General features: G+C 68.9%; 33 protein-coding genes and 2 pseudogenes. 18 read left to right on the top strand and 17 right to left on the bottom strand.

Going from position 1 to position 43,934, the window contains the following annotated elements; translation table 11 throughout:
* The 5 genes from infB to IEZ21_RS42605 all read left to right on the top strand — a co-directional run.
* Positions 1 to 2,036 (top strand): translation initiation factor IF-2 (gene infB / locus IEZ21_RS42625; RefSeq protein ID WP_246568771.1); only part of this gene is annotated, 2,036 nt, incomplete at its 5' end.
* Between the two features lie 379 nt (positions 2,037 to 2,415).
* Positions 2,416 to 2,709: a DUF503 domain-containing protein gene (locus IEZ21_RS42620; protein WP_033326870.1), complete on the top strand. Its 294-nt coding sequence runs from the start codon at positions 2,416 to 2,418 to the stop codon at positions 2,707 to 2,709.
* A gap of 76 nt (positions 2,710 to 2,785) precedes the next feature.
* On the top strand, positions 2,786 to 3,250 hold the full coding sequence (rbfA, locus tag IEZ21_RS42615) for a 30S ribosome-binding factor RbfA (RefSeq protein ID WP_033326869.1): 465 nt from the start codon (positions 2,786 to 2,788) through the stop codon (positions 3,248 to 3,250).
* Entirely contained in the window at positions 3,247 to 4,155 is a 909-nt protein-coding gene (truB, locus tag IEZ21_RS42610) for a tRNA pseudouridine(55) synthase TruB (protein ID WP_189327190.1), read from the top strand. The genes rbfA and truB overlap by 4 nt, the downstream gene beginning before the upstream one ends.
* A 160-nt stretch (positions 4,156 to 4,315) precedes the next feature.
* Positions 4,316 to 5,269, top strand: coding sequence for a bifunctional riboflavin kinase/FAD synthetase (locus IEZ21_RS42605; RefSeq protein ID WP_189327189.1), 954 nt, complete (start codon positions 4,316 to 4,318; stop codon positions 5,267 to 5,269).
* Between the two features lie 80 nt (positions 5,270 to 5,349).
* On the opposite strand, the gene IEZ21_RS42600 is transcribed toward IEZ21_RS42605, so the two are convergent.
* From IEZ21_RS42600 to eccE, 9 genes and pseudogenes are all read right to left on the bottom strand, one after another.
* Positions 5,350 to 6,384, bottom strand: coding sequence for an ABC transporter ATP-binding protein (locus tag IEZ21_RS42600; RefSeq protein ID WP_189327188.1), 1,035 nt, complete (start codon positions 6,382 to 6,384; stop codon positions 5,350 to 5,352).
* Positions 6,381 to 7,478, bottom strand: a complete 1,098-nt coding sequence (locus IEZ21_RS42595) for an ABC transporter ATP-binding protein (protein ID WP_189327187.1) — start codon at positions 7,476 to 7,478, stop codon at positions 6,381 to 6,383. The genes IEZ21_RS42600 and IEZ21_RS42595 overlap by 4 nt, the downstream gene beginning before the upstream one ends.
* Entirely contained in the window at positions 7,475 to 8,410 is a 936-nt protein-coding gene (locus IEZ21_RS42590; protein WP_189327186.1) for an ABC transporter permease, read from the bottom strand. The genes IEZ21_RS42595 and IEZ21_RS42590 overlap by 4 nt, the downstream gene beginning before the upstream one ends.
* Positions 8,407 to 9,474 (bottom strand): ABC transporter permease, encoded by a 1,068-nt coding sequence (locus IEZ21_RS42585; RefSeq protein WP_189327185.1) that lies wholly within the window; start codon positions 9,472 to 9,474, stop codon positions 8,407 to 8,409. Before IEZ21_RS42585 ends, IEZ21_RS42590 begins: the two co-directional genes overlap by 4 nt.
* 52 nt (positions 9,475 to 9,526) lie before the next feature.
* A complete protein-coding gene (locus tag IEZ21_RS42580) occupies positions 9,527 to 11,416 on the bottom strand; it encodes an ABC transporter substrate-binding protein (protein ID WP_189327184.1) in 1,890 nt (629 codons plus the stop codon).
* Positions 11,417 to 11,766: 350 nt separating this feature from the next.
* Complete coding sequence (locus tag IEZ21_RS42575; RefSeq protein WP_373302369.1) at positions 11,767 to 15,006, bottom strand: nucleotide-binding protein; 3,240 nt, start codon at positions 15,004 to 15,006, stop codon at positions 11,767 to 11,769.
* A 1,023-nt stretch (positions 15,007 to 16,029) separates the two neighbouring features.
* A pseudogene (locus IEZ21_RS49190) lies at positions 16,030 to 16,110 on the bottom strand (SCO5717 family growth-regulating ATPase); the annotation flags it as partial.
* 334 nt (positions 16,111 to 16,444) lie between these two features.
* Positions 16,445 to 17,221, bottom strand: coding sequence for a hypothetical protein (locus IEZ21_RS42570; RefSeq protein ID WP_189327182.1), 777 nt, complete (start codon positions 17,219 to 17,221; stop codon positions 16,445 to 16,447).
* Between the two features lie 5 nt (positions 17,222 to 17,226).
* Positions 17,227 to 18,543 (bottom strand): type VII secretion protein EccE, encoded by a 1,317-nt coding sequence (gene eccE, locus IEZ21_RS42565; protein ID WP_189327181.1) that lies wholly within the window; start codon positions 18,541 to 18,543, stop codon positions 17,227 to 17,229.
* Between the two features lie 199 nt (positions 18,544 to 18,742).
* On the opposite strand from eccE, the gene eccB reads away from it, so the two are divergent.
* The 9 genes and pseudogenes from eccB (at position 18,743) to IEZ21_RS42525 (ending at position 28,395) form a co-directional block, all read left to right on the top strand.
* Entirely contained in the window at positions 18,743 to 20,266 is a 1,524-nt protein-coding gene (gene eccB, locus IEZ21_RS42560; protein WP_189327180.1) for a type VII secretion protein EccB, read from the top strand.
* A gap of 21 nt (positions 20,267 to 20,287) precedes the next feature.
* Positions 20,288 to 21,535 carry a type VII secretion-associated serine protease mycosin gene (mycP, locus tag IEZ21_RS42555; protein WP_189327179.1) on the top strand — a complete coding sequence of 416 codons (1,248 nt, stop codon included), beginning with the start codon at positions 20,288 to 20,290 and terminating at the stop codon, positions 21,533 to 21,535.
* A 125-nt stretch (positions 21,536 to 21,660) separates the two neighbouring features.
* Positions 21,661 to 22,224 (top strand): hypothetical protein, encoded by a 564-nt coding sequence (locus tag IEZ21_RS42550; RefSeq protein WP_189327178.1) that lies wholly within the window; start codon positions 21,661 to 21,663, stop codon positions 22,222 to 22,224.
* A 46-nt stretch (positions 22,225 to 22,270) separates the two neighbouring features.
* Positions 22,271 to 22,393: pseudogene (locus tag IEZ21_RS49185) on the top strand (RNase A-like domain-containing protein); the annotation flags it as partial.
* A 103-nt stretch (positions 22,394 to 22,496) separates the two neighbouring features.
* Positions 22,497 to 23,084 carry a hypothetical protein gene (locus tag IEZ21_RS42545; RefSeq protein WP_189327177.1) on the top strand — a complete coding sequence of 196 codons (588 nt, stop codon included), beginning with the start codon at positions 22,497 to 22,499 and terminating at the stop codon, positions 23,082 to 23,084.
* Between the two features lie 499 nt (positions 23,085 to 23,583).
* On the top strand, positions 23,584 to 24,039 hold the full coding sequence (locus tag IEZ21_RS42540; protein WP_051745206.1) for a DUF2563 family protein: 456 nt from the start codon (positions 23,584 to 23,586) through the stop codon (positions 24,037 to 24,039).
* 2,022 nt (positions 24,040 to 26,061) lie between these two features.
* Positions 26,062 to 26,400 carry a WXG100 family type VII secretion target gene (locus IEZ21_RS42535; protein ID WP_189327176.1) on the top strand — a complete coding sequence of 113 codons (339 nt, stop codon included), beginning with the start codon at positions 26,062 to 26,064 and terminating at the stop codon, positions 26,398 to 26,400.
* 80 nt (positions 26,401 to 26,480) lie between these two features.
* Positions 26,481 to 26,783: a WXG100 family type VII secretion target gene (locus tag IEZ21_RS42530; RefSeq protein ID WP_189327175.1), complete on the top strand. Its 303-nt coding sequence runs from the start codon at positions 26,481 to 26,483 to the stop codon at positions 26,781 to 26,783.
* Positions 26,784 to 27,153: 370 nt separating this feature from the next.
* A complete protein-coding gene (locus tag IEZ21_RS42525; RefSeq protein ID WP_246568769.1) occupies positions 27,154 to 28,395 on the top strand; it encodes a S8 family serine peptidase in 1,242 nt (413 codons plus the stop codon).
* Between the two features lie 324 nt (positions 28,396 to 28,719).
* On the opposite strand, the gene IEZ21_RS42520 is transcribed toward IEZ21_RS42525, so the two are convergent.
* Positions 28,720 to 28,908, bottom strand: coding sequence for a DUF397 domain-containing protein (locus IEZ21_RS42520; protein ID WP_189327173.1), 189 nt, complete (start codon positions 28,906 to 28,908; stop codon positions 28,720 to 28,722).
* A 12-nt stretch (positions 28,909 to 28,920) separates the two neighbouring features.
* On the bottom strand, positions 28,921 to 29,772 hold the full coding sequence (locus IEZ21_RS42515) for a helix-turn-helix domain-containing protein (RefSeq protein WP_189327172.1): 852 nt from the start codon (positions 29,770 to 29,772) through the stop codon (positions 28,921 to 28,923).
* A 161-nt stretch (positions 29,773 to 29,933) separates the two neighbouring features.
* Between IEZ21_RS42515 and IEZ21_RS42510 the strand changes: the two genes are divergently transcribed.
* The gene (locus IEZ21_RS42510; protein WP_189327171.1) at positions 29,934 to 30,410 is read left to right on the top strand and encodes an ATP-binding protein; all 477 of its coding nucleotides are present in this window, start codon (positions 29,934 to 29,936) and stop codon (positions 30,408 to 30,410) included.
* Between the two features lie 507 nt (positions 30,411 to 30,917).
* On the opposite strand, the gene IEZ21_RS42505 is transcribed toward IEZ21_RS42510, so the two are convergent.
* The 5 genes from IEZ21_RS42505 to eccCa form a co-directional block, all read right to left on the bottom strand.
* The gene (locus IEZ21_RS42505; RefSeq protein ID WP_189327170.1) at positions 30,918 to 31,454 is read right to left on the bottom strand and encodes a hypothetical protein; all 537 of its coding nucleotides are present in this window, start codon (positions 31,452 to 31,454) and stop codon (positions 30,918 to 30,920) included.
* 101 nt (positions 31,455 to 31,555) lie between these two features.
* Entirely contained in the window at positions 31,556 to 33,376 is a 1,821-nt protein-coding gene (locus tag IEZ21_RS42500) for an alpha/beta hydrolase (protein ID WP_189327169.1), read from the bottom strand.
* Positions 33,377 to 33,385: 9 nt separating this feature from the next.
* Complete coding sequence (locus tag IEZ21_RS42495) at positions 33,386 to 33,883, bottom strand: hypothetical protein (RefSeq protein ID WP_189327168.1); 498 nt, start codon at positions 33,881 to 33,883, stop codon at positions 33,386 to 33,388.
* Positions 33,884 to 34,221: 338 nt separating this feature from the next.
* On the bottom strand, positions 34,222 to 34,473 hold the full coding sequence (locus tag IEZ21_RS42490; RefSeq protein WP_189327167.1) for a hypothetical protein: 252 nt from the start codon (positions 34,471 to 34,473) through the stop codon (positions 34,222 to 34,224).
* Positions 34,474 to 34,557: 84 nt separating this feature from the next.
* The gene (gene eccCa / locus IEZ21_RS42485) at positions 34,558 to 38,535 is read right to left on the bottom strand and encodes a type VII secretion protein EccCa (RefSeq protein WP_189327166.1); all 3,978 of its coding nucleotides are present in this window, start codon (positions 38,533 to 38,535) and stop codon (positions 34,558 to 34,560) included.
* Between the two features lie 312 nt (positions 38,536 to 38,847).
* On the opposite strand from eccCa, the gene eccD reads away from it, so the two are divergent.
* Positions 38,848 to 40,338, top strand: a complete 1,491-nt coding sequence (gene eccD, locus IEZ21_RS42480) for a type VII secretion integral membrane protein EccD (RefSeq protein WP_189327165.1) — start codon at positions 38,848 to 38,850, stop codon at positions 40,336 to 40,338.
* Between the two features lie 92 nt (positions 40,339 to 40,430).
* On the opposite strand, the gene IEZ21_RS42475 is transcribed toward eccD, so the two are convergent.
* Positions 40,431 to 40,748, bottom strand: coding sequence for a DUF397 domain-containing protein (locus tag IEZ21_RS42475; protein ID WP_033326845.1), 318 nt, complete (start codon positions 40,746 to 40,748; stop codon positions 40,431 to 40,433).
* 310 nt (positions 40,749 to 41,058) lie between these two features.
* Between IEZ21_RS42475 and rpsO the strand changes: the two genes are divergently transcribed.
* Both rpsO and IEZ21_RS42465 read left to right on the top strand, forming a co-directional pair.
* The gene (gene rpsO / locus IEZ21_RS42470; RefSeq protein WP_189327164.1) at positions 41,059 to 41,346 is read left to right on the top strand and encodes a 30S ribosomal protein S15; all 288 of its coding nucleotides are present in this window, start codon (positions 41,059 to 41,061) and stop codon (positions 41,344 to 41,346) included.
* Positions 41,347 to 41,680: 334 nt separating this feature from the next.
* Positions 41,681 to 43,897 (top strand): polyribonucleotide nucleotidyltransferase, encoded by a 2,217-nt coding sequence (locus tag IEZ21_RS42465; RefSeq protein WP_033326843.1) that lies wholly within the window; start codon positions 41,681 to 41,683, stop codon positions 43,895 to 43,897.
* The last annotated feature ends 37 nt before the right edge of the window (positions 43,898 to 43,934 follow it).

Here is a 43,934-nt window from a genome sequence, read left to right as displayed (position 1 = left end):
GTCCCGGTGGCGGTGGCGGCGGTTTCGCCGGTCGTCCCGGTGGTCCCGGTGGCGGCGGTGGCCGTCCCGGCTTCGGCGGTCGTCCGGGTGGTCCCGGTGGCGGTGGCGGCGCGCAGGGCGCCTTCGGCCGTCCCGGCGGTCCCGCGCGTCGTGGCCGTAAGTCGAAGCGGCAGAGGCGCCAGGAGTACGAGGCCATGCAGGCCCCGTCGGTCGGCGGCGTGATGCTGCCTCGCGGCAACGGACAGACCGTCCGCCTGTCGCGCGGTGCGTCCCTCACCGACTTCGCGGAGAAGATCAACGCCAATCCGGCGTCGCTCGTCGCCGTGATGATGAACCTCGGCGAGATGGTCACTGCCACGCAGTCCGTCTCCGACGAGACCCTCCAGCTGCTCGCCGGCGAGATGAACTACGTCGTCGAGATCGTCAGCCCGGAGGAGGAGGACCGCGAGCTGCTCGAGTCCTTCGACATCGAGTTCGGCGAGGACGAGGGCGGCGAGGAGTTCCTCGCGCCGCGTCCGCCGGTCGTGACCGTCATGGGTCACGTCGACCACGGTAAGACCCGACTGCTCGACACCATCCGCAAGACGAACGTCGTCGCGGGCGAGGCCGGCGGTATCACGCAGCACATCGGTGCGTACCAGGTCGCCACCCAGGTCAACGAAGAAGAGCGCAGGATCACCTTCATCGACACCCCGGGTCACGAGGCGTTCACCGCCATGCGTGCCCGTGGTGCCAAGTCGACCGACATCGCGATCCTCGTGGTGGCGGCCAACGACGGTGTGATGCCCCAGACGATCGAGGCGTTGAACCACGCCAAGGCGGCCGGTGTGCCGATCGTGGTCGCGGTCAACAAGATCGACGTCGAGGGTGCCGACCCGACCAAGGTGCGCGGTCAGCTCACCGAGTTCGGTCTGGTGGCCGAGGAGTACGGCGGCGACACGATGTTCGTCGACATCTCCGCCAAGCAGGGCCTCAACATCGAGAACCTGCTGGAGGCCGTGGTCCTCACCGCGGACGCCTCGCTCGACCTGCGGGCCAACCCGGAGCAGGACGCGCAGGGTATTGCGATCGAGTCCCACCTCGACCGCGGCCGTGGTGCCGTCTCGACGGTCCTGGTCCAGCGCGGCACGCTGCGCATCGGCGACACGATGGTGGTCGGCGACGCGTACGGCCGTGTCCGGGCGATGCTCGACGACAACGGCAACAACGTCGAGGAAGCGGGTCCGTCGACCCCCGTCCTGGTCCTGGGTCTCACCAACGTCCCGGGCGCCGGCGACAACTTCCTCGTCGTCGACGAGGACCGTACGGCCCGTCAGATCGCCGAGAAGCGCGCGGCGCGTGAGCGCAACGCCAACTTCGCCCGGCGCGGAGTCCGGTTCTCCCTGGAGAACCTGGACGAGGCCCTCAAGGCCGGTCTGGTGCAGGAACTCAACCTCATCATCAAGGGCGACGCGTCCGGTTCGGTGGAGGCTCTCGAGTCCTCGCTGCTCCAGCTCGACGTCGGTGAAGAGGTCGACATCCGCGTCCTGCACCGTGGTGTGGGTGCGGTCACCGAGTCGGACATCGACCTGGCGACCGGCTCCGACGCCATCGTCATCGGCTTCAACGTCCGCGCGGCCGGCCGTGCCTCGCAGATGGCGGAGCGCGAGGGCGTCGACGTCCGCTACTACTCGGTGATCTACCAGGCCATCGAGGAGATCGAGGCGGCCCTCAAGGGCATGCTCAAGCCGGAGTACGAAGAGGTCGAGCTCGGCACGGCGGAGATCCGCGAGGTCTTCCGCTCGTCCAAGCTGGGCAACATCGCCGGTGTGCTGGTCCGCTCCGGCGAGGTCAAGCGCAACACCAAGGCGCGGTTGCTGCGCGATGGCAAGGTCATCGCGGAGAACCTCACCATCTCCGGCCTGCGTCGCTTCAAGGACGATGTCACCGAGATCCGCGAAGGGTTCGAGGGCGGTATCAACCTCGGCAACTTCAACGACATCAAGATCGATGACGTCATCGCGACGTACGAGATGCGGGAGAAGCCCCGCGGATAACACGGGTGCCTGAGGTTGGCCGGCGGGGTTCCGCCGGCCAACCTTCCCGTTTCCTGGGGGCTCCGCTCCCAGACCCCCGTATCGGCCTGAACGGCCTCGTCCTCAAACGCCGGACGGGCTGAGTGATGCCGGACTTGGCTGCACAGTTCAGCCCAGTCCGTGCAATATCAGCCCCTCCGGCGTTTGAGGAGCGGGGGTCCGGGGGCTGGCCCCCGAAACGGGGTCCGGGGCGGAGCCCCAGAAAGACGGGACGGGTAAGGGCGGCGGGGGCGAAAACCCCGTCGAGCCGAACCGGCCCCCCGTTGTACCGTTCTCGACGTCCCTGCCAAGAGCTTGGCGGGTCATCTACCCCGTACCGGCGGGACATCCGGACACACACATGTACGTGGGGACTCTGTCCTTCGATCTGCTCCTCGGCGACGTACGGTCGCTGAAGGAGAAGCGTTCCGTCGTCCGGCCGATCGTGGCGGAGCTCCAGCGCAAGTTCGCGGTGAGCGTGGCGGAAGTGGGCGATCAGGACCTCTACCGGCGGGCCGAGATCGGGCTGGCGGTGGTCTCGGGAGACACGGGGCATCTGACGGACGTACTGGACCGGTGCGAGCGCATGGTCGCCGGCCGGCCGGAGGTGGAGCTGCTGTCCGTACGACGGCGGCTGCACGGCGACGACGACTGACCGTGCACGACGATGAACTGTGCACGCGGACACCCGCGGCACACGCGGAACAGGCAAGAAAGAGGGAGACGGACCAGTGGCCGACAACGCGCGGGCGAAGAGGCTGGCGGACCTCATCCGAGAGGTGGTGGCCCAGAAGCTGCAGCGCGGGATCAAGGACCCGCGGCTCGGTACCCACGTCACCATCACGGACACCCGGGTCACCGGGGATCTGCGGGAGGCGACCGTCTTCTACACGGTGTACGGGGACGACGAGGAGCGGGCGGAGGCGGCAGCCGGCCTGGAGAGCGCCAAGGGCGTGCTCCGCTCGGCCGTCGGGGCTGCGGCGGGCGTGAAGTTCACGCCGACCCTGAGCTTCGTGGCGGACGCCCTGCCGGACACCGCCAAGACCATCGAGGACCTGCTCGACAAGGCACGGGCCTCGGACGCGAAGGTGCGCGAGGTCTCGGCCGGCGCCAGCTTCGCGGGTGACGCGGACCCGTACAAGAAGCCGGACGAAGAGGACGAGACGCCAGAGACGGACGGCGACGCCCCGGCATGACCCAGAAGAACAACCGGACGCCCGACGGCCTGGTCATCGTCGACAAGCCGTCGGGCTTCACTTCGCACGACGTGGTCGCCAAGATGCGCGGGATCGCGAAGACGCGCCGCGTCGGACACGCCGGAACCCTCGACCCCATGGCGACGGGCGTCCTCGTCCTCGGCGTGGAAAAGGCGACCAAGCTTCTCGGCCATCTCGCGCTGACCGAGAAGGAGTACCTGGGCACGATCCGGCTCGGGCAGACGTCCGTCACCGATGACGCCGAAGGTGACATCACGGCCTCCGCCGACGCCTCGGGTATCGCCCGGGACGCCATCGACGCCGGGATCGCCGAGCTCACCGGCGACATCATGCAGGTGCCGTCCAAGGTCAGCGCCATCAAGATCGACGGGGTGCGCTCGTACAAGCGGGCCCGCGAGGGCGAGGACTTCGAGATCCCGGCCCGGCCGGTCAAGGTCTCCTCCTTCTCCGTGTACGACGTCCGGGGCGCCGTCGCCGAGGACGGTACGCCCGTACTGGACCTGGTCGTCTCGGTGGTCTGCTCCTCGGGGACGTACATCCGTGCGCTGGCCCGCGACCTCGGCGCCGGCCTGGGTGTCGGCGGCCATCTGACGGCGCTGCGCCGCACCCGTGTCGGCCCCTACAAGCTCGACTCCGCGCGCACGCTCGACCAGCTCCAGCAGGAGCTGACCGTGATGCCCCTGGCGGAGGCCGCCGCGGCCGCGTTCCCGCGCTGGGACGTGGACGCGAAGAGGGCGCGGCTGCTGACGAACGGGGTCCGGCTCGAGATGCCCGAGGTGTACGCGGGGGCCGGCACCGTCGGGGTGTTCGATCCCGAGGGGCGGTTCCTCGCGCTGGTGGAGGAGCAGAAGGGCAAGGCGAAGAGCCTGGCCGTCTTCGGCTGACCGGTGCTGAACCGGCGGCGTGCGGCCCGTCACAGGGCCCATGCCGATGCGGGGCGAGGGGGTGCGGCATGGCACCCTGGGACCTGCGTATGAGAGACCTGCGTATGAGGCGATCGGTACGCAGCCAATACGGACACGGGTTCTACGAGGAGCGGTCACAGTGCAGCGCTGGCGTGGCTTGGAGGACATCCCCCAGGACTGGGGGCGCAGCGTCGTCACCATCGGCTCGTACGACGGCGTGCACCGCGGGCACCAGCTGATCATCCGGCATGCGGTGGAGCGGGCACGTGAGCTGGGCGTTCCGTCCGTGGTCGTGACGTTCGACCCGCACCCGAGCGAGGTCGTGCGCCCCGGCAGCCACCCGCCGCTGCTCGCCCCGCACCACCGCCGGGCCGAGCTGATGGCGGACCTGGGTGTCGACGCCGTACTTATCCTGCCCTTCACCACCGAGTTCTCGAAGCTCTCGCCCGCCGACTTCGTCGTCAAGGTCCTCGTCGACAAGCTGCACGCCAAGGCCGTCGTCGAGGGCCCGAACTTCCGCTTCGGCCACAAGGCCGCCGGGAACGTGGCGTTCCTGACCGAGCAGGGGAAGACGTACGACTTCGAGGTCGAGGTCGTCGACCTGTACGTGACCGGCGCGGCCGGGGGCGGTGAGCCCTTCTCCTCCACGCTGACCCGACGGCTCGTCGCCGAGGGCGACGTCGAGGGCGCGCGCGAGATCCTGGGCCGCCCGCACCGCGTCGAGGGCGTCGTCGTACGCGGCGCCCAGCGCGGCCGAGAGCTGGGCTTCCCGACCGCCAACGTCGAGACACTCCCGCACACCGCGATCCCCGCCGACGGCGTCTACGCCGGCTGGCTGCACGCCCAGGGCGAGGCCATGCCCGCCGCGATCTCCGTCGGCACGAACCCGCAGTTCGATGGTACGGAGCGCACCGTCGAGGCGTACGCCATCGACCGCGTCGGACTCGACCTGTACGGCCTGCATGTCGCGGTCGACTTCCTGGCCTTCGTCCGCGGGCAGGCCAAGTTCGACTCCATCGAGGGGCTGCTGGAGACGATGGCGCAGGATGTGAAGCGCTGCCGGGAGCTGGTGGAGGCGTACGAGGGGGAGTAGGCGGCTTGTTGTACGTGGCTGGGGGCGCCCGGTGCTGGTGAGGGCACCGGGCGCCCCCGTCGACGTATCGACACACTCGACTACGGCCGCACCTGCCCCACGGCCTCCGTCCGGACGACCCGTGCCCAGTGGCAGGCCACCTGGGCCCGGCCGCCTCCGGCCAGTACCGGCAGGTCCTGTTCGCGGCAGGCATCCGCGACTGAGGCGCGTTCGGCCTCGCCGCTCGCCAGGATCTGGCAGCGGGCGTGGAAGCGGCAGCCGGAGGGGATGCGGGAGGGGTCCGGGGGTTCGCCGGTGAGGACCACCGGATCGCCGGGTGCCTCCGGCAGGACGGACAACAGGGCTTGGGTGTACGGGTGTTGGGGTGCCGTCAGGACCTGCTCCACCGCTCCTGTCTCCACGATCCGGCCCAGGTACATCACCGCGACCCGGTCGGCGATGTTCCACGCGAGGCCCAGGTCGTGGGTCACCACGAGGGCGGACAGACCGAGTTCGGTGCGCAGGCGCAGTAGAAGGGCCAGGATCTCGCCGCGTACGGAGGCGTCGAGGGAGGCCACCGGCTCGTCGGCGACGATGAGTTCGGGCTCCAGGACGAGCGCGCCCGCGATGACGACGCGCTGCCGCTGGCCGCCGGACAGTTCGTGCGGGTAGCGGAGGAAGAAACGCTCGGGAGGACGCAGCCCGGCCCGGGAGAGGGCCTCGGCGACCGCCGCCCGCTCGTCACCCGCGTACCTGTGGATACGCAGCCCTTCCGCCACAGCGTCGTACACCGTGTGCCGCGGATTGAGCGAGCCGCTCGGATCCTGAAGGACCAGCTGAACGCGTCTGCGGTACGCCTTGAGAGCCCGCGAGGAGTACTCGAGGGGCCTGCCCGCGAACGTGACCCGGCCCGCGGTCGGCGGAACGAGCCCCAGCAGCGAGCGCGCCAGCGTCGTTTTGCCGCAGCCCGATTCCCCGACCAGCGCGACGATCTCACCGGGCCGGATGTCGAGGTCGACCCCGTCGACGGCCCGGGCCTGGGCTGCGCCGTGGCGACCGGGGAAGGTGACGTGCAGGCCTTCGGCGCTGAGGAGGGGCGCCGTCCTGGAGGGCGGGGGAGGAGTGGTGCTCGTCATGGCGTACTGCTCCTCGCTTCTCCGACGGCATCTCCGGCGGGTTCTCCGGCGGGTTCTCCGACGGCTTCGCCTGCGGCGGATGAGCTGGGGGCCTCGGCCTGGGCCGACGCCGCGCCGGACTGTCCGTCTGGCCCGGCCGGCCCCGGCACCCCCACGTGGACGCACGCCGCTCGGCGTGCCGGGCCCGCGTCGCGCAGCGGCTGATCCTCCGTCGCGCACGCGTCCAGAGCCACCGAGCAGCGCGGGTGGAACGTGCAGCCGGAGGGCAGCGCGACTGGATCCGGGGGGTCGCCGGGCAAGCCGCGTGGGGCGAAACGTGAGGCGGGGTCACCGATTCGGGGGAACGCTGCCGACAAAGCCCGGGCGTACGGATGGTGGGCGTTCTCGTAGACCGACTGCGCCGGGCCTTCCTCCACCACCCGGCCCGCGTACATCACCGCGAGCCGGTCGCAGGTGTCGGACAGGACCGCGAGGTCATGGCTGATCATGATGAGGCCCAGGTCCTGTTCGGCGACGAGCTGTTCGATGAGGCGGAGGATCTGCGCCTGGATCATCACGTCGAGGGCCGTGGTCGGCTCGTCCGCGACGATCAGGCGGGGATCGCAGGCCAGCGCCATCGCGATCATGACGCGTTGGCGCTGGCCGCCCGACAGTTCGTGCGGGTACGCGGACGCGCGTGCCGCCGGAAGGCCCACGTGCTCCAGGAGTTCGCCGGCCTTCTTGCGGGCGCCCGCGGGCGTCGCCTTCCTGTGCAGCAGGATCGGCTCGGCGATCTGGTCGCCGACGCGGTGCACGGCGTTGAGCGAGTGCATCGCGCCCTGGAACACGATCGAGGCACCGGCCCACCGGACCGCCCGTACGCGCCCCCACTTCATGCCCAGCACGTCCTCGCCATCCAGCAGGATCTCCCCGGACACCCGCGTCCCGGACGGCAGCAGCCGCAGCAGCGCGAGCGCCAGCGTCGACTTGCCGCAGCCCGACTCACCCGCGAGGCCGAGCTTCTGGCCCGCGTCCACGGTGAGGTCCACCCCGCGCACGGCGGCGGCCCCACCCGCGTACGTCACTTCGAGGTCGCGTACCTCCAGGAGCCTCAACGGGCCACCCCCAGCCTGGGGTTGAGAACGGACTCGACCGCACGCCCGCACAGTGTGAACGCGAGCGCGACGATGGCGATCGCGATGCCCGGCGGGACGAGGTACCACCACTTCCCGGAACTGACCGCGCCCGCCTCCCGCGCGTCCTGGAGCAGCCCGCCCCAGGAGACCACCGTCGGATCGCCGAGCCCGAGGAACGCCAGCGTCGCCTCGGCGAGGATCGCGGAGGAGATGATCAGCGTCGTCTGGGCCAGCACCAGCGGTATGACGTTCGGCAGGACATGGCGGGACATGATGTGCCAGTGGCCGCCGCCGAGCGCCTTGGCGCGTTCGATGTACGGCCGCGACTCCACGGCCAGGGTCTGCGCGCGGACCAGGCGGGCCGTGGTCGGCCAGGTCGTGACGCCGATCGCCAGGATGATCGTGCTGAGAGAGCGGGACATCACGGTGGCGAGCGCGATCGCGAGCACCAGCGTCGGCATGACCAGGAACCAGTCCGTGATCCGCATCAGCACGGTCGCGTACCAGCCCCGGAAGTGCCCGGCGGTGATCCCGATGAGCGCCCCGATCGCCACCGAAAGGACGGCCGCGAGTAGCCCCACGAGCAGCGAGACCCGCGAGCCCCAGACCACGAGACCGAGCAGACTGCGCCCGAACTGGTCGGTGCCCAGCGGGAATTCGGCGCTCGGGCTCTCCAGCGGCCCGCCCGGCGCATCCGTCACGCTCTGCACGTCGGAGCCGATGGTCAGCGGCGCGGTCAGCGCGATCAGCGCGAAGAGCAGGAGGGCGGTCAGGCCGAAGAGCCCGGCGCGGTGTGAGCGGTACTGCTTCCAGAAGCGGGCCGCCGAGTGACGGCGGCGCTGCCGGGTGAGGGCGCGCGGACTCGTCTTCGCAGCCTGGGCCTGGTCCTGAGGAGTTGCTTCGGTTGTCATCGGCCCACCCGGGGGTCGAGCAGCGGATAGATCAGGTCGGCCAGCGTGTTCATCACGATCACCGCCGCCGCGAAGATGAAGAACAGCCCTTGGACCAGGGGAAGATCGGGCACGCTCAGTGCCTGGTAGAAGAGCCCGCCGAGGCCCGGCCAGGAGAAGACGGTCTCGACGAGGATCACACCCGCGACGGTCCGCCCGAGATTGACGAAGATCAGAGTCACGGTCGGCAGCATCGCGTTCGGCACGGCATGGCGACGGCGTACGAGATCGTCCCGAAGTCCCTTGGCCCGCGCGGTCGTCAGGTAGTCGCTGCCCATCTCGTCCAGCAGCGCGGACCGCGTGACGAGGAGGGTCTGCCCGTACTCCACCGCGACCAGCGTGATCACCGGCAGGATCAGGTGGTGGGCGACGTCGAGGACGTACGCGAAGCCCTCCTCGCCGCCCGACTCCATGCCGCCGGTCGGAAAGAGACCGGGAATCGGGCCGATGCCCACCGAGAAGACGATGATGAGCAGCAGTCCCAGCCAGAACGACGGAATCGAGTAAAGCGTCAGCGCCAGACCGGTGTTGAGCCGGTCGCCGAGCCTGCCATGGCGCCAGGCGGCGCGCGTACCGAGGAAGACGCCGAGTGCCGTGTAGAGGACGAACGCCGTGCCGGTGAGCAGCAGCGTGTTCGGCAGCGCCTCGGTGATCTTGTCGATGACGGGTGCGTTGAACTGGTACGAGGTGCCGAGATCGCCGGTGAGCGCCTTGCCGCAGTACTCCGTGAACTGCTGCCACAGCGGCAGATCGAGGCCGAACTCCCGCCGGTAGGCGGCGAGTTGCTCGGCGGACACCTGGCGCCCGCCCGTCATGTACTTCACCGGGTCGCCGGGGATCAGCCGGAAGAGGAAGAAACTGGTGACGAGGACGGCGAGCAGCGAGACGGCGGCGCCGCCCACCTTGCCCGCCACGTACCGCAGATACGCGGTTCTCGTGCGCGCTCGTGGCCCGTGGACCGACGGCCCGGCCTCGGCGGGGCCGTCGGTCTTCTCGACCAGCGAGGGTGTCGCTTCAGCGGTCATACGGTCATGGACTCTCACTCGGCTCACTGGGTGCAGGGCGGTGGGCGGGGGGCTATTCGCGGTCTTCGGCAGTGGCACGACGGCGCATCGTGAAGAACGCCCCGGCGCCCGCCAGGACCACGACCCCCGCGACGATGCCGATGATGACGCCCGCGGAGCTCGACTCTTCGGAGGCAGCCTCGCCGTCGGCGGCCGGAGTCGCCGACCACCAGCCCCAGTAGCCGTCCTGGCCGTAGATGTTCCCCGCGTCCTGAGGCATCGTCATGATCGACTCGATCTGGTCGGTGCGATAGGCCTCGACCGCGTTCGGGTACGCCATGACGTTCATGTACCCGGTGTCGTACAGCCGCGACTCCATCTGCTTGACGAGGTCCGCCCGTTTGGCGGGGTCGTACTCGGCGAGCTGCTTCTCGTACAGCTCGTCGTACTGCTTGTCGCAGATGAAGTTGTCCGTCGCGCCGGTGTCCTTGGGGGTGGCCGGGAGCGCGGCGCAGGTGTGGATGGACAGGACGAAGTCCGGGTCGGGGTTGACGGACCAGCCGTCGAAGGCGAGGTCGTACTCGCCGGCGAGCCAAGGATCGGTCACGTTGTCCAGGCAGTTGAGGGTGACGCCGATGCCGAGCTCGCCCCACCACTCCTGGAGGTACTTGCCAACTGCCTTGTCCTGGGGGTCGGTTGCGTGGCACAGAATGCGGTAGTTGATCGGCTTGCCGTCCTTGCCGACCCGCTTGCCGTCGGCGTTCTTCTTGTAGCCCGCCTGGTCGAGGAGTTGGCTCGCCTTGTCCGGGGCGTACGACAGTTTCTGACCATCCGTCGGCTTCCAGTGGTACGTCGAGAAGCGCGGCGGGATATAGCCCTCGCCCTCGACCGCGTGGCCCTGGAAGACCCTGTCGATGATGGTCTTACGGTCCACGGCCATGAACAGGGCCTGACGGACCTTCTGATCGAGCAGCGACTCATGGCCGTCGCCGAACTTCTCGCCGTTCTTGGCCCGCGCGCCCGGGTTGGTCGCAAGCGCGTAGAAACGGCGGCCGGGCGCATCGTTGACCTTGATGTTCTCCTCGCCCTTTAGGGACGCGGCCTGCGCCGGCGTCAGGGCGGGAGCGCCCGCGACGAAGGAGACCTCGCCCTTGCGCAGGGCGGCGACGGCGGCGTCCTGGTCCTTGTAGTAGCGGAAGACCAGCTCGTCGAACTTCGGAGCCCCACGCCAGAAGGACGTGTTGGCCTTCAGCCGTACGAAGCTGTCGGGGGCGTAGTCGGTGATGACGAACGGTCCGTTGCCGACGATGGGGAACGTCTTGTCGTTGTTGAACTTCGAGAAGTCGCCGACGTTCTCCCACACGTGCTTCGGCACTATCGGCACGTCCAGCGCGGCCATCGTGGCCTGCGGCTTCTTCAGTTCGATGACGAGCTTGGTGGGGCTCGGGGCAGTGACCTTGCGGAAGTTCGCGACGAAGCTGCCGTTCGCGGTGGCCGCGCCCTCGTCGGTCATCATCTTGTTGAACGTCCACGCCGCGTCCTCGGCGGTGGCCTGCTTGCCGTCCGACCACTTGGAGTTGTCCCGGATCGTGTACGTCCAGGTGAGCTTGTCGGCGGACGGCTCCCACTTGGTGGCCAGGCCCGGGACCGCGTGGTTGTCCTTCGGGTCGTAGTTGGTCAGGTACTCGTACATGAGCCGGTGAATGCTCGTACTGACCAGCCGCGTCGCCAGGAAGGGGCTGAGTGAGTCGACGCTCTGGGCTACGGCGACGGTGAGGACGTCCTTGCCGTCGTCGGCCGCCGCCTGGGCGCGCTGGGGTGCCGGGTTCAGGGGGGTGGTGAGGGCGGCTGTGAGGGTGAGGGCGGCGGTGGCCGCGGCCAGGAGGAGGCGGATGGGGCGGAGGGAGCGGACGGGGGTGAGTTTGGTTCTGTCGTACTGGCTGTACCGGTCGTGGGTGTCCATGGCTGCTGACCTCGCTGACCTCGCGTCATCACCGGCAGTTTGGTGTGCGTGTCTATCAGTGGCGATCGGCGTGCGTCAACGGTGGGAACACCCCATGTGGCCTGCGGAAATAACGAGTTGACGCGGATTTGACGACCATAGGTTCAGACCGGTGAAAGGGGCCTGGTAGCAGCCTGGCGGTGGGGATCGGGCGGGGATCGGGGCTGGTGTGAGGGTGTTTCGGGGGTCGTGTGGTGGGGTCGGTGTCGGGACGTCCGCGGGCGGATATGGGCGTACGCGAAGAGCCCGCGCCGTTGGGGAACGGGGCGGGCTCTTCGCGTGGAACCGGGGGTGGGATTCGGCCGATTGGGTTACTGCGGGGGTGGGGGTGGTGGGGTTTGGCCCTGGTTCTGGCCCTGACCCTGGCCTTGGTTTTGCCCCTGTCCCTGTCCCTGGTCTCCCTGGGGTGGCTGGTGCGGTTGGAATGGCTGACCCGGCTGGAACTGCTGGCCCGGGGCGGGGGGTTGGAACGGGGCGCCCGGTTGGGGGTGCGCGGGGTGGCCAGGGTGGCCGGGCTGGGGTTGTGTGGGTGCCGGGCCGCCGGGGTGCGGCTGAGGCGGTTGTCCTGGCTGGGGCTGGGGCTGGGGCTGGGGCTGGGGCTGTGCGGCCTGGCCGGGCTGCGGGAATCCGTAACCGCCGGGCTGGGGCGGTGTCGGTCCGCCCGGGTGGGGCTGCCAGCCCTGGGGTGCGCCGGGGTGGCCCGGTTGCGCGGGCGGCTGGGGGTAGCCGCCGGGCTGGGCGCCAGGCTGGGGCTGGGTACCGGGGTGAGGGCCGGGCTGGTGACCGGGCGGGGGTTGGGCACCCGGCTGGTGGCCGGGTTGGGGCTGCGCGCCGGGCTGTTGCGGGTACGGCTGGCCGCCCGGCTGACCCGGGTGCTGGGGATATGCCTGGCCCGGCTGGGGCATGGGCTGCTGGCCCTGCGCCGGGGCCTGGCCAGGGACGTGCTGGCCCGGCAGGGGCGGCGCGGCGACCGGCGGCGGGTTGCCGTCCGATGTCCACAGGCCCTGCGACTGCTGGTGCCGCGCGATGTCCTCGGCGACCAACGCCGAGAGGTTGAAGTACGCCTCGCGCACCTTCGGCCGCATCATGTCGAGGTCGACCTCGGCACCGGCCGCCAGATGCTCGTCGAACGGCACGACGATCACGCCACGGCACCGTGTCTCGAAGTGGCTGACGATGTCGTCCACCTTGATCATCTTGCCGGTCTCACGCACTCCGGAGATGACGGTGATGGACCGCGACACCAGGTCGGCGTACCCGTGGGCGGACAGCCAGTCCAGCGTCGTACTGGCGCTGCTCGCACCGTCCACGGAAGGCGTCGAGACGATGATGAGCTGGTCGGCGAGGTCAAGTACGCCGCGCATGGCGCTGTAGAGGAGACCCGTACCGGAGTCGGTCAGGATGATCGGGTACTGCTGGCCGAGCACGTCGATCGCGCGCCGGTAGTCCTCGTCGTTGAACGTCGTGGAGACCGCCGGGTCGACGTCGTTGGCGATGATCTCGAGCCCCGAGGACGCCTGCGAGGTGAACCGCCGGATGTCCATGTACGAGTTGAGGTACGGGATCGCCTGGACGAGGTCACGGATGGTGGCCCCGGTCTCGCGGCGCACGCGGCGGCCGAGCGTACCGGCGTCCGGGTTGGCGTCGATCGCGAGGATCTTGTCCTGCCGTTCGCTGGCAAGCGTGGAGCCCAGCGCGGTGGTCGTGGTCGTCTTGCCGACGCCGCCCTTGAGGCTGATGACGGCGATGCGGTAGCAGGACAGCACCGGCGTCCGGATGAGCTCGAGCTTCCGCTGCCGCTCGGCCTCCTCCTTCTTGCCCCCGAGCTTGAACCGTGAGGACGCGGCCGCTGTGCGCCCGCTCTTCGTCTTCTGCTTCTTGTTGTTGAGCAGCCGGTCCGACGACAGCTCAACGGCCGCCGTGTACCCGAGCGGCGCCCCCGGGTTCGTGGGCTGCCGCTGATCGTGCCGCACGGCCTGCGGCCAGGCGGCACCGGCACGGGGGTCGACGGGCGGCTGCCCGCCGGGCTGACCTGGCTGGCCCGGCTGGGGCATGGGCGGCTGCTGACCCTGCGGGTGCGGATGCGGTACGCCGGGCTGGTGCTGGTCCGCACCGGGCTGGGGGTTCGGCTGGTGCGGGAAGGGCTGGCCGCCCTGCGGTGGGTAGGGCTGGCCGGGGTGGGGCTGAGCATGGGGCGGCTGAGGCGCGCCCTGTGGCGTCGGCGCCGCAGGCCCGGCACCGGGCTGACCGGCACCTTGCGCCTGCTGGCCGGGCGCGGGGGTGGGTGCGGGCGACTGGGGGAACCCGTAACCGCCCTGCTGGGCGGGCGGGTTGGGCGCAGCCGGGTTGGTGGCGGCGGGTGTGCCGGGCTGTGGGAATCCGTAACCGGCAGGCTGCCCGGAGTTGTTGGGCATGCCCGGAGCCGGGTTCCCCGGCTGTGGGAATCCGTAACCTGCCTGTGGGCTGGGCGGCTGTGGCGACTGCGCCTGCTGCGGTGGCTGGGCAGCGGCGGGCGGCTGAGCAGATGGCTGCCCTGGCGTCGGAGCCGGGGGCTGACCGGCACCCTGCCCCTGCTGTCCGGGCACGGGCGGCTGCGGGAATCCGTACCCCCCCTGCTGGGCAGGCGAGTTGGGGGCAGCGGGAGTGGCAGCGGCACTTGCAGGCGTGCCGGGCTGCGGGAAGCCGCCGACGGGCTGGCCGGGCTTGTTGGGTGTCTCCGGCGCGGGGCTCCCCGGCTGGGGGAATCCGTAACCGGCCTGCTGACTGGGTGCTTGGGGCGCGGCGGAGGCGTCGGCGCCTGCGGGCGCACCGGGCTGCGGGAACCCGTAACCGGCGGCCTGCCCAGGCGTGTTGGGCGCACCTTGCGCCGGAATGTTCGGCGCCTGAGGAGCGGGGCCGTTGCCCGGCCGCGGGAACCCGTAGCCGCCCTGCGGCTGCGGCTGAGCGGAGCTGTCCTGCGGAGCCGTCGTCGCGGCACCCGGCTGCGGGAATCCGTAACCACTCTGGGCGGCCGGAGGCGCGGTCGGGCTCCCGGCCTGTGGGAAGCCGGGGTTGCCCTGCGGTGTCGGTGTCGTACCCGGGCTGCCGCCCTGCGGACTCGGTGCCGTACCAGGCGGCGTACCGAACTGCGGGAAGCCCTGAGCCCCCGCCTGCCCAGGAGCCGAACCAGCCCCGGGACCACCCGCAGCAGGCGCCGAAGGAGCGGAGTCGGCGGCCGGAGCGGGCGCAGACTCCGCATCCGCACGTTGACCCGGCACGGCAGGCGTACCCGGACCAGCAGGCCAAGCCGGAGGTGCGGGCTGCGGTGCCTGCGGCTGGAACGGCTGCTGGCCCTGCGGCGGCACCGACGGCTGCGCCGGGCCCCCTGTCTGCCCGTCGTCGCCCTGGCTGTCGTTCTCCGCAGATGCGGGCCACTGCGCCGCCGTAGCAGGCGCGGCAGGCTGATAGGCGGGCGGCAACGGCGGAAGCCCACCCTGCGGCAACGGCGGCGGAGCCCACGCCGGAGGCGCGTCCTGCACGGCATCGCCGGTCCCCGAACCAAGCCCCGGCACTACGTCCTGAGGTGCGGCGTCCTGGGGCCCCGCATCCTGAGGTTCCACGTCCGCAGGCTCATCCCGACCTGGCTGAGCGTCCTCCGGCTCGGCATCGTCGCCCGGCCGGACATCCTCGGGCTCCGCGTCCTGGGGCTCCAAGTCCCCCGTGGGAACAGCGTCGTTGACCTCGTCGTCCGAGTTCTCAGCATCCTCGCCGGAACCCTCGGGAACGACATCAACACGGGGGAGACCGACAACGTCCGCGGACTCTTCCGCAACGTCGCCTTCGCTCTCCGCCTCGCCGGACCCCTCGGCCACACCCTCCGAGGACGCCCCCGCGTCGCCCCCCTCAACCTCTTCCTCTTCGTCTACGCCCTCGATGCCACCGTCATCCGATCCACTCCCGAACGACACCACCTCAGCGACATCCGAGTCGTCCACAACGTCCGAGCCGGTGCCAACGACATCCTCGACTTCGTCGGAACCATCAGAGCCATCGGAGGCACCGGAGCCGGCGGAGCCGCTCCCCTCCTCAAGCCCAGCGCTCTCCTCAACCGAATCGACGGAGTCACCGCCAGCCGACTCCTCGACAACCGCCGACTCCTCGACAGCCCCCGAACCGTCGTCGCCGCTCTCCCCGCCCTCGGCCTCCGCAGCCCGCTCCTGAAACTCCCTCTTAAGAGCGACAGCGGAGATCCGCATCGTGGCGCCACTCTCCAGATCCCCGTTCCCCGCGTCCTCCTCCTCGTCAGGAGTCTCGGCAACGGGTGCCGGAGGCACAGGCGCAACCCAAGGAGCCTGGAAACTGCCCCCTGCAGGCAGGTTGGGCAGAGCGGCAGGACTACCGGCGTCAGCGGCAGGCGCCGCCCCCTCAGCCGTACCCGCCCCCTCCGCGACCGGAGAAACGGGATAAGCGGGATAAGCAGGAGAAGCGGGCGAAGAGGGGGGAACCGGAGAAGAAGACGCCTCCTCCGAACTACCCGACGCATTCTGCGTATACCAGGCAGGCGGCGCGTAATCGATGGTGAACTCGCCCGTCGTCTCGACGGCGGACTCCGCGTCGGACTGGTCATCGCCGGGTGTGGCCCAGCCCCCGCGGATCCCGTCCCGATCGCTGTTCACAATTCCTCCTGGTGTGGTCGAGCACCGTCATGCCGTACTGGGGCGACCGTTCTTGTCGTCCGAGGCCGTCTGATCCGCCCGGCTCTCCCCCTGTGACGCGGCTGACCCGTCCACGGGTTCTCCTGCCGCACCCCGCCCAGCCTAATCACCACAACAACCCCCACGGCAGGCCCGCCCGCCCCTCGGCACCTACCCACTACGTCACACTCCGCCTCAGAAGTGACATACGCGATCGACGAAGTGGCGAACAACCGCGCAAAAGGCGAACAACGAACCGCCCGGGACCCGCGTTCAAACCGCCCGATTCCGTTCAAAGGTCCGCAAATCCAGACCCTCAGTCCATCCTTCGTGGCATACCCAACAATCCGGTCTCGGCGTCCGTCGGCTGTGTCATCACGTACTGCCGGTCGCGATCGCTGCACCACAGGGTGAGGCCGTCGGAGAGGCCGGGCAAGGCCTCCACCTCGGGCCGCGGCAGCGCCATCGTGCGGCCCAGCTCCGTCGCCTCGTCCGGCGAGATTCGCTGCACACCGACGAGCCGCGCCTGCCGCACGAGCCGCGGAGCCACCGGGCTGAGGTACGGCAGCAGGGTCAGCACCGACTGCCAGGGCCCGGAGACGACCCGGCCGCGTGGCGGTCGCATACCGCAGTCCCGCACCACCAGCACGGGCGTACCGGCCGAGGTGCCCTGCGGCGGCACCCGCCCGACGTCATACACGGCCAGACCGTTCTGCCCGCCGCCCATGGCATGCACCATCTGTATCCAGGCCTGCGGACGCCCCGTCTCCACGGCCACCCGCGCTCCCGTCGCCGCCGCCCTGAGCGCGAGGACCTGCACGGTCCACAGCCCACCGATGAGGACGATGTCGTACGGAGTCGGCCGATTGAGCCCCAACACCGCGGGCCGCCCCTCCGCGTCCACGCCGATGACGACACCGTCGTCGCCGATGGGGAGGGCGAGGGCGTCCAGTTGGTCGACGGACACGGAGTGCCGAGCGTGCCGCGGGCCGATCAACCCGAGGCCGCTGCGCAGCAGTTCGCGCGCCCGCTCGGGGACGGAGGGCTGTGGCTCGCCGCGACCGGTGGCCGCCTGTCCCACGCGTGGGGTCATCGCCGTCACCGGGCACCTCCGAGAGGCAGAGTGGCGAGCATGCCGGGGGCTTGTTCCCGGTCGAGGCGGGCGAGCCCCGTACCCGTGTGCCGGGCCGCTCCCTGCAACGCGCGTCGGGCGGCGACGAGTTCGTCGTCGCTGCGCCCGGTCACCCGCAGGTGTCCGGCCACGGAGACCTCCTGCCGCTCCCCGCGCGTGAGCGTGAGGCTGAAGGTGGTGGCGAGCGCGGGGACGGCCGTCACGAGAGCGAGGAGCTGCGGCATCGACGGCGCCCTCTCGCCGCCCAGCGTGGGCCACCGGCGGATCCAGTACGTGGTGTGTCTGCGGTTGTCGCAGCGCCAGCTCCGGCCCGACTCCTCGGTCCGCCGCTCCCGCGTCCCCGCCCGCCCGGCCTCCGCCGTCACCAGCGGGTTGGCGCAGGCCGAGGTGGCGATGGCGGAGGTCAGCTCCTCCTCGTCGAGGAGGGTCGCCCGGAACCTGGCCCCGGTCAGCCGGCTCGCGAGGTGATCGGCGGCACGCACGACGCACTTCTGCGCCCCGACGAGACCGCCCCCGCGCGCGGCCACGGCCTCCGGGCACAGCTCCGGGTCGAGCTTCAACGCGATCCACGTGATCCGCACGGCCGGCGCACCCGTCTGCTCCTGCAGGGGCGCGTAGTTGGCGACGGCCACGGACTGCTGGGGCAGATGAATCGCGGGCGCGGCCTGGGTGTGCAGCACGACCTGCGCCGACTCCAGCCGGATCCCGTCCACCTCCAGGGCGTCGTACACCAGGGAGATCGGCAGCGGCTGCCTGCTCCGCTCGGCCCGCAGCGCGGTGGCGTCGGCCTCCACCTGCAGGACCGCGGTGACGAACGTGCCGTCTCCGACGATTCCGACAGGCCGGCGGTCACGGCCGGCATACGTGTACGTCCGCAGACTCGGGTCGCACTCCACGGCCGGCGCGAGCCCCGGCTCCGTGCCCTCCGGTATCGGCGTACTCGCGGCCCGGCGCTGCCGCGCTTTCAACGCCCGCGCCGTGGCCAGCCATTCGGGCAGGGAGCGGCCGCGCCGACGGAAGAAGGAGAGCAGCACCAGGCAGACGGCGACGACAGCCGCAGGCACCAGAGCCACTGGGTCGATCACCCATCCGACAACCAGGATGGCGGCCGCGATCTCAAACAGGACGAAGCGTTGCAACTGAGATGTCCCGACCTGCCCCGAACGCACCCTGAAGTGAAGCGCGCCCGGCGAGGCCGGCCGCTGCGCCGGTGTCTGCCGGGGCTCCGAGGAGCCCCGTGTCCGCGATCGGTCACGAGACCGGACGCGCGTTCCGGATGCCATCACTCCATCCCCCGTTTTCCCTCACAACTCGCTGCAATTCCAGCACCGCACAAGGCCCTTGAGGGCCCGAGTACCCTACCCGCTCCACAAGTCCCCGCGGATACCAGGCATAGTAGGGGGCCGCTCTGACATCGAAGGCGGGGGACCAGGTCACCCCGGCGAGCGCGGCCCAAGTGAACACGGGGAGAGACAGGCACAGATGGCATCACGGCGCGACCAGCTCAATGCCTACACCTTCGCGAAGCGCCGCATGCTCGCGGCCTTCCTGCAGCCGTCGCCCGACGGCTCGGAGGAGGGGGCGCCCCGCCCGCTGCGCGCGATCGTTCCCGGCCTCATCGTGGGCGTGATCGTCATCGCCGTCTTCGGGGCGTGGGGCATGTTCAAGCCCACCGCGCCCAAGGGCTGGAACGACCCCAACGCCAAGGTGATCGTCGCCAGCGACTCGACCACGCGCTACGTCGTCCTGAAGACCGACGGGGAGGTTCAGCTGCACCCGGTCCTCAACATGGCGTCCGCCAAGCTGCTCCTCGACGAGGGCCAGGGCGATGTGGTGACCGTCGAGGAGTCCGTCCTCGACAACGGCAAGATCCCGCACGGCGTCACCATCGGCATCCCCTACGGGCCCGACCGCCTTCCCCCGGCGTCCGAAGCGGGCAGCGAGAAGCGCTGGGCGGTCTGCGAACGCCCCAGCGCGGGCGGCGAGATCCAGAAGGCGGCCCTGGTCCTCGCCTCCCGCGACATGAAGGCGACCGAGAGCAAGGGAGAGAAGCTGACGGGAGGTCAACTCCTCTACGTCACAGGCCCGGACGGGAACCGCTATGTAGTGGACGCGAGCGGACGGTCGTACCCCATCGGCAAGAGCGACGAACTGCTGCTGCGCGCCGTCGTCGGCTCCGGCCGGCAGCCGCAGAAGGTGTCCAAGGAGTGGCTGGAGACCCTGCACCGGGGTGACAGGATCTCCTTCCCCGAGATCACCGACCAGGTGGGCGCCGCGGCCGACGCCCCCGGTCAGCTGGACGAGACGACCAACAGGGTCGGCATGGTGCTCAAGGCGCCCGACAACAACACGGACCAGTACTACGTGGTGCTGCCCGGCCGGGTCGCCCCCGTCTCGGCCTTCGTCGCCCAGCTCCTGCTGTTCAGCAAGGACCTGGCCTCTCTAGGGCAGGCCGGTGAGGCCAAGGAGATGGGCCCCGGCGCGATCGTCCCGGGCGAGCCGTTCGGCACGGAGTACACCTGGCCGACCGAGGAACCCCAGCCCGTCAACGAGGCCTCCGGAGGGGCAGGCAGCCGCAGCACCGTCTGCAACGTCCTGCGCGACGTGAAGGCCGGCTCGGGCGCCACGACCCTGAGCACCTGGGCGGGCACGGACTTCCCGGCCAAGCTGCCCACCGGCTCCTCCAGCGCGTACGTCACGCCTGGTTCCGGCCAGCTCTACCGCCAGTTCCAGGGCGAGGAGACCAAGGCCGGCCCCGTCTTCCTCGTCACCGACACGGGCCTGCGCTACGTACTGCAGTCCAACGCCGACAGTGGCACGGACGACGCCGGCATCGGTACGACGGCCAAGGACCGCGAACAGGCCCAGCAGGAGGCCGAACAGGCCCAGACCCGACTGGGCTACAAGGAGGTGGCCCCCGCGCCGATCCCCGCCGCCTGGTCGGAGTTCCTGCCCACGGGCCCACGCCTGTCGACGACGGCGGCACGCCAGCCGCAGGGTTCCTGAGGGGGCGCGGACGTGCGACACATGCCCTCCACCCTCCGCATGACGACCGCGGTGGCCGCGGCCCTGCTCACGACCGCCCCCGTCGTCCTCGCGCCCCCCGCGGCGGCGGCCGACCTCCCGTACTCGGACCAGTGCCAGTTCCCCAACGGCAAGTACCCGGGCCGTCCCTGGTCCCTGCAGCGCGTCCTCCTCGACGAGCTGTGGAGCCAGTCCAAGGGCAAGGGCGTACGGGTGGCGGTGATCGACACCGGCGTCGACGTGACGAATCCCCAGCTGCGCGACGCGGTCGACGCGAAGAGCGGCCGTAACCTCCTGCCGAAGAACCTCAAGGACGACAACGGCAACGAGATCGAGCGGGGCAAGGAGAACGGCACCACGGACATCGTCGGCCACGGCACCAAGGTCGCCGGCATCATCGCGGCCCGCCCCGCCGCGGGCACCGGCTTCGTGGGCCTGGCCCCCGAGGCGAAGATCATCCCGATCCAGCAGAACGACGCGGAAGGCCACGGCGACGTCGACACCCTGGTGCAGGCGATCCGCTACGCCATCCAGGCCGGAGCCGGCGTCATCAACATCTCCCAGGACACGTCGAACGCGGTGAAGCCGACGTCCGAACTGGAACTGGCGATCAACGAGGCCCTGGCCCAGGACATCGTCGTCGTGGCCTCGGCGGGCAACGACGGCCTCGGCGGCAACGTCAAGGAGACGTACCCCGCGTCCTACAAGGGCGTCCTCGCGGTGGCCTCCTCGGACCGCAACAACGAACGCGCCTCCTTCTCCCAGGCCGGCGACTTCGTCGGCGTGGCGGCCCCCGGCGTCGACATGATCTCCACGGTCCCCGAGGGCGGCCACTGCTCCGACAACGGTACGAGCTTCTCGGCCCCGTACGTCGCCGGCGTCGCGGCGCTGATCAAGGCGAAGCACCCCGAGTGGACGGCCCAGCAGATCGTCGCGCAGATCGAGCAGACGGCGGAGCGCACGATCGCGGGCCACGACCGCCTGGTCGGCTGGGGAGTGGTGGACCCGGTCCGGGCCCTGACGGAGGACGAACAGCCCCTGGAGTCCCCCAACCCGCAGCAGGGCCTGGGCAATCCGGAAGCCCCCACCGCGGCCAAGTTCCAGGTCGGCGAAACCGCCGCGGAACGGAACGCTCGGCTTGCGACGTATGTGGCTGTGGGTGCGGTGGTTCTTGTGGCGGGTCTCGGTGGTGCGGCGGTGGCGATCCGGGATGCGCGGAGGCGGGGGCGACGGGTGGTAGGGGCGGAGTAGGAGGCCATCCGGACGCCGCCGCAGGACGCTCACGGTGTTTCGACGGTGCTCAAGTACGAACCGAACCTGGACCCACCGTTCGTCGTCCTGACGTCCATGCCCCAGTGGTGAGCGAGGAGACAGCGATGGCCGAACTCGACGAGCGTTCGTGGGCCGACGCGATCGACATGTATGAGCGTCGGGCGACCATTGCCAAGGTGACGAGCAGGGAGCACGAGAACTGGGTGCTCGACCTGTACACCCTGATGCACGGTGGCACCCGCGACGCCCGCGGTTGGCGCACGGTGGACGTGTGGGAGGGCGAACTCGAAAGGCTCGACGAACCGTCCTACCCCTTCGTCATGCCTCCGGAGGCCGTCGCGACGGCAGACGCCTGGAAGCCCTACCTGCATGAGATCCCGCGTTCTCAGACCGTACGGTTCCTCGTAGCCCTTTCCACTCCCTGGATCGATGTCACAAAGGAACCGGATTTCGAGGAACGCAGGGAGGCCCTTGAAGCGAAGGCCCGTGTCATCCTGTCGCGCTTCCCTGAAGGCGCGCACTTCTATGCGAACACCGGGCACTGCAGCGATACCCGCGACTACTACCAGCGGGTTTCTGGGTGGTACCCCTTTTCCGTGCGCACCTTCGACTTCGGCTTGGCACTCGTGTCGGAGACCGAGGTCGGGATGGTCTGGTCATTCCGCTGATGTGATGCGATCCGCCGTACTGCCCCGATCCTCCGCACTGCCCACCATGGAGATCCCCTCGCGCACCTGCACCGCCACCTATCCCGACCGCGAGACCGCACAGTGGGCGACCCAGCACGTGGTCACCCGCAAGGAACAGGTCGTCCACCGCTGGCTGGCCCAGTCCACTGGAGCCGTCGTGCAGCGGGACGAGAACATGAGCTCTGCTACTCACTCCCATCCAGGTATCCGCCCCCTTCTGACGCGGCCATCTGGCGACTTTGATCGACGTCATGTCCACACCCACGGCATCCTCGCGCCCGACAGCGTCCACCGTCGTCCTCCCCACCATGCTCGGCGTCCTCCTCGTCGCCCTGATCGCCTTCGGCGCATACGGCTACCAGAGCCTGGCGGGCGGCTCGGTACGGTCGGCCGCGGAGTACCGGGAGCGGGTTGCCGAGACACGGGCGGCAGGTGAGCGCGCGCTGAGCGACCTGGAACCGATCCCCGCTACGAGCGGAGGGTCCCTGGACGAGACGAGCAGCTCCTGCGTGGACGACTTCGGCTTCGACGACACCGGCGTCATCCGGGACGAGCCGACCTATGAGTGGACCCTGGAGTTCCCGAGCGCGGACGCCTATCACGCCGCCGTGGAGAAACTCCGCGCGACCTGGACTGACCGCGACCTGTCCGTGAAGCGCGTCCCGGCACCCGGCCCGGGTGAGTCCGGGGCCGGCCTGCGCGGCATCAGCACGACGGACGAGAACGGAATCGAGCTGTATCTCACCCCGGACTGGTATTCAGGCGAGCCCGTCCTCCGCGTGACCGGCGGCTGTATCCGGCACGAGTACAGCTACGAGGACCTCGGGCGCGCCGAGTGACCTTGTTGCTGGGTGAATCCCCTTCGGGTGAGCCTGATGCGACGTTGTCAACAGGGCGCTGGATTCAGGTCAGCTTGTCGAAGAGTCCCGTGGAGTCGGCCTACGGTGCGCACCGTGTGGTAGGGGACGCAGAGGCTCGCCCCATGTGCGGGAGTAACCCAGCGAGTTGCGGACTCGGCGGGCACCGCACGGGGAGCTACGACGGGCGCGCGTTGGCATCGCAAAGGTTGCGGTGCGCCAGGCGGCCAACTCCTTGGAGGGAAATCTGCCATGGGACGCGAGAGGGCCGAGTCGGGTCGCTGTGCCCAATATTCAGGCGTTTCACGGCAGTTCGGGGCGTGGCTGATTGACGCTGTCTCGACAACTTCGTAACTGATCTAACACAAAGCTCAGTTGGGCTCGATTTACACAATGACTACAGTGGTCGTCGAGCGAGTCGATCAGGTCATGGCCTGTGCGGCGCTCGTCGGCTTACGAACGGGGAACGGGGAGGGAAGGCATGCTGCCTGCGGAGGGCCTGAAGATCGGCCTGGAAGCGCTCGGAACCTTCAAGAAGCGTGTGGATACGGTGCTTTCCACCCTCGAGGGCTCGCCTGCCAGCCCTCAGAAGATCGCGGCGCACGCTCTCTCGGAGGCATCGTTCAGCGGTGCGGGCGGCTTCGCCGAGGCGAAGGGCCTCCACAGCCAGTACGAGCGCGTCCACGAACGCCTCACCACACTCTCCAAGCACCTGGGGCTTCAGATCGAGGCGATGCAGATCGCCGTCATGGGCGCGGACGGCAACTTCAGCAACCTCGAAGAGGAGCAGCGGCAGCGGTTCCACGAGATCGGGACCGAAATTCGCCGCCAGCAGAAAGAAGCGGCGCGGGAGAAGAGGGCTGAGGCGGAGGCTGCGAAGGATGGCCAGGCTGGGTCACAACGTTCTGATGACGACCAGGGAGGGGACGGGTACTAATGAGTGACCAGCAGGAGGACCAGGACCTGCACCAGGCGGAAAGGGAGCAAGCCGCTCGGCAGATCGGCGCCATCGACGTGATGAACGTCGTGTCCGGGGCGGGGTTCCTCCCTTTCGGAGGGAAATTCCCCCGCTTCTTCGGTAAGACGAACTTCGAGAGCCACGACCTGAACTCCATGATCGACATGGTCGAGTCCGCGAAACCGGAGGACTTGGAGACCGCGGCCACTGCTCTCTTGAACGCCCAGACCGCCATCGAGGACGCCGCTGGGGAGCTCGAGGGCCACATCAGCCGGGTCGACTGGGAGGGCGAGTCCGGGGAGGCCTTCCGTAAGTGGGGCGCCAAACTCGTCATCCACACCCGTAAACTCGCCGACTTCGCAGAGGCCGCCGGGACCCAGATGACGGCAGCGGCCACGGGCCTCGCCTCCGTACGCAGTGCCATGCCGCCCCGCGACACCCGGCAGGACCCCAAGACGGTCGCGGACATTCCGACGCCCAGTCGAGTTGAAGGCAACGAGGAGTACGCGGCGGCGGTCAAGGCCGAGAAGGACCGCCAAGAGGCGATCAACCAGATGAACCGGCTGTCGTCCTTCTACGAGGTCTCGGAGACGACGCTGGCGCAGCAGGAGCCTCCTGTTTTTGAGGCTATGCCGGATGTGGGGGTTCCTAAGCCGACCCCGGGCTACGGGATCCCGGTCGGGACAGGCGCTGAAGTGCAAGGTACCGGGGGGCTTGGTGCTGCTCGTGAGTCAGCGGTGGCGGGACAAGACTCGTCGAGTGCGCCGTCAGGCTACTCACGTTCGGGAGACACCACCCCGCCGCTCAAGGACGTGGACGGCTCGTCCATCTCCTCGAACGGGAACGTCGGTACGAAGATCGACAGCGTAGGCACTCCGCTGCCCCAGGAAGCCGCAAGGCCGACGACCAATTCGCCGCAGCCGGTTACCAGTTCAGGCGGCTTCAGTGGAGCGACACCTCCTCCGTTCGCGTCGGGACCGGTTGCTCCTGCCCGCGGCGGGCAGACCGGCCGCACTTCGGGGTTCGGTGGAACGACCGGAAACAGGCCCCCGGTCTCGGCGCAGGGTCGCGCAGGTACTCCTGGTGGCACTGTTGGCGGGCGTGGCGCTACGGGTCCGGTCTCGGCGCAGGGACGCGCAGGTACTCCTGGTGGCACTGTTGGCGGGCGTGGCGCTACGGGTCCGGTCTCGGCGCAGGGACGCACAGGCGCTCCCGGCGGCACCGCCGGGGGGAGCGGCGCTACGGGTCCGATGGGACGTGCCGCGGCTACAGGGCAGCCGGGGGTCCGCGCCGGTGGCACGGCGGCTGGCAACTCTCCCGTGGGCCGAGGCATTTCCGGCGGAACACCTCGCCCCGTAGGGGGAACGGCGAGCGGCCGTGCTGATGGCATGGGCCCGACGGGGGCGGCGCGAGGCAATGGTGTCGTCGGGGGAAGGCCGATCAGTGGTGCTGCTCCGGGATCAACCAGTTCCAGGGTTCCCCGAGGGACGGTCGTCGGCGCCGAGGGCAGTAATAGTTCCCGTTCACCTGCCGGCAAGATCGAGCAGCGAGGGGTCATCGGGGCGCCGCAGTCCGCCCCAGGCGCTCGTCCGGTGCAGGCCAGCCGCCCCGCCGCGGGCAACCCCGACGGGGTTGTTGGTACACCCAAGGGGCGAGTTCGGGAAGGCAGGAACGGCGGATCCGCCGGAGCCAGTGCTGGAATCCCACAAGGCCCGAGAGCGAGTCGGCGCAATACCAACCGCGAGGACCGCCAGGACCAACGTCAGCCCGAGAACCGGCGACGCAACGCGCCGCCGGCGACTGACTGAATCGGAGGCGGTGCCTACGCCGTGGCTCGTTCACGGCGCGGCGCGTGACGGCTCACGCGGGATTGAACGCGTCGCACACAAACGGTTCCGGCACAGGCCAACCACAACTGCGCACACGCGCGACGACCAGCGCATCACGATTCAGTGATGCGTGCAGAAATGAACCACAGCTCTCAGGAAAGGGAGTGCCGAAATGGCGGATCGCGTTCTTAATGAAAGCGATGTACAGAAGCTTCAGACCGAGGTCGTCGATCGATACGACCGCATCAGGGGATCGCTCGCGAAGTTGCAGGGCACGATCGACATGATCGAGAAGGCCTGGCGTGGACAGGGCGCCCAGGCGTTCAACATGAAGCAGACGGAAATCAACCAGCACATGGTCGCGATCGGCAAGATGCTCGACGACTTCCTCGAGGGCATCAACCTGAACAAGACCGACAAGCGCAACCTCGAAGACCAGATCGAGGCCGACCTCAGGCGTATCTCGGTAGAGGATCTCGGTGGAAAGACCTCGGCGCTCAACAGCTACTGAGGATCCATCAGCGGCATTGAGCCGCACCGTTGTCCGGGCTGCGCAGTCCGGCTGAAATCTTCACCAGAAGCGAGGGAAACATGTCCGGAGCCCACTACGACGAACTTGCCGTTACGTACGGCACCATGGACGCGCTTGCCACCGAGCTGGGCAATCAGGCCAAGGCGCTCGAGGAGGATCTCGAGGCCCTGAAGCAGGCCGTGCTCAATGTGGCCTCGGGCTGGGGCGGCGAGGCGTACCAGGAGTTCCAGAAGAAGTCCAAGGAATGGGACACGCACGCGCGCGGCATCCACCAGGCCCTGGTCAACATCTCGCAGCGGGTCAACACGGCCGGCGGTGACTACCGGGGCGGCGACCTGAAGGGCGCGAGCTACTTCCAATAGGAGCGCGCGGTTTGCGGAAACAGGGTGGGCATGCACGGGAGGTGCCCACCCTGTGCTGTGCCGCGCCTTTCGGAAAGCCCGCGCCACACGTCCGTGGTGTGTGTCCCGGACGAAGCGTTGACTGCTCCGGCTTATGCCAGGGAGCCCCTCCAGCACGCCGGGATCACCACTGCCAAGTCTGCTTCCTCAGACCGGAGTCCCCCGACCGTAACCCGGTTGTCCGTAGCCACTTCGATCCTCTCGGCCTGAAGAGCGAACACCGGTGGTACGGAACGCGTTCGCTCGAGCAGCGCATCGCCGAGACGGAGCGCTTGCTTCTCTACAGGGAGCTCCGTACCGAATCCTCCTCCAGAGTTGAATGAAAAGGATCATGCACCGAAGCCTTCGAACCTGCGCTGTGTCCGCCGCCTGCCTGTTGGCCATCGCCGGCCCGTCCCCCCTCGCCACGGCAGCGGACAAGGCACCCAGACAGTGGTACCTCGACTCCATGGATGCCGAAGGCATGTGGAAGGTCAGCACGGGCAAGGGGATCAAGGTCGCCGTCATCAGCACCGGCGTAAACCCTGATACGCCCTCACTGCGGGGACAGGTCCTCACTGGAGTGGACGCTTCGGTGAAGTCTGGGAACGTCAAGGGCAGCGTGACGGACACCACCGACACCACCGGTGCGGGGACCACAGCCGCCGAGCTCATCGCCGGAACGGGCCGCGGCGGCGGGCTGCAGGGACTCGCCCCCGGCGCCAAGATCATCCCGATCCGCGTGCCACCCGTCGCACACGACGATGCCCCCGACATCCGCTACCCGCTGCTCACCGCCGTGAAGGCGGCCGCCGACAGCGGAGCGCAGATCATCTACTCCTCCATCAACAGCCAGTACGCCCTCGAGGGGCTGTTCGGGGACAGCGGAGCATATAAGTACGCGCTCAAGAAGGGGGCGCTCCTGATCGCTGGCACCGGCGATGTCGCGAAGCTGGGCAACAAGCCGCAGTACCCCGCCGCGGACCTTGATGTGATGGGCGTGGCGGCCGCCGACCAGTCCGGGAAGGTCGCCCCCACGTCCCAGCACGGTGAGGATGTCGACATGGCTGCTCCAGGGGTCGACATACCCCGGTGGTGCGACGCGACTTTCCAGCGGTACTGCAAGGACGGAGGCGGCACGGCCGCAGCTGCTGCGCTGGTGTCGGCCTCGGCTGCCCTGGTGTGGTCCAAGCACCCCACGTGGACCGCCCCACAGGTATGGCGCGTCTTGCAGGAGACAGCTGGCCGGGACTGGCCCGTGGATTCCCCCAGCAACTACCTGGGATACGGGTTGGTTCGTCCTAGGCAGAACGTCGTGCACGGCAACGGCCAGCCGGGGAGCGCGAAGCCGGACTACGACGAATACTGGTACGTAGAGCCGGTCACCGGGGCATCGTCAACCCCGTCGCCGACCCCGACCGGTCAAGACGCCGAACCCGCCCGCGGATCTACACCCTCTACCGCCTCTCACGAGTCAGCCGCCTCCGAAGGAGATGACGGCCTGCCGACGTCCGGCTTGATTGCTGGCGCGGTCGCCCTCACCTTGCTGATCGGAGGCGTGGTCTGGGGCTGGACACGGCGCCGTGCGAGCTGACCCGGGTCCACGGTCGAGTCGGCGACAGGCGCGACGCGGACCGGGTGGCTTGCCTCGCCCCACAAGTCCGGCGAGGGTACCCGTCGGGCTCTCTGTCGGACCGGACCTGCTTCCTCTGTGCATCGACGTCGGCGACGACACAGCGAAGCTGCTGTATTCATTCCGGCGAAGAGTCAGGAGTGTCGGAGAGTCAGGAGTGACGGAAGGCGGTGGCGGGTAAGGCGGCCGGCGTGGGATCCGCTCAGCGCAGAACAGCGGGGTGGGCACGCACGGGAGGTGCCCACCCCGGCGAGTTTCGGTAGTGAGATTCTGTCTCGCTGGGTCTCAGCGCAACCGCCCGTCGACCAGCGCACCAGCGAACCGCCCCCACGCCTCACGCCCGACCGTGGCATACGGCAACTCCGGATGCTTGGAGTCCCGTACGGCGATGAGGGGGCCGTTTTCGGCGACCTCGACGCATGCGTTGCCTGACGCCTCCGAGTGCGAGGACTTGATCCACTTCAACTCGGGCAAGGCGGCACCTCTTTACAGTTCTCCGGCGATTCCGAGGATCAGATCCCTCGACTCGTTCGGATTCAACGCCACCTGTTCGACCAAGTCCAGTCGCCTGCGGAAGTTGGCCAGTTGGGCCGGTGCGTCGAAGAAGACAGCACCAAGCGGAGAGTCCACCTCGACAGTGTCCAGGTGAGGGCTGGCGGCGGAGACGTACATCATCGTGTCGCCGGCCATGGGGAAGCCTTCTGCGGTGAACGGGATGACGAGCAGCCGGATGTTGGGGCGCTCGCTCTCCTCCAGAAGATGGTCCAGCTGAGCTCTGGCCACTTTGCGGCCTCCGATACGCATGCGGAGGGCCGCTTCGTGGACCAAGCCGACGTACGGCACTCCCGGCTCGTTCGCGACCACGGCGTGACGGGTCAGACGGTGAGCGATCCTCAGTTCAACTTCCAGGCGGGGCAGGGCCGGTACGAAGAGGTCGAAGAGCGCCCGGGCGTGGTCCTCGGTCTGGAAGAGGCCAGGGACGTGCGCTGTCTGGAGAGTGCGCAGGCTTGTGGCGTGGTGCTCCAGCTCTGCCACATCAAGGAAGTCCGGTGGGATCTTGCCCCGGTACTCGTCCCACCAGCCCTTCGAGCGACCGCCAGTCATCGCGGCCAGCGCGTCGATCAGTTCGGAGTCGTCGCACTCGTAGATGCTCGCCAGTCGGCGGAGCCGTTCCTCGCTGATGCCGAATCTGCCCGACTCGATGTTGGAGATCATCGTGCGGTCCGCTCCGAGCCGCTCGGCCGCGACCGGTGCGGACATGCCGATCGCGTCGCGCAGCCTGCGGAGCTCAGCGCCGAATCGACGCTGACGGATGGTGGGGGCCTGCCGTGGTGCCATGGGTCAACTCCTCGTTCGCGCGCACAGTTTGCCGATCTCTGGAGTGGGGTGTCCATCGGGATCGCAGAGAATACCCGTTTGAGTGAAGCGAGTAGCACGCGTTTTAGTTTTGCCGTTAGCGTCTGATCCCGGACCCACTCCACTCCCTCGCGAGGTGAACGATGGATGCACTGGCCCTGCCCGCTCCCTTCAACGCGACTCCCACCCGTGTCGGCTGGGACGCCTCGGCTCTCGACTCTCACCGCCCCGTTGCGGAAGCCCGGCATCGCGCCCGCGTGTGGGTCCAACAGCACTGGAAGCTCCCGAAGCTGGCTGACTCGGTAGAGCTCGCCGTCGGGGAGCTGTGCACCAATGCCGTACGACACGGCGGTGGGCTCACGGGATTGGAACTGATCCTGGCGGCGTGCCGAGAGTACGCACCGCCTGTGCTGCGCGTGATGGTCATCGACCACGCTCCGGAGCTGGTACCCGAACTGACGAACGACTACGACCCGTTCAGTGAGTGCGGCAGGGGGCTGCACCTGGTCGCGGCTCTGTCGCACCGGTGGGGATGGCACCGTACGGGCTTCGACGAGAAGCAGGTCTGGTGCACCTTCGCCTTGGACGAAGCGCGGCGATCTCCCCGTCGAGCGCTGTGATGAGCAACTCGGGGTTGAAGGAGTGAACTGAGGGGCTGCTCAAAGGGCTAGCGACCCCCCAGAATGATCACTCCGGAATCAAGCCGGTGGATCCGGGCTCAGCTGCACGCGGCCGCGTCCGTCGAAGTACCTGACTATCTCCTCGTCCGCCATCAGCCGTCCTCGTAGCGGGGCAGCTCCTCGGAAAAGTCGCGGGGCGCCTTACACTCGGCCAGCTTGTAGGCGTGCTCGGTGAGGCGGTAGGCGACGTCGGGCAGAGTCTGTCGCAGTGTCGCGCCAGTGGCTTTTGCATCTCCGCCGATACTCACCTCGGTGATGACCGCATAGGCCGCAGAGGCGTTGTAGGAAGGGACTACGGGAGGAGCGCAGGACACGTACCCTCCGCCTCGGTGTCCTCGGGATCGATTCGATCCACAGCTTCGATGCCGTCGACGGAGACGCGGATGATCCGGCTGCCACCACCGCTTCCCCGATAACTCTCGAGCCATTTCTCCCATGAGAAATGGCTCAGAACCGCTCGATCTCCTCGCCGTCCGGGATCTTGTAGCAGCCGGAGACGACGGTCAGGCGGAGGCTCGGCGGATTTTCCGTGGCGCGGAAGGCGATTTTGACGCTGGCCTTCTTCTCGTCGTTGTCGGCCGTGAGAGTGAGGTTCTTGTTCTTGCTGGTGTCCGGCCCGTAGTCGACGACCTTCCAGCCGTGCTCGGGCAGCTCCTCCTTGAGCCGCTCCATCACGTCGCCGTCGAGGTCCCCGGCTGACGCCGGAGTGAAGGTCCACGGGTGAAAGATCTGGAAGTACTTCTCGCGGTCCCTGTCCGAGCACTCCGTGACGCCGGCACCGGTTTCGGACGCCTTTCCCTTGATACCGATCAGGTCGTATATCTCGCTGGAGACTGCCTCCGTCGCGTCGGCAGCGTCCCCCGAGGTGCTGGTGCCTGCGAGTGGGATGTCGTCGGAGTCGTTGGCATTGGTCATGCTGCATCCGGTGAGGGTCGTGAGGGTGAGGGACACGAGGAGCGCCGGGGCGCCTAGTTTGGTCTTCAAGTCGAGGGGCCTCGATTGGTCGGACCGGGACACGGCCCGGTTATTTCGTCGGGCATTTCATGGGTTGGTCGTCAGTGGCGCGGGCCGGGACCTCCGGCCCTCTACTTCACCCTCGCCCATGGGTTCGGCGGCTCCTTCAACTGCACCTGATCATCACGCCCTGCCACGACCACGCCCTGGTTCTCCAGACTGATGGTGTTCTCTTTCCAATAGTCGCTGTGGCCTTCGGTGTCCGTGGTCATCTGGTTGGCACCGAAGCGTTCGTCACTGGGAATGGTCCAGGGGCCGTCCCAGTCGGTTCCGCCATGTCCGTAGCGGCCGATATCCGGGACGGGGTCCGCGTCGGCCTCCTGGTTCCAGACGTGTCCCGCGGGCACGTCCATCTGCTCGGCCTTGCTCACCTGGACGCCAGGGCTGCCCGCGAGGATCACGTCGTCCACGTTCAGGTCTCCCTGCCGCGCCGCGGAGCCGACGAGCGTCGTGCCGTACGAGTGACCGATCGCCGTACGGTGAGCCTCTGAGTCGACGGTGCGCGACGCGTCGAGTCCGTCCACGAACTGGTTGAAGGCCGGAGCGCCGTCATTCGCGTAGTGACTGAACGGCGAGTCCGTCACGATGTTCTGCGGGGCGTCGTACCCGAGCCAGGTGATCGTGGAGACCGATTCACCGGAGGCTGCTTCGACATCGGCCACACGCCAGACGTTGACCATTCGGTCGATGTCCCCGCCGATGCCCCCCAGATTCGACGTCGTACCCGGCACATAGACCGCCTGGTGATCAGCCGTGTCCGGGTTCCCGTTGGCGACGATCGCCCGGCCGTTGCCCTCCGCGCTGAATCCCAGGAGGTATGCCTCGGGCAGGCCTTTGACGCCGGTCTGGTCGAAGCGTTTCTGGATGCTCTCCATGCCCTTGAGGGACTTGTTGATCTGCGTGTACCGGTCCCCATACTTGTTGTGCCATGCCATCCACTCGTCCGTGTGCACCTTGGACGGGTACGGCCCCGAGGTGATCCACGTCCATTCGTTGAGGGGCGGCTTCGGCATCGAGTTCAGTTCCATCTGGAGGCGGCCCTGCGTCTCGTTGAGCACGATGCGGTTGGCCTCGTCCCGGATCGTGGACGGCAGTCCGTCGAGCTTTCCTACGACCTCGGGGTGCGCGGACGTCCAGGCCGCCTGCTCCTCCGGGCTGAGCCCCTTCCACCAGGCCGCGTTGTCCTTCGGAGTGCCGTCTGTGGGTGGTTCAGGCAGGGAGTTGAGGTATTCCTTGCCAGCCTCGCGCACACCACCCATGTCCGAGTGCGCGTCGGCCCAGTCCCGCTTGGAGACGGTGAGGTCGTCGTCGGCCTTGAGCGCACGCAGCCTCGGTGCCCACTTCGCGTCCGCGTCGGTGGCCTCCTGCAGGGCATCGGCGATCCGGTTCGCGTACTCCTGCGCCCTGCCGTAGTTCGGGTTCGGGTGGATGTTGGCCGCCTGGCGCTCCACCGCCGAAGCCGTCGGATCCGTGGGACCTCCCGTACTCGTGACCGTGCCGCCCTGCGGGACCTTGCCGTCGACTTCCGTGCCGCCGGCCGGATAACTGACTGAACCGTCCGCGCCCACCGTGCAGTTGTTGGCACGCGCGTCCTCGAGTGCCGCTTCCAGCTTGCGCTTGGCCGCAGCCATGTCGAATGCGAGACCGTTCAGCGCGGTGCTCACCAGACCGCACTCGGTCTGCACATACTGGAAGTTCTTCGACAGCTCCTTCAGCTCACGTTGTGCAGCATTGGCTGTCTCACCCTCGAGCTTCGCGAGTCGCATTCCCGCACAGATCTGGTTGTCGATCGTGTCCTTGGCCGTGCTGGCCATGTCACCCGTCGCCCGGTACCCGTCCGCCGCGTCCTCGTATTCGGTGGGCTTGAAGGCCTTCAGCGTCGCAAGGTCCATGGCCGTGGATCACTTCTCCTTCGCTTGGCCGCCGACAGCTTCGGTGTCCTGGTACTTCGTCCGGATCCTGTCCAGATCCTCCTTGAGCGCCGAGTCGGGCTTCGCCAGGTCATGCCCCGACTGCTCAAGCAGCCCGCCCAAGTCACCGCAACGGCCACTCACCTTGTCGACGTACTTCCTCCAGGACTCGTACAACTCCTTCTGCGCCACCGCTGCCTGGCACCCGTCCATATCACCGAGACCCGTCTGCCCGTCTCCCAGCGTCGTCAGCGCTTTGGTGATGCTCTCCCGCAGCAAGCCGACGTCATGTCCGGCCTTGGCCCACGCGGCTTTCGAGGACTTCAGCCCGCCGGAGCCGCCATCACCACCGCCCCACTGCGGGTCACCGTTGTCACCGCCACCTGAGCTGGAGGCTCCCTGATCGGCCGGCATCTGGTTGAGCTGCATCTGCGCGGACTGCTGCTCGACCGCCGCGGCCTTGAGCTGCTCCCACTCATCCCACGCCATGCGTGGCCCCTCCCCGTTTCTCGTCGTGCACCGACAAGCTGTTGCGAACGTGTGACAGCAACGCCGCGGTGATCGAGAACTACCGTAACGCGCCGTCAACAAGGGCCTCATCCGCACCTGTGACCAAGGCGCGTGAGTATCCGTACTCATGCGAAGCGGAGCATCGTCGACCAGTCGTCGAGCAGGCCGAAGTCGGCGCTGCGAAGGGCGTCGAAACCCATCAGTTCTTGCCCTTCTTGTCATCCGATTCGCCGTAGATCGAGTTCTTCTCGCCAGGAGAACCGACACGCTCGTCGAGGCCTGCGTCCAGCAGGTCGATGCTGCTCAACTGCCGACTGTCAGTCCTCAAGCCCACCCGACTCGAAGTAGTCAATGCTGGTGAACCACCACACGGCCATCACGACCATTGCCGTCGCGCATGAGAGCAGCAGAATTCGCCGGGCCCGATACCCCGCTTCCGACGGCTCGTTCGCCTCCGGGGCGCTGAAGCGGCGGGCCTGGAAGCGCCACCAGAGCGCCTTCTGGTCGACCAGTCCCATCCAGCCGAGCCAGAGGGAGAGCAGAAGCAGGAAGATCCCCACACCGACCATCAGAACGTCCCTCCCGACGTCAAGTACGCCACGTACGACAACCCAACACGCCCTCGGCGCACCTCAACTCGCCCTCCGCACACCTCAATAAACCCTCTCCGCCACCAACCCCACCTGCACCAACGGCTTCCCCCTCCGCCGAGACACAAAGACCCCCCGCCCCGCAGGCATAGGCCGCGGCCGAACCCCACCCAGCAGGTCCCCCTCGCCCGGATCGCCGGCCAGCACGACCCCCTGCGCCCCCAGCTCCTTGACGCGCTGCATGAACGCCTCGTACGACGCACGCCCCGCGCCCGCCGTCGAGCGCGCGATGATGAACCGCACGCCCACGTCCCGGGCGAACGGCAACAGTTCCGTCAACCCGGCCAGCGGATTCCCGCTCGATGTGGCCACCAGGTCGTAGTCGTCGATGACGACGAACACCGTCGGTCCGCTCCACCAACTCCGGTCCCGTAGTTGCTGCGCGGTCACGTCGGCGGTCGGTGTGCGGCGTTCCATGAGGCCGGCCAGGGCGGACACGTGGTGGTCCATGGCGTTGGACATGGGGATGTACTCGGCCAGGTGGGAGGACGGGGTCACGTCCAGCAGGGCGCGGCGGTTGTCGATGACGAACAGCTTGGCCTCGTCGCCCGAGTAGCGCTGCGTCACCTGCTTGATGAGCAGTCGCAGCAGGTTCGACTTGCCCGACTCGCTCTCGCCGAAGACGAGGAAGAACGGGTCCTGTTCGAAGTCGACGAAGACCGGTTCGAGGTTGTCCTCGTCGAGGGCGAAGGCGACGCCGCGGCGCGGGAAGCGGTCGCCCGGAGGCAGCTGCTCGGAGGGGAACTCGCGGGGCAGCAACCGGACTTCGGGTGCGCCGGGCGCCTGCCAGTGCCGGGAGACCTCGGTGGCCAGTGCCGCCGTGGCGTCCGCCAGGTCCGTGTCGGAGGTCAGGCCGTCGATGCGCGGCACCGCCGCCATGAAGTGCAGCTTCTGCGGGGCCTGCCCGCGGCCGGGCACGCCGGCCGGTACGTTCGCGGCCACCTTGCGGTCCAGCTCGGAGTCCATCGTGTCGCCGAGCCGCAGCTCGAGGCGGTTCATCAGGTGGTCCTTGAGGTTGGCCCTGACCTCCATGGAGCGTGAGGCCGTCAGGATCAGGTGGATGCCGTAACCAAGGCCACGCGACGCGATGTCGAGGATCACCTGGTCCATCGCCTCGTAGTCCGCACGGAAGTTGCCCCAGCCGTCGATGACCAGGAAGACGTCGCCCCACGGCTGATCCGTGACCGAGATGTCGCCCCGGGCCCGCCGCGCCCGGAACTCCGCGATCGACGAGATGCCCGACGAACGGAAGTACTCCTCCCGACGCGTCAGTACCCCGTACACCTCGGCCACCGTCCGCCGCACCCGCTCCGGATCGAGACGCGAGGCGACGCCACCCACGTGCGGCAGTCCGGCCACCGCCGACATGCCGCCACCGCCGAAGTCGAGGCCGTAGAACTGGACTTCGTACGGCGTGTGCGTGAGCGCGAACGCCGAGATCAGGGTCCGCAGCAGGGTCGACTTGCCGGACTGCGGACCGCCGAGGATCTGCATATGGCCGGCCGCGCCGGAGAAGTCCACCCAGAGCGGGTCGCGGCGCTGCTCGTACGGCTTGTCCACCAGGCCCGCCGGTACGACCAGGCGGCCGGCGCCTTCGTAGTCCGGCTGCGTGAGGCCGCGGCCCTGCACCGCCGTGAGCCCGGGCAGGAGCCCGTCCAGCGACGGCGGGCTGTCCAGCGGCGGCAGCCACACCTGGTGGGCCGCCGGACCCTGTGCCTCCAGCCGGCGCACGATCACGTCGAGCACGGTGTCGGCGAGCGCGTCGTCGACCTCCGGACCGTCCGGAGCCGAAGGGCGCTGCTGCGGCACCGGCGCGTACTGCACCGGCACCTCGGCCGCCGTGAACAGCACCGGCCGCCGGTCCACCGGCAGCGGGCCGCCGCCCAGCGACGCCCGCTGCGTGCCGGAGCGGTAGACCCCGGAGACGTACGCCGCCTTGAAGCGCACCATCTCGCCGGTGCCGAACTTCAGGAGGCCGGAGCCCGGGACGTTCGGCAGCTCGTAGGCGTCCGGTACGCCGATCGCCGCCCGGGACTCCGCGGCGGAGAAGGTACGCAGACCGACCCTGTACGAGAGATACGTCTCCAGGCCGCGCAGGCGGCCCTCCTCCAGGCGCTGCGACGCCAGCAGCAGGTGCACGCCCAGCGACCGACCGATACGACCGATCTGCACGAACATCTCGATGAAGTCCGGCTTCGCCGTCAACAGCTCACTGAACTCGTCGATCACCAACACCAAAGAGGGAATGGGCTGCAGCGCCGCACCAGCCGCGCGCGCCTTCTCGTAGTCGTGGATGTTGGCGTAGTTGCCCGCGTCGCGCAGCATCTCCTGGCGGCGGTTGAGTTCGCCGCGGATGGAGTCGCCCATGCGGTCGACCAGGGTCAAGTCGTCGGCGAGGTTGGTGATGACGGCCGCCACGTGCGGCATCTGCGCCATACCGGCGAAGGTCGCGCCGCCCTTGAAGTCCGCCAGGACGAAGTTCAGCGTCTCGGACGAATGGGTGACCGCCAGGCCCAGTACCAGGGTGCGCAGCAGCTCCGACTTGCCGGAGCCGGTGGCGCCCACGCACAGGCCGTGCGGGCCCATGCCCTCCTGCGCGGCCTCCTTGAGGTCCAGCATCACGGGGCGTCCGTCCTCGCCGACACCGATCGGCACGCGCAGCCGCTCGGCCAGCGAACGCGGCCGCCAGGTGCGCTGGGTGTCGACGGACGCCGCGTCACCGAGGTTCAGCAGGTCGGTGAACTCCAGGTTGGCGAGCAGCGGTTCGTCGTCGTCCCCGCCGGTGGCCATCCGCAGCGGGGCGAGTTGCCGGGCGAGGGCCTCGGCGGATTCGTACGAGAGGGCGTCGGGAGTCCCTTCGTAGGCGGCGCCGTGCGCGGACTCCAGGTGCAGTGCCTCGGGCCGTACGACGATGGAGAGTTCGCCGCCGCCCGTGGTCAGCTCACCGGGAACGACCTCGAGGACGGTGACGCCCTGCAGCCCTTCGGGGTTGGCCAGGACCGAGTCCGGAGGCAGGGATCGACCGTCGAGTACGACGACGATGTGGGGCTCCTCCGGCAGGGGCGCCGCGTTCGGGTGGAAGCGCGGGCGGCCGGTCAGCCGGGTGGCGAGCAGGTTCTCCAGTTCGCGGGTGTCGCTGTCGATCAGCCTGCGGCTGCCCGCGCCGTCCACGGCGCCGGGGGCCTGGACGTGCGGCAGCCACTTGGCCCACTCCCAGTGGGGCAGGTCCTCGCGGCCCGCCGCGACCACGATGAGCAGGTCCTCGGGGGAGTGCAGTGCGGCCAGCGAGCCGACCATGGCCCGCGCTGAGGACCGTACGGACTGTGGCTCGCCGCTGATCGTGACGTGGTAGAAGGCGCGCAGCGAGACCGCCATCGGCAGGTCGTCCAGGGTGCTGTGGACGGCGAGGAAGCGCTGCATCGCACCCGCGGTCAGCGGCTCCAGCTGCTCGACGGGGCCGGTCTCGGGGGCGACCAGGGTGCTGGCGAGGGACTGCGAGCCGAGGCCGATGCGGACCTGGGCGAAGTCCTCGTCGCCGGGGCGGCGTTCCCATACGCGGCTGCCCTCGGCGACCAGGGCCCACAGCTGCTCGGGGGAGGGATGAAGGAAGTACTGCGCGTCGCGCTGGGCCTTCGCCGTGTCGACTGCCGTGCGCCGGGTCTGTGCCAGGTAGCTCAGGTAGTCGCGGCGCATGTCCGCCAACTGCCCCTGGTTGCCGCGGCGGAAGCGGATCGCCATCGCGACGCCCATGGCGATCGTCGAAGCGATCATGATCATGCCCATGATCCTCATGAAAGGATGTGCGTTGGGCATGAAGAAGAACACCACGGAGCCGCCCATGCCCAGCATGGGCAGCAGTTGCATCAGCATGCCTTCCTGCTGTCCCCGCGGCAGTTCGGGCGGAGGCTGCAGGACGATCTCCCGCGTGGACACTTCGGACGGCAGCACCCGAGGCGGGCGCTTCACGACGATGTGGCTCACTTTCACCCATTCTCTTGACCGGCCCGAGAGTCCGTCCGCCGCCCCGTGTCGGGCGGACGCAGCCGCCGGGCGATCCTACTTACTTCGGCTGAGGCAAGAGGGCGGTAGGGTGCCCCATGTTCGCGTCAGCACACGCGAGTTGAGCCAGAGCAATGGGGCATTTCGTGTGATCCGGCGGGAAGCGGAATCCTGGCGGCGGCACGACGGCACCGTTCTCGCCACCTCGCCGCATCGGCGGTCACAGGGGGCGGGAAAAACGGCGCAGGATGTCCATACCGCAGGTACAGAATCATCACTGAGGGGGAGCAGCAGGTGAGCATGACGGCCTCCGCGGCAGTCACCGGGGGAGGACCCGGTACGGGAACTCCTGTCGGGACGGGCACAGGCCTCGGCTTCTGCCGGGTCACCATCGTCGCGCCGGACAGCCGGATCGACGTGGCGCTGCCCGACGACATCCCGGTCGCGGACATCTATCCGGAGATCCTCAGGCTCTCCCAGCAGAGCCCGGCCCAGAGCGCACCCGTCGGCTACCACCTGGTCCGCCGGGACGGCACCGTCCTCGACAGTGCCCGTTCCTTCGCCGCCCAGCGCATCCTCGACGGCGAACTCCTCACACTGCGCCCCTTCTCCGAGTCGCTGCCCCCCGCCGTCTTCGACGACGTCTCCGACGCGGTCGCCTCCGCCGTGACCAGCGAACGTGCCTTGTGGAGCGACGACTTGACGCGCGCCGCGGGCCTCGTCGGAGGAGGCGTACTGCCGGTCCTGCTCGCCTTCGTGGCCTGGACGGGCGACCCGCTCCACGACATGCACAGCCTGCCCGGCATCCTCGCCGGGGTCGTCGGTGTCCTCCTGGTCGTCCTGGCGTGCGTACGCGCCCGGGTCTACGCCGACCGGGCCTCGGCCATCGCCCTGGGGCTCGGCGCCCTGCCCAACGTCGGCGTGGGCGGCTCGGGTCTCCTGCCGCTCGCCGACGGACAAGGCATCGGCAAGCTCCAGTTCCTCCTCGCCTGCGCGGCGGTGCTGCTCGCCTCGGTGCTGCTCACCCTGTGCTCGCCGAGCGGGGACGGGCCGTTCGTCGCCTTCGTCTTCGCCTCCGCCATCGGCCTGCTCGCCCTGTTCGCGGCGACCCTCGCCGACTGGACACCTGCCGAGATCGGCGCCCTGTGCGCCCCGATCGCCGTCGGAGGCCTGGCCTTCCTGCCCGGCCTGTCGATGCGCTTCGCCCGGCTTCCGATCGGCTTCGACACCCCGGACACGACCCCGCGCAGCGCGTACGACACCGACCCCGCCCCCCAGGAGCCGGTCGACGCCGAGCGGGTCGCCGCCAAGGCGCGGCGCGGACACGAACTCCTGGTCGGCCTGGTGGGCGGCTGCGCGCTGATCGCCGTCGGTTCCTCGGCCGTCCTCGGCTTCTCCTCGAACGTCTGGGCCCAACTCCTCGCCCTCGCCACCGGCGTGGCCCTGCTGATGCGCGCCCACCTCTTCCGCTACACCGCCCAGGTCGCCCCCGTCCTGGGCGGCGGCCTCGCCTCGCTCATGCTGCTCGGCCTCGGACTGGCGCTCAACCCGCCGAAGGCGATCGACCGCGCCGACCTCGACCTCCGGACCATCTGGCTCGTCGCGGCGATCGCCGCGGTGGCCGCCCTCGTCACAGCGATCGGCCTGATCGTCTCCCGCGGCGGCCTCACCCCGTTCTGGGGCCGCTTCCTGGAGATCGCCGAGGGCTTCGTACTGCTGACCCTGGTACCGCTGGCACTGGCCGTCTTCGACGTGTACGCGACGGCTCGGTCGATGACCAGCTGACGGGGCGGCGAACGCCCGAGAGGCCGACGAGACGCGTCCCGTCGGCCCCGAACGGCCGCCGCGGCCGCGAGCTCTCCTCGTACCCCGAGCGGCTACTCCGCCGCGAGCCCTCCGTTGTGCGGAGCCGGTTCCAGGTCGAACTCCCCGTCCCGGGCGCCCAGTACGAAGGCCTGCCACTCCGCCTCCGTGTAGCGCAGCACCGTGTCCGGATCGAGGGACGACCGCATCGCCACAGCACCGCCGGGAAGGTACGCGATCTCAACGCGCTCCTCGTGCTCCTCGGTACCCGGCGCGCTCTGCCACTCGACGCCGGAGATGTCGAGTGCGTAGAGCTCGTTCTTCTCCCGCTCCTTGCGCGCCTTGACGTCCTCGTCCTGCGCCTCGACGCCCTGGTCCTGTCCCTCGGCCATGGTGCGACGGCCCCTTCCTGAGGTGCGAATGAACTGTGTGTTCACCCTACTTGGCCTGCCAGGTCTGACGCTGGGCAACTGCAAGGTCACAGTCCGGAAGATCACCTGAGACCGCGAACCCCTGGCAAGAGGCGTGCACAGCTGCTGGTACCCTGTGTAACGGCCGTATGCGTACGCGCCCTCGGACCGCCCTCCCAAGGGCCCTGGAGGACGCGCCCAGCGGATCCCCGCCTCCCGAGTAACGGAAGCTCCCCTGAGAAGTGGACCAGGGGCACTCGATGGCTATCAAAGAAGACTACGAGGAGTACGCGTGTCGCTCGACGCCGCTACGAAGAAGCAGATCATGTCCGAGTTCGGCCAGAAGGAGGGCGACACCGGCTCCCCCGAGGTCCAGGTCGCCATGCTCTCGCGCCGGATCTCGGACCTGACCGAGCACCTCAAGACCCACAAGCACGACCACCACTCCCGTCGTGGTCTGCTGATCCTGGTCGGTCAGCGTCGCCGCCTGCTGCAGTACCTGGCCAAGAAGGACATCCAGCGCTTCCGTGCGCTGGTCGACCGCCTCGGCATCCGCCGCGGTGCGGCGGGCGCCCGGTAAGACGCCGTGAAGGGAGCGGTTCCCACACTGAGGGGGCCGCTCCCTTTGCTGTACGTGCGGAGTGTCGCCGCCCCTTTGTAGTGTGGTAGCACAACACAAGACGTACGACACGACGTGGTTCCGCGACAGCGCACAGCGACGGCGTGGACACCACAACTGAACGAGGAGAAGCGCACCTCGCCGCCGCCGGTCCTCGGTAGTGGCCCCCGGGGGAATGCGAACCCCGGGTGCTTCGATCGAAGACCGGCCCGCACCAGACGGAGCGCTTCTCCGACGTCCACCCGCCACACGGGCGGGACGGGACGAAAGACGAAAAGCATCGGAGAAAACGCTAGTGGAGAACGAGACCCACTACGCCGAGGCCGTTATCGACAACGGTTCCTTCGGCACCCGCACCATCCGTTTCGAGACGGGCCGTCTGGCCCGCCAGGCCGCCGGCTCCGCCGTGGCTTATCTCGATGACGACACCATGGTTCTGTCGGCCACCACGGCTTCCAAGAACCCCAAGGACCAGCTCGACTTCTTCCCCCTGACGGTGGACGTCGAGGAGCGGATGTACGCCGCCGGCAAGATCCCCGGCAGCTTCTTCCGCCGTGAGGGCCGCCCCTCCGAGGACGCGATCCTCACCTGCCGTCTCATCGACCGCCCGCTGCGCCCGTCCTTCAAGAAGGGCCTGCGCAACGAGATCCAGGTCGTCGCCACGATCATGGCGCTCAACCCCGACCACCTGTACGACGTCGTGGCGATCAACGCCGCGTCCGCGTCCACGCAGCTGGCCGGTCTGCCCTTCTCCGGCCCGATCGGCGGCGTCCGCGTCGCGCTGATCCGCGGTCAGTGGGTGGCCTTCCCGACGCACACCGAGCTCGAGGACGCCGTCTTCGACATGGTCGTCGCGGGCCGCACCCTGGAGGACGGCGACGTCGCGATCATGATGGTCGAGGCCGAGGCCACCGAGAAGACCATCCAGCTCGTCAAGGGCGGCGCCGAGGCGCCGACCGAGGAGATCGTCGCCGCCGGTCTGGACGCCGCGAAGCCCTTCATCAAGGTGCTCTGCAAGGCCCAGGCCGACCTCGCCGCGAAGGCCGCCAAGCCGACCGGCGAGTTCCCGATCTTCCTCGACTACCAGGACGACGTCCTGGAGGCGCTCACGGCCGCCGTCAAGGACGAGCTCTCGCAGGCCCTCACCATCGGGGGCAAGCAGGAGCGCGAGAGCGAGCTGGACCGCGTGAAGGCGCTCGCCGCCGAGAAGCTGCTCCCGCAGTTCGAGGGCCGCGAGAAGGAGATCTCCGCCGCGTACCGCTCGCTGACCAAGTCCCTGGTCCGTGAGCGCGTCATCAAGGAGAAGAAGCGCATCGACGGCCGCGGCGTCACGGACATCCGTACGCTCGCCGCCGAGGTCGAGGCGATCCCGCGGGTCCACGGTTCCGCGCTGTTCGAGCGTGGCGAGACCCAGATCCTGGGCGTCACCACCCTCAACATGCTCCGCATGGAGCAGCAGCTGGACACCCTCTCCCCGGTGACCCGCAAGCGCTACATGCACAACTACAACTTCCCGCCGTACTCCACCGGTGAGACCGGCCGCGTCGGCTCCCCGAAGCGTCGCGAGATCGGCCACGGCGCCCTCGCCGAGCGCGCGCTCGTGCCGGTGCTGCCGCTGCGCGAGGAGTTCCCGTACGCGATCCGTCAGGTGTCCGAGGCCCTCAGCTCGAACGGCTCGACGTCGATGGGCTCGGTCTGCGCCTCCACCATGTCGCTGCTGAACGCCGGTGTGCCGCTGAAGGCCCCCGTCGCCGGTATCGCCATGGGCCTCATCTCCCAGGAGATCGAGGGCGAGACGCACTACGTGACGCTGACGGACATCCTCGGTGCCGAGGACGCCTTCGGTGACATGGACTTCAAGGTCGCCGGCACGAAGGAGTTCGTGACCGCGCTCCAGCTCGACACCAAGCTGGACGGCATCCCGGCCTCCGTCCTGGCCGCGGCCCTGAAGCAGGCCCGTGACGCCCGCCTCCACATCCTCGACGTGATGATGGAAGCGATCGACACCCCGGACGAGATGTCCCCGAACGCCCCGCGGATCATCACCGTGAAGATCCCCGTGGACAAGATCGGCGAGGTCATCGGCCCCAAGGGCAAGATGATCAACCAGATCCAGGAGGACACCGGCGCCGACATCACGATCGAGGACGACGGCACGATCTACATCGGCGCGGTCGACGGACCCTCCGCCGAGGCCGCCCGCACCACGATCAACGGCATCGCCAACCCGACCATGCCGGAGGTCGGCGAGCGCTACCTGGGCACGGTCGTCAAGACGACCACCTTCGGTGCGTTCGTCTCGCTGCTCCCCGGCAAGGACGGTCTGCTGCACATCTCGCAGATCCGCAAGCTCGCCGGCGGCAAGCGTGTGGAGAACGTCGAGGACGTGCTCGGTGTGGGCTCCAAGGTCCAGGTCGAGATCGCCGAGATCGACTCCCGCGGCAAGCTCTCCCTCATCCCCGTGATCGAGGGCGAAGGCGACGACGACAAGAAGGACGACACCGACAAGTGACGTCGAGTAGCTCCACGGCGACGGCCCGCACCTCCTC

Source organism: Streptomyces flaveus, from assembly GCF_014647675.1.
GTDB classification, from domain to species: Bacteria; Actinomycetota; Actinomycetes; order Streptomycetales; family Streptomycetaceae; genus Streptomyces; species Streptomyces flaveus.
Note: the sequence above shows the minus strand (reverse complement) of the source record. Positions and strands in the feature narration are given on the sequence as shown.

Excerpts from the sequence above, each read along its gene's own strand:
- IEZ21_RS42620 (WP_033326870.1), top strand. The coding sequence starts at position 2,416 with ATGTACGTGGGGACTCTGTCCTTCGATCTGCTCCTCGGCGACGTACGG.
- truB (WP_189327190.1), top strand. The coding sequence starts at position 3,247 with ATGACCCAGAAGAACAACCGGACGCCCGACGGCCTGGTCATCGTCGAC.
- IEZ21_RS42600 (WP_189327188.1), bottom strand. The coding sequence starts at position 6,384 with ATGACGAGCACCACTCCTCCCCCGCCCTCCAGGACGGCGCCCCTCCTC.
- IEZ21_RS42590 (WP_189327186.1), bottom strand. The coding sequence starts at position 8,410 with ATGACAACCGAAGCAACTCCTCAGGACCAGGCCCAGGCTGCGAAGACG.
- IEZ21_RS42585 (WP_189327185.1), bottom strand. The coding sequence starts at position 9,474 with ATGACCGCTGAAGCGACACCCTCGCTGGTCGAGAAGACCGACGGCCCC.
- IEZ21_RS42580 (WP_189327184.1), bottom strand. The coding sequence starts at position 11,416 with ATGGACACCCACGACCGGTACAGCCAGTACGACAGAACCAAACTCACC.
- IEZ21_RS42570 (WP_189327182.1), bottom strand. The coding sequence starts at position 17,221 with ATGACCCCACGCGTGGGACAGGCGGCCACCGGTCGCGGCGAGCCACAG.
- eccE (WP_189327181.1), bottom strand. The coding sequence starts at position 18,543 with ATGGCATCCGGAACGCGCGTCCGGTCTCGTGACCGATCGCGGACACGG.
- eccB (WP_189327180.1), top strand. The coding sequence starts at position 18,743 with ATGGCATCACGGCGCGACCAGCTCAATGCCTACACCTTCGCGAAGCGC.
- mycP (WP_189327179.1), top strand. The coding sequence starts at position 20,288 with ATGCCCTCCACCCTCCGCATGACGACCGCGGTGGCCGCGGCCCTGCTC.
- IEZ21_RS42550 (WP_189327178.1), top strand. The coding sequence starts at position 21,661 with ATGGCCGAACTCGACGAGCGTTCGTGGGCCGACGCGATCGACATGTAT.
- IEZ21_RS42545 (WP_189327177.1), top strand. The coding sequence starts at position 22,497 with ATGTCCACACCCACGGCATCCTCGCGCCCGACAGCGTCCACCGTCGTC.
- IEZ21_RS42540 (WP_051745206.1), top strand. The coding sequence starts at position 23,584 with ATGCTGCCTGCGGAGGGCCTGAAGATCGGCCTGGAAGCGCTCGGAACC.
- IEZ21_RS42535 (WP_189327176.1), top strand. The coding sequence starts at position 26,062 with ATGGCGGATCGCGTTCTTAATGAAAGCGATGTACAGAAGCTTCAGACC.
- IEZ21_RS42530 (WP_189327175.1), top strand. The coding sequence starts at position 26,481 with ATGTCCGGAGCCCACTACGACGAACTTGCCGTTACGTACGGCACCATG.
- IEZ21_RS42525 (WP_246568769.1), top strand. The coding sequence starts at position 27,154 with ATGCACCGAAGCCTTCGAACCTGCGCTGTGTCCGCCGCCTGCCTGTTG.
- IEZ21_RS42515 (WP_189327172.1), bottom strand. The coding sequence starts at position 29,772 with ATGGCACCACGGCAGGCCCCCACCATCCGTCAGCGTCGATTCGGCGCT.
- IEZ21_RS42510 (WP_189327171.1), top strand. The coding sequence starts at position 29,934 with ATGGATGCACTGGCCCTGCCCGCTCCCTTCAACGCGACTCCCACCCGT.
- IEZ21_RS42500 (WP_189327169.1), bottom strand. The coding sequence starts at position 33,376 with ATGGACCTTGCGACGCTGAAGGCCTTCAAGCCCACCGAATACGAGGAC.
- IEZ21_RS42495 (WP_189327168.1), bottom strand. The coding sequence starts at position 33,883 with ATGGCGTGGGATGAGTGGGAGCAGCTCAAGGCCGCGGCGGTCGAGCAG.
- IEZ21_RS42490 (WP_189327167.1), bottom strand. The coding sequence starts at position 34,473 with ATGGTCGGTGTGGGGATCTTCCTGCTTCTGCTCTCCCTCTGGCTCGGC.
- IEZ21_RS42475 (WP_033326845.1), bottom strand. The coding sequence starts at position 40,748 with ATGGCCGAGGGACAGGACCAGGGCGTCGAGGCGCAGGACGAGGACGTC.